Here is a 57,671-nt window from a genome sequence, read left to right on the forward strand (position 1 = left end):
TGCGGGGGCCGGCGCAGGGGCGGGCGCCGGCGCAGGGGCGGGCGCTATCGCGTGCTGCTTTTGCGGCGGCGGCTCGATCGCCGGTGGGGCGGCCGGGGCCACCGGTGCCGGGGCGGCGTGCGACGGCGGCGATGCAACATCGGGAACCCGCACCGATCGCGGAGCCTCTGCTGCTCTATCTCTCGGAGGGGCCGGCGCATCTCTGGGAGGGGCCGGCGCATCTCTGGGAGGAATCACCGGTGTGGGTGGCGCCGGCTGACTTCCGGGATCGGCGAAGGCCGGTGTCATTCCTCCGGTAAGAGCAGACATCGAGATCACCGCTCCCGAAGCCAGCACAACGACTACTCCCCGACCAGGACAAGCCCACCGTGCTGCACTCATCGTTGTCGACTCCTCTCATCACCGGGGTGGCGGCTCGTCCGCCCAGGTGCACCCGGTTAGCCGCCGGTTGTGCGCGCGAGAGCACGGCGATGCCGATCGGCTACCGCCGCTGACTGAACACACAATCGGGCCACACCTGACGCGCCCCTTACTTGTTCTTACTCGACGACACCTGGTTTGTTACTTATGCCTGGAACGGTCTGAGGCCGAACGGAATCCGTCAGCGGTCGGCGAGCTCGCGCGGAATCACGAACACGTCGACGAGCGCGCCGTTGCGCCACACCGTCATCTCGATGCGGCGCGCGATCGCGTCCTCGACCATGAGCTTCTGGATCGCGGTGGCAGTGACCACGCTGTGGCCGTCGACGCTGACCACGATGTCGCCGCGACGCAGGCCCGCCTCCGCGGCGGGGCTGCCGGAAACCACGCTGGCGATCTGCAATCCGTGCGTCGTGCCGATCTTGGCGGCCACCGCGGGCGGCACCGGCATGTGGGCGCCGGCAATGCCCAGCCACGCGCGGCGCACGCGGCCGGTGTGCATCAACGCCGCGATGATCTTGTGCGTCGACTCGTTGATCGGCACCGCCAGCCCGAGGCCGACGCCGGCGACGGCGGTGCTGACCCCGACCATCCGGCCGCGGCCGTCGGCCAGCACTCCGCCGCTGTTGCCCGGGTTCAGCGCGGCGTCGGTCTGGATCACCTCGTCGACCACGCGGCCGTTTCGGGTCGGCAGCGAGCGGCCCAGGCCGGAAACGATGCCGGCGGTGACGCTGCCCGCCAGGCCGAGCGGGTTCCCGACCGCGACGACCAGCTGGCCGACGTGCAGGTCCTCGGCGCGCCCCATCGTGACGGGCGCGGGCACGGCCCCACGCGCCTTGAGCACGGCCAGGTCCGACAGCACGTCACGGCCCGTGACGTCGGCGGTCACCGTGGTTCCGTCGGTGAACGTCGCTTCCGCAGCATTGGCGCCTGCGACGACGTGCGCGCTGGTCAGCAGGTAGCCGTCGGGCGTGATCACGCTGGCGCTGCCGCCGCCGTCGCCGCGGCGGGTGCGCACCGCGAGGCTGGCCACGCTGGGCAGCACCATCCGGGCGACCGCGGTCACCACCCGCGAGTACGCATCCATCGCCTCATCGTCACGGTGGTCTGAGGGCATAACCCAGTTAGCACCTCGGCGCTTGCCGGTATGCCGCCGTTCGCCGTCGGCGGAAACGCGCTCAGAACTGCAGCGCGGAGAACCGCCAGTCCAGTACCGGACGGTCGACATCGGAACCGACCGCGCCGACCAGCGAGCGCAGCCGCAAGATGCCGCCGCCGTCGGGCAGCGGCTCGGCGGCCTCGACACGAAGCTCGGATTGCAGCGTGTCGCCCTCGTGCACCGGCCCGGTGTGGTCGCACGATTCCCACCGCAGGACGGTGGCCAGGTTCGGTAGCAGGCGGCAGGCTTGCGCCAACGCCACGCCGATGGTGTGGCCACCGTATACCAGCCGCTGACTACCAGCCGCATGATGTATGGCGGCGATATTCAGCGTCAGCCGGGCGAGTTCGGGCGCGCTGGACACCACATCGGCGCCGCTGTGCAGCACCGCACCGGCCAGTCCCGCGTCGAAATGCGGACCGGGCACCCGCTCGCGGAACGCGGTGCCGTTCCAATCACCGGTGACCGACGGCGTCGGCGGCGCACCGGCGCCGACAGTCGACAGGTCGTCGGAGGGGCCCGGGCGACCGGGGTCGGCGCCGGGGCTCAACGGCAACATCGCGCAGCGGTAGAAGTCCAGAACGAGGCGACCGAGTTGGTCGATCGTCGTCATCCGCAGCGCCGCCATTCCGGTCGGCGGACGGTCGGGTTTGGGCCGGTTCTGCCGCAGTCCGACTACTTCGGTACGGGTGAACAGCGTGTCGCCGATCACCGGGTACCGGTAGAACACCAGGCCGCGATAGAACAAGTTGGCCTTGACGCGCTGGGTCACCAGCGTGGACTGCCCGATTGCGACATCACAGACCAGGCCGGGGTGGGCCAGCGGCGCGGTCGCGCCGGTGACCGCATACGACAGATGCGCGTCCAGTGGCAGGCGCAGCCGATCGCCGAGGATGGCCTGGTGGGCGGCGGCCACCCCGGGCGTCAACGTCATCGCCGGGGCGGTGTCGAAGACCTGGCCGACCTTCAGGTCGTCGAAATGCGGGCCGCCGTTCATCGCATCGAGTATTTCTGCACCAGTTCCTGCTTGTAGAGCTTTCCAGTATCGGTGCGGGGCAGCTGCGCCTCGAACGAGATCGACCGCGGACACTTATACCGCGCCAGGCGTTCTCGCAACCAGAGCAGCAATTCGTCGGCGAACTCCTCGGTGGCGTCGGCGGGGTCGACGGTCTGCACCACGCCCTTGGCCGACTGGCCCATCTCGTCGTCTGGAATGCCGAACACCGCGGCGTCGAGGACCTTCGGATGAGTCACCAGCATGTTCTCGGCCTCCTGCGGATAGATGTTCACTCCGCCCGAGATGATCATGTGATGGCGCCGGTCGGTCAGGTACAGATAGCCGTGTTCGTCGAGATGGCCGATGTCGCCGACCGTCACCCAGCCGTGCTTTTCCCTTGAGGCCGCGGTCTTTTCCGCGTCGTTGAGGTACTCCCAGCTGACGTCGCCCATGTCGAAATAGATCTGGCCCGGTTGGCCCGGCGGCACGTTGCGGCCGGTTTCGTCGAGGATGTGCGGAACTCCCAGCAGCGGCTTGCCCACCGAGCCGGGGTGCTGCAGCCAGTCCTCGGCGGTGATGTAGGTGATGCCGGCACCCTCCGAGGACGAGTAGTACTCGTCGACCACGGGTCCCCACCAGTCGATCATCTGCTTTTTTATCTGCACCGGGCATGGCGCCGCCGCGTGCACGACCCGCTTCAGGCTGGAAACGTCAAATGAAGTGCGCACGGACTCAGGAAGTTTCAGCATGCGCACGAACATCGCCGGGACGAACTGGCCGTGCGTGACGCGGTGGTGCTGGATGGCCTCCAGGGCCCGCTCGGCGTCGAACTTCTCCATCACGACCACCGTCGCACCCATCGCTAGCGCGGACATCGTCCACAGGCATGGCGCGGTGTGATACAGCGGAGCCGGGCTGAGATAGACGGCGTCGGGTGTCATTCCGAGCGCCATCAGCAGCGGGGCAAGCCCGTTCGGCGTTTCCGATGGCGGCAGGTGGGTAAGTGCGCGGCGAATGCCCTTGGGCCGACCGGTGGTTCCCGACGAATACTGGAGGAGATCGCCCTCGAATTCGTCGGCGATGGGAGTGTCCGGCAGATCCGACACACAATCGGGGTAACGCTGCCAGCCGTCGGCCAAATCGGCACCGTCATCGTCGGCGATCATCCGCAGCTGCGGCAACCCGTTCGGCAGATGCTCGGCCAGGTCCTCGCAGACTTTGCGCGTCGCGCGGGAGCCGATGATCGCTTTGGCGCCGCTGTCGTCGACGATGTAACCCACCTCGGCCGGGGTGAGGTGGGTGTTGGTCACTGCGTAGTACAGGCCGGCACGCCGCGCCGCCCACATCACGGCGTGCAGATGCTCGTTGTTTTCCATCAGGACCGCGACCGTGTCGCCCTCGCGCAGCCCCGCCCGGCGGAACTGATGGGCGAGGCGGTTGGCCCGCGCCTCGAGCTCCGAGTAGCTCAGCTGCGTCCCGGACGGATGCAGGATTATGGCGGGCCGGGTGGAGTCGACGTGCTCGCGGATCTGCATGCCGCTGACTGTACGTCAGCGGAACTTGACGGGTGTCAAGTGGGTTATTCGGCGTCGAGGCGGTGCTTGAGCGCGTCGAACTCGTCCTTGATGCCGGTGGGCAGCTTCTCGCCGACGAACTCGAACCACTCCTCGATCTGGGGCAGCTCCGCACGCCACTCGTCGGGGTTCACCCGCAGTGCTTCGTTCACGTCGCCCGGGTCGACATCCAGGCCCGTGAGGTCGAGATCCTCGGCGGTCGGCACGACACCGATCGGGGTGGAGTCGCCGTTGGCCTTGCCCTCCACCCGCTCGATGACCCACTTCAGCACCCGGCTGTTCTCGCCGAACCCCGGCCACAGGAAGCGGCCGTCGTCGCCGCGGCGGAACCAGTTGACGAAAAAGATCTTCGGCAGCTTGGACTCGTCGGAGTTCTTGCCCAGGTCGATCCAGTGCTGGAAGTAGTCACCGACGTTGTAGCCGAGGAAGGGCAGCATCGCCATCGGGTCGCGGCGCACGGTGCCGACCTTGCCCTCGGCGGCCGCGGTCTGCTCGCTGCCCATCGTGGCACCGATGAACACGCCGTGCTGCCAATCGGTGGCCTGCGTCACCAGCGGCACCGTCGTCCTGCGGCGGGCACCGAACAGGATCGCCGAGATCGGCACGCCCTGCGGGTCGTCCCACTCCGGGGCCAGCGTCGGGCACTGCGCCATCGGGGTGCAGTAGCGCGAATTCGGGTGCGCCGCCGTCTCCTCCGAATCCGGCGTCCAGTCGCGGCCCTTCCAGTCGATCAGGTGCTGGGGGTCACCCTCCAGGCCCTCCCACCACACATCGCCGTCGTCGGTCAGCGCGACGTTGGTGAAGACCGTGTTGCCGGCCTGGATGGTCTTCATCGCGTTCGGGTTGGACTTCCAGTTGGTGCCAGGGGCGACGCCGAAGAAGCCGGCTTCCGGGTTGACCGCATACAGCCGCCCGTCCTTGCCGAACCGCATCCAGGCGATGTCGTCGCCGAGCGTCTCCGCGCGCCAGCCGGGAACGGTCGGTTGGATCATTGCCAGGTTGGTCTTGCCGCAGGCCGACGGGAACGCGGCGGCGATGTAGTAGTTCTTGTTCTCCGGCGAGATCAGCTTGAGGATCAGCATGTGCTCGGCCAGCCAGCCCTCGTCGTGGGCCATCGCCGACGCGATCCGCAGCGAGTAGCACTTCTTGCCCAGCAGAGCATTGCCGCCGTAGCCCGAGCCGTAGCTCCAGATTTCGCGGGTCTCCGGGAAGTGGGTGATGTACTTGGTGTCGTTGCACGGCCAGGGCACGTCCTGCTGACCCGGCTCGAGCGGCGCGCCGACCGAATGCAGGCACTTGACGAAGAATCCGTCGTCGCCCATCTTGTCCAGCGCCGCCGTGCCCATCCGGGTCATCGTCCGCATCGACACCACGACGTACTCCGAATCGGTGATCTCGACGCCGAGCTTCGGGTCTTCGTCCCCCAGCGGACCCATGCAGAACGGCACCACATACATCGTCCGGCCCCGCATGCAGCCCCGGTACAGGTCGGTCATGATGCCCCGCATCTCGGCCGGGTCCACCCAGTTGTTCGTCGGTCCGGCGTCGATCTCCCGCTCGGTGCAGATGAACGTCCTGGACTCGACGCGTGCGACGTCCGACGGGTCGGAGTTGGCGACGTAGGAGTCGTGCTTCTTTTCCTCGTTCAGCTTGATGAAGGTACCGGCCTGCATCAGCTGCTCGGTCAGCCGCACGCACTCTTCCTCGGAGCCGTCAGTGAACACCACCCGATCCGGTTGGGTGAGCTCGGCGACGTCGGCAACCCACTTCAGCAGGCCCTCGTGTTTCGTCGGTGCGCTGTCCAACCCGGGAATGGTGGCTGCGGTCATCTCAAATACTCCCCTTGCGTGGTGCCCTGCGTCGTCGCTGCTCACCTAGAGGTTATCGCGCGTTACATATGGCCGGTGATCGAGCGGACGCCGAATTACTCACAAGACCGATTCAGTTACCCAGAATCGTTGATTTCCCCGCTCGCAGGCTGGACAAACGCCCCTTCAGCAGGGTCCGGCAAATCGGGCTCGCCGTCGAGCTCATCGCGCACCGCTTCCAGCGCCGACTGCAGGCCCGGCAGGTCTCGGTCGCGCCGGGCCGCGGCGCCGGCGGCGGCCAGGCCGTGCTCACGCAATTCGGCATCGATCGCGACCAGGCGCTCGGCGAGCCTGGCCGCCGCGGCCTCGTCGGCCTCCGCCTGCTCGGTGGTCAGGGTCGGCTCGACGGCCGACACCCGCGCGGCGACCAGCTGCTCGAGGCGCGCACGCTGCTCGACGGTCACGTCGGCTACCCAGCGGTGCAGCGCCGCGCGGTCGCGCCGCAGGCCGCGGATACCGACCACCCACATCGCGACGGCCAAACCGATCACGCCGCCGGCCACCAGCCCGGCAATCGTGAAGCCCGGCGCGAGGTTCGCGAACAGCCGGCTCAAGGCCAGCGCCAAGCCGACCCCCACGCCCGCGCCGAGCGCCATCAGCCGGGGTTGCAGCTTCGGGGACGTCAGCGGCCGCGACGGTATCTGCGGCGACGGCGGCGGCGGGGCGTCGGCGGGCGCGGTCAGGCCGAGCTCGGTCGCCATGTCGCTGAGATGGGTGGTGATTCCGGTGTTGACCTCGTCGACGACGTCCCCGAGACGCTTGTGCACGTATTCCTCGAACGCCGGCAGCCGCCTGCGTGTCATGCCTGCGGCGTCTTCCTGGAGCTCGTCGCGCACCGAGGTGCAGCGATTACGCGCGAACTGCGCCAGCTGAACGCGGGCCTGCTGGATCTGGCTGCGCAACGCGATGGTGCGCTCCGACTCGGCCAGCCGACGCCGCTGCACTGCGCCGCTGCGTTCCCCGCGCAGTTCGGCGACCCGGGCTTCGCGACCCACGCCCGCGGCCTCCTCCTCACACCGGCGCACCACGGTCGCTAATCGATTTTCCCACGCGCGCAGGCGATTTCGGCGTGCCAGCCCGGCGTCGGCCAGGCATTTCTCCAGCAGCTCGACCAGCTCGTCGACGTCGGGCTCACCGACGTCCGGCGCCGCGGCGACCCCGACCCACGGCACGTCGCGGTAACGGTGCGCGTGCGCGCGCAGCGCCTCGCGGTCGGCGGCGAGCACGTCGCGCCAGCCGTGGTGCGCGTCGATCTTCGACACCACGCCGATGACGAGGTCGGTATTGGGCGTGGCGAGATCGAGTAATGCACAGTCCGATTCGGTCACCGCCCCCAGCGCCGGCGCGACGAATACCACCGCCTTCGGGGCTTCGGTGACGGCGAGATCGCCGGTCTCGACGAAGGTGACGTCGGGCAGCCGTTCGCGCAGTGCGGTGATCAGGCTGGTGGTGCCCGCCAGCCAGGGCCCGATGACCAGCACAACGTCGCGGGTCTCTACGCCCGGCGTGGAGCCCACTGCGGGCGCGATGCCCTTGACCAGCCGGTCTGCCTCGGTGACCGAATCGGCTGTGGTGTCCGTCACGGCGCCGCCCGCGCGACCCCGGGGATGTCGGCCCGTTCCGCAACGAAAGTGCGGTACCCACATCCGATTACGGGTCCATTCACGTTTGTCCTCCGCGTCGCCCGTTCCCGCAAATATCGCACCTCCGGTGTCGGTGCGCGACCGATCCGCCGCACACCCCTTACCAGTAATAGACAACTGTTGCGTATCAATCTGCACCACCTTGCTGGTGGCTGGGTGTTCATGGGCCACCATGGACGAATGCACATGCAGCGGGAGGGTTGTGCCGGGGGCAACTCTTCCCATCTGCATCCCCGGGTGACGAGCTTTCGGACCCGTCGCTCCACCCTCACCGCCGCCCAGCAACGCAGCTGGGAACGGCTGTGGCCGCGGCTGGGCACCGAGGCCCGCACACCGCACGGACCGGCCCGCCGGCTGGACACGCAGCGCTGGTTCGGCCGGGCGGCCCCGGTCGTGCTGGAGATCGGCAGCGGTGCCGGCACGTCCACCGCGGCGATGGCCCAGCGGGAACCGCACCTCGACGTGGTCGCGGTGGAGGTGTACCGCCGCGGCCTCGCCCAACTGCTCAGCGCCATCGACCGCGAGAACATCCCCAACGTCCGGCTGATCCGCGGCGACGGGCTCGACGTGCTCGAGCACATGTTCGGGCCGGACTCGCTGGTCGGGGTGCGGGTGTTCTTCCCCGACCCTTGGCCGAAGTCGCGCCACCACAAGCGCCGGCTGCTACAGCCCGGCACCGTCGCACTGATCGCCGACCGATTGCAGCCCGGCGGCATCCTGCATGCGGCCACCGACCACGCCGGGTACGCCGAGCGGATCGCCGAGGCGGGCGACGCCGAACCGCGGCTGCGCCGAATCGATACTGCGCGCCCGGACCTGCCGATTTCGGTGCGACGTCCGACCACGAAGTACGAGACCAAGGCCAGGGACGCCGGCAGCACCGTGGCCGAACTGCTCTGGGAGAAGCGGCAGGGATGAGCATTACATGAGCGTTACCGAACAAATTCCCGACATCACCGCACCACCGGTCGAGATCGAGGCGGGCACCCATCGGGTGTTGCTGGTGTGGGACGCGCCCAACCTCGACATGGGTCTGGGGTCGATCCTCGGCGGCCGGCCGACGGCGGCCCACCGGCCACGATTCGACGCGCTGGGCCGGTGGCTGCTGGCGCGTACCACCGAGTTGGGCGCGGGCCGGCCCGAGGTGTCGCTCGAGCCGGAGGCCACCGTCTTCACCAACATCGCCCCGGGTACCGCCGAGGTGGTTAGACCCTGGGTGGAGGCATTGCGTAATGTTGGCTTCGCGGTCTTCGCAAAACCGAAGGTCGACGAGGACAGTGACGTCGACAGCGACATGCTGGCCCACATCGCGCTCCGGCGCAGCGAGGGCCTGGCGGCCGTGCTCGTCGCATCGGCGGACGGACAGGCGTTCCGGCAGCCGCTAGAGGACATCGCGCGCTCCGGGGTCGCGGTTCAAGTGCTTGGATTTCGCGAACATGCGAGCTGGGCGTTAGCGTCGGATACGTTGGAGTTTGTCGACCTAGAGGATATTCCTGGCGTTTTTCGGGAACCGCTACCGCGAGTGGGCCTAGATTCGCTACCAGAGCAAGGGGCCTGGCTGCAACCATTCAGGCCGCTGTCCTCGCTGCTGACCTCTCGCCTTAGACAACAGAATTACTGACGCGCGAGTCCGCGCAGAGATTCAGTGAGGAGCTTGAGTGTTCGCCTGGTGGGGTCGAACTGTGTACCGCTACCGGTTCATCGTGATCGGGGTGATGGTGGCGTTGTGCCTGGGCGGCGGCGTTTTCGGGCTGAGCCTGGGCAAGCATGTCACCCAAAGCGGGTTCTACGACGACGGTAGCCAATCGGCGAAGGCGTCGGTGCTGGCCGACCAGGTGCTCGGCCGCGACCGCACCGGCCACATCATCGCGATCTTCACCGCGCCGAACGGCAAGACCGTCGACGACCCGCAATGGTCGAAGAAAGTCATCGACGAGCTCAACAAGTTCCAAAGCGACCACCCCGAGCAGGTCCTCGGCTGGGCGGGATGGCTGCGCGCGATGAACACCACCGATCCCACGGTGTCGAAAATGCACACCGAGGACATGAAGCGCACGTTCATCAGCATGGCGCTGAAGGGCAACAACGACGACGAAATTCTGAACAACTACAAGACAATTGAACCCGATCTGAGAAAGCTCAACGGCGGCAACGTCGAGCTGGCGGGCCTGCAGCCGGTGGCCAGTGAACTGACCGGAACGATCGCCGACGACCAGCGCCGCATGGAGGTGCTCGCACTGCCGTTGGTGGCGGTGGTGTTGTTCCTGGTGTTCGGTGGCGTGATCGCGGCCGGCTTGCCGGTAATGGTCGGCGGTCTTGCGATTGCCGGGGCGCTGGGCATCATGCGCCTGATGGCGATCTTCGGGCCGGTGCACTATTTCGCCCAGCCCGTCGTCACGATGATCGGCCTCGGCATTGCCATCGACTACGGGCTGTTCATGGTCAGCAGATTCCGCGAAGAGATCGCCGACGGCTACGACACCGAGACCGCGGTGCGCCGCACCGTGATGACGTCGGGGCGCACGGTGGTGTTCTCCGCGGTGATCATCGTCGCGGCGTCGGCAGGCCTGTTGCTGTTCCCGCAGGGCTTCCTGAGGTCGCTGACCTATGCGGTCATCGCGTCGGTGCTGCTGTCGGCGGTCCTTTCGGTCACCGTGCTGCCGGCATGCCTGGCGGTGCTGGGCCGACACGTCGACGCACTCGGTGTGCGCGACCTGCTCAAGGTGCCGATTCTGCGCAACATCCCGTTGACCCGGGCCATCATCAACTGGTTCGCCGATCGTCTGCAGAAGACCAAGACTCGCGAAGAGATCGAACACGGCTTCTGGGGCAAGCTCGTCAACGTCGTGATGAAGCGGCCGGTGGCCTTCGCCGCGCCGATCATCATCATCTTGATCCTGCTGATCATTCCGCTGGGGAAGCTCGCGCTCGGCGGCATCAGCGAGAAGTACCTGCCGCCGGACAACCCGGTGCGCATGGCCCAGGAGGATTTCGACAAGACGTTCCCGGGCTTCCGCACCCAGCAGCTGACGCTGGTGGTCCAGAACGCCAGCCCCCAGCAGGTCGAGGAGATCGCCAGCAAGGCGTCCCAGATCAGCGGGTTCACGAACGCGACCTGGCAGACGCGGTCGGCCACCGATGAGGGCACCAAGGACCCCAAGGTCACCGTGCTGCAGAACGGGCTGGTGAATTACAACGACGCGGCGGTGAAGATCGCCGACCTGCGATCGATCCAACCGCCCAAGGGCGCGACGCTGTGGGTCGGCGGCACACCGGCGCTGGAACAGGACTCGATCCACAGCATCTTCGCCAAGATGCCGCAGATGCTGGTGATCCTGATGACCACGACGACGATCCTGATGTTCCTGGCGTTCGGGTCGGTGGTGCTGCCGATCAAGGCGGCACTGATGAGCGCGCTCACGATGGGCTCGACGCTGGGCATCCTGACGTGGATATTCGTCGACGGCCATCTCTCGCATTTGCTGAATTTCACGCCGACGCCGCTGACCGCTCCGGTGATCGGCTTGATCATCGCGTTGATCTACGGGTTGTCCACCGACTACGAGGTGTTCCTGGTGTCCCGCATGGTGGAGGCGCGTGAGCGCGGCATGTCCACCGCCGAGGCCATCCGGATCGGTACCGCGCAGACGGGTCGCATCATCACCGCAGCGGCCGCGATCCTGATCGTCGTCGGTGCGGCGTTCGTGTTCTCCGACCTGGTGATGATGAAGTACCTGGCATTCGGGCTGGTCGCGGCGCTGTTGCTGGACGCGACCGTGGTGCGGATGTTCCTGGTGCCGTCGGTGATGAAGTTGCTCGGCGACGACTGCTGGTGGGCGCCGCGGTGGATGCGGCGGCTGCAGAACCGCATCGGGCTCGGCGAGATCGAGCTGCCCGACGAGCGCAAGCGGCCCGCCGTCCGAGACTCCGAGGAAGCGCTGGTCCGGGCCGGCGGACCGACTCCGCCGCCGCGCCGACCCCACGACCCGACGCATCCGGGCGTCGAGGGCGCGACCCGGCGAGTCGCGACGCGGCCGGGTCCGAGCCAGCGGTCCCGGCCGCCGCAAGACGCCCCGTCGGTGGCGGGCACGACGAAACTGCCGACCGCGCAACCGCCTCGAGCCGCCGAACCCCCGACCACGCGGTTGTCGACGGCGGCCAGGAACGCGGCCCGCAACGTCGTGAACAACGTGCAGCGCACCGCCCGGCCCGCGCCGCCGGCGCAGCGAGAGGAGCGCGAGATCGAATCGTGGCTTGGCGAGCTGCGCGGTGGCCAGCCGGGTGCGGCTGCGGGTGGGGCTGCACAGCAGCCCCCACCCCCACCGGTGCGACCGTCGGCCGAGAAGACCACGGCGATTCCGGTGCATCGCGGCGGCCAGCAGCGAGGCGCACAGCAGCGAGGCGCCCAGGAGCGAGGCGGCCCTGATCGTGGCCGCGCGAACAACGCCGGCGGCAAACCGAAGTCGCCCGCCGACGACACGACGACGGCGATGCGGGCACCGCGGCCGAACGAGCCGGAGACCGAGAAGATGAAGGCTGCGCCCGAGGACAAGGAGCAGCAGCGCCGCGGTGGAGGCGTCAGCGCGCAAGATCTGCTGCGCCGCGAGGGCCGGTTCTGACGGGGATAGAGCCGGCGGGGGCGGCTATCCGGGTTCGAGCCTGTCGGCCTCGGCGGTGATCGCGACCGGCTCGCCCTCATCGGGTGCTTCGCCGGGTTCGCCGACCTCCTCGCCGCGCTCGAGCAGGACCCGCACCGCGCGGTCCGCGAACGCGATGGTCGGCACGGCCAACAGCGCGCCGACTATCCCCGCCAGCACGCCACCGGTCGAGATGCCGAGGATCACCGCGAGCGGGTGGATCGACACCGCGCGTCCCATGACCAACGGCTGCAGCACGTGGGCCTCCAGCTGTTGCACACCAATCACCACACCCAAGGTGATCAGCGCGTAGATCCAGCCCTTGGCGATCAGCGCGACGATCACCGCCAAAAAGCCCGATACCACCGCGCCGACCAACGGGATGAACGCACCGAGGAACACCAGCGAGGCGAGCGGAAGCGCCAGCGGCACGTTCATGATTGCCAGACCGGTGCCGATGCCGGTCGCGTCGACCAGAGCCACCAGGAACGTCGCCCGCACGTAGCCGATCAGCGCGCCGAAACCGGCCCGGCCCGCTTCGCGCACCTTCTCGCGCACCGAGATCGGGAAGATCTGCGTCACAAAGCGATAGATGTTGCGGCCGCCGTAGAGGAAGAAGATCAAGGTGAACAGCACGACGAATGCGCCGGTGAGGATCTCGGTGATCGCCTTGGTGGTCGACAGCGCGCCGCTGGTGATGCGGTTCTGGTTGTTGCGCAGCGCGTCTACCGCCGACTTGGACGCCTGGTCAATCTGGTCCTTGGTCAGATGAGCCGGTCCGTGAGTCAACCAGTCGCGCGTCGTATTGATGCTGCTGCTGACTTGGTCAACCAGCGCCGGGAGCCCGTCGATGAACTGGCTGACCACAAAGGTGAGGATTCCGCCGATCACCGCGAAGCCGACAAACAGCAGCAGCAACACCGCCCAGCCGCGAGGCACACGGTGTAAGTCCAACCAGTCGACCCCGGGCAACAGCAACGCGGCCAGAATCAACGCCAGAGCCACCGGCACGAAGATCACCTCGAGGCGCTTGATCACCGACAACACGGTGACCACCGCGGCGAACAGAATCAGCAACCGCCACGTCCATGCGGTGGCCTCGCGAATAACGCGCGGAACTGCGTTGTCCTCGGGGGCTGGCATGCGCGTAAGCGTAACCGCCGCGCCAGTTGCCGAAACGCGTTGGAAAGTTCGACAGCGCAAAACCCTTCGACCCGCCCGTGCGCCGGGCAATAAGGCCGGCACCTGCGCGGCTACCCTGAACCACGTGACCCAAGACGCCCCGGCCAGCGACGCCACGCGCGGCGAGGGGCAGTCCCGAGGCAAGTATTGGTGGCTGCGGTGGGTGCTTCTCGGCGTCGCTGCCGTGGTGCTGGCCATCGAACTGGCGCTGGTATGGGACCAACTTGCCCGGGCATTGCACAGCGTGATTTCCGCAAAATGGTGGTGGGTGCTCGCCGCGGTCGGCGCCGCGCTGGTGTCGATGCACAGCTTCGCCCAGATTCAGCGCACGCTGCTGCGTTCGGCCGGGGTCAAGGTCAAGCAATGGCGTTCGGAGACAGCGTTTTACGCCGGCAACGCGTTGAGCACCACGCTGCCCGGCGGCCCGGTGTTGTCGGCGACGTTCGTCTACCGGCAGCAGCGCATCTGGGGTGCGTCACCGGTCGTCGCGTCGTGGCAGCTGGTGATGGCCGGGGCGTTGCAAGTGGTGGGTCTGGCGTTGCTCGGATTGGGCGGCGCTTTCCTGCTGGGCGCCAAGAACAACCCGTTCTCGTTGATCTTCACCCTGGGCGGGTTCGTCGCATTGATCCTGCTGGGCCAGGCCGTCGCATCCCGGCCCGAGCTGATCGACGGCATCGGGGCACGCGTCTTGTCGTGGTTCAACTCGCTTCGCGGCAAGCCCCCCGACACGGCGTTGGACAAGTGGCGCCAGACGCTCGAGCAGCTGGAGTCGGTGAGCCTGAGTCGTCGGGAACTCGCGATCGCATTCAGCTGGTCGCTGTTCAACTGGATCGCCGACGTGGCATGCCTGCTGTTCGCGGCCTGGGCCGCGGGTGGCCATCCGTCGCTGGCCGGCCTGACCGTGGCCTACGCCGCCGCGCGCGCGGTCGGCTCGATCCCGCTGATGCCCGGCGGCCTGCTGGTAGTGGAGGCGGTGCTGGTGCCCGGCCTGGTCACAAGCGGCATGACGTTGCCCGAAGCGATCTCGGCGATGTTGATCTACCGGCTGATCAGCTGGCTGTTCATCGCCGCGATCGGCTGGGTGTTGTTCTTCTTCCTGTTCCGCACCGAGAGCCAGATCGACCCGGACGCCGCCGAACGCGGCGGCATCGACGCCGAGCCCAAACCCGAGTGCGAAGATTCGTGACGGGCACGCGGGCCGGGCTGGCGCTGGTGGTCGACGCCGGGTGTGTGCTGGTGTTCTGTGCGGTCGGGCGGCGCAGCCACGACGAGGGATTGACGGCCGCCGGCATCGCCGAGACGGCGTGGCCGTTTCTGGCCGGTGCGGCGGTCGGCTGGCTGGTGTCCCGCGGATGGCGACGACCGATGTCACTGGCGCCGACCGGGCTCGCGGTGTGGATGTGCACGGTCGTGGTCGGCATGTTGCTGCGCAAGGCCAGCTCACAGGGCGTGGTTGCGAGCTTCGTGATCGTCGCGTCGGTGGTCACCGCGGTTCTGCTGGTGGGCTGGCGGGTCGTCGCGTTGGTCCTGGGCCGTTCGCTCCGCCGGCTCTGACGGCCGCTACGGCATGCGCGTCGAAACCGTCAGCGTCGCGCGCAGGCCGCCGAGCGGGCCGTCGGACAGCCGGATGCTGCCCTCGTGCAGCGCCGCCTGCTGGGCCACCAGCGCCAGCCCCAGACCGGACCCGCCGGCCGCGGCGGTGCTGCCACGGGCGAAGCGCCCCAATACATTTTGGTGTTCCTCGGCGGGCAGCCCGCGGCCGTTGTCGTCGACGACGATCTCCATCCGGTCCTCGACGCGATACGCGGCGAGCACCACCCGCGTCGCCCCACCGTGGGTGATCGCGTTACGCACGAGGTTGTCGACGGCCAGCCGCAACCCGCCCGGCCAGCCCCAGATCGTGCCGGCGTCGTCGGCCTTGACGTCGATCCGCACCCCGGTCGACTGGCGCATGTGCTCCCGCGCGACCCGCTCCAGAAGGTCGGCGACGTCGACAGCCTCGCGGTCCTCGGCCTGCGCCAGCTGCCCCGACGCCAGCTGGCCGAGCGCGGTGATGATGGTCTCGACGCGTCGCTGTGCGCGCGACAGGTCGGCCACCACCTCCTCGCGTTCCTCGGCGGGCAGGTTGTGGATCCGCAGCGTGTCCAGGTCCGCGCGCATCGCGGTGAGCGGCGTGCGCAACTCGTGCGCGGCATTGGCGGCGAAGTCCTGCGCGGCCTGCAGCGAGTTCGTCGTCGTCGCCTGCGCGGCGGCCAGCCGCTGCAGCATGCCCGCCATCGCGTCGTGCAGGTCCTCGGCCTCACGCACCCCGCGCACCGCCGGCAGCTCGTCGTTGCCCTGGCCGAGCTTGCGGGTCTGTTCGGTCAGCCGCCGCAGCGGACGCACCGCGGGACCGGCGAACAGCCACCCGAGCCCGGCGGCGACCAGCACCGCGCCGCCGCCGATCAACAGGTACAGCGGAATCCGCGCGCGGTCCAGCAGGATGCTGTCGATCCGGATCCCGATCGACACCAGCACGTCGCCTTCCCTTTGCATCTTTTGCACCTCGACGGTGCGCACCCGGTAGGTCACCCCGTTGACGACGGCCGTCGACGTGCCCACCGGCAGCGGCGGCAGCTGCAGACCGCGCTGATACACGACCTGGCCGGTGCTGCGCGAGCGGATTGTGGTCAGGATGGCGCGCGACGGGCCGGGTGTCTGGTCGGTGTTGATGCTGGTGTCGATGATCGAGTCGAGCCGTCGATCAAGCTGGGCGGCGTCGTTATTGACCAGCAGCACCGAGGTGACGAGCGCGAACAGCGCGACGACGGCGGCGGCGGCCAGCGCGGCCGCGATCGCCACCCGGGTGCGCAGCGACGCGGATCGGCGCAGCCAGCGTTTCACGGCTCGGCTCGGTGTCGATGCGGTCCTCGCCTCACGGCTCGGCCCGGAGCACGTACCCGATCCCGCGAACGGTGTGGATGACCCGCGGCACTCCTTCGCGTTCGAGCTTTCGCCGCAGGTAGCTGATGAACACGTCGGCAACGTTGGTGTCGACGTCGAAGTCGTAGCCCCACACCAGCTCGAGCAGACGCTGCCGGGACAACACCACGCCGGCGTTCTCGGCCAGCACCGCCAACAGGTCGAACTCGCGCTTGGTGAGCTCGACCCGCTCGCCGGCGACGAACACCAGCCGGCGCGCGGTGTCGATGGTCAGCGGGCCGACCGTCATCGCGTCGGAATGCTCGTCCGAATGCGATGAGCGGCGCAGCAGCGCGTGCAGCCGCGCGACGAGCTCGCCGAGATCGAACGGCTTGGTCAGATAGTCGTCGGCCCCGGCCTCGAGACCGGCGATCCGGTCGTTGACCGTGTCGCGCGCCGACAACACGCAGATCGGGATTTCGTTGCCCAGCGCGCGAAGCGCCGTTACCACGGCGACGCCGTCGAGTTCGGGCATCTGCACGTCCAGCACCAGCGCGTCATGGGTTTCGCTGGACAGCAGCCGCAGCGCTTCCTTACCGGTCGCCGCGACCCGAACGTCAAAACCCCAGTGCCGCAGGCCCCTTGCGACCGAGGTCCGGACATCGGGATCGTCGTCGACCATCAGCACCATCGGGCCTGAGCCTTCCTGCACAGGCAAACCCTGCCCGTCCCGCACTAACTCATTATTGGGGGGCGGCTGGCGCGGCTTGAGGGCCGCCGCAACGATTCTTCAGGTCGACCAGCGGCTGCCGAATTCCTTGAAGGTCCGCCTTAACCTGAGGGTTCTGGTCCAGGTAAGTCTGGACGTCGTTGCGGATCGCGGTCTTCGGCTGCCCCTTGAGCCCGGTGAAGAACGCGTTGACGTCGGGGTGCGACAACAGGTAGGCCGACGTCTCCGCCGAGACACCGGAGGAAACCCCCGCCAGGTCGGCCGCCGTGCAGTTGGGTGGATCGGCCGCGGCCGTGGCGGCACCGAACAGCGTCGCACCGGCGATTGCGCCGGCACCGATCGCACCTGCTACCGCGCGACGCGCGATACGGCCGGATAACAACATCGATTTCGCTCCTTCCCGTGAGGAAAAGCCTAACGGGTGCCGCCGGTCGCGGCTGTGACGGTGTTCGACGTGGTCGCCGGGCCCGGCGGCGGTCCGGTCGGGGCAGTGCCCGCGCCCGGAGTGGTGGCGCCCAGCTGCGACGGCGTGGTGCCGCCCGCCGTGGTGCCACCGGGCGTCGTGCCACCCGGCAGCGTCAAGCCGCCGGGCAGCTGGCCGCCTTGGATCAACTGCAGCGCTTGCGGAATCGAGATCGGAAGCTTGCACTGGCCGGCCAGGTTCTGCAGCGGCTGCTGCAGCGACCCCAAATCCTTGCCGGCCTGGGGGTTGGCATCGAAGTAGCTCTTCAACGTCGCCAGCGCCTGCGCCGGCTGCTGCTGCGACGCGCCGGTGAGCGCGGCGTTGGTAGCCGGATGGGCATCCAAATAACCGCCCGTACTCGTCGACACCGATCCGATAGTGCGCGCGATCTCGCTCGCCGCGCAGGGATCCGATGCGGCGGTCGCCGACGGCAGGGTCAACACCACCGCGGCCACCCCGCCGAGCATGCCGGTTCCGAGAACCCAGTACAGGCTTCGGCGCAACGCGGCACGCGACATCGAGCGGGGCATCGTCATCCGGTACTCCTAACGGTTCGCGGTCGGCCACCGAACTGTGTCCGGTCGCTTCGCTGCCGCCACGCACGCAAACGGTGTGATGAGCGGCAGATCGGTCCCATTGGGAAAATGGCCGCTGCCTATGGTGCCACTAGTTGCCGTGGGGTGGCGAATCCAACGAACTGATCACACAATGCAATCACTTCGGCCACACATCAACGGCGCTGGTCAACGCGTGCAACCGTGCCGCATGCTGGTATAAGCTCACGACCACGCATCGCCGGGGAGAAAGTGGGGAGTTGCTATTCAGCAGTTCATGATGCGGCTGAGCAGCACCCTGCGGAGATACCGCTGGGCAGTTTTCACGGCATGGCTGCTCGTTCTGATACCCGCCGCCCTGCTCACACTAAACGGGTCGAACCACCTCACCGGCGGTGGTTTCGAGGTCGCCGGATCCCAGTCGCTCAATGTGCAGTACCAGATCCAGGACCACTACACCGATCAGGGCGCATCGCCGCTGGCGCTGGTCGCCGCCCCACGAGCCGACGCCACGTACGAGGACATGAGCACGGCCGTCGCGCTGCTGGAAAACAAGGCCAAGGAAGTGCCCAGCGTCAGCGTCGTGCCGAACCCCCAGCAGCCGCCGCCGCAGCCCGATCGACCCTATGTGGTCGCACTCAAGCTTGACTTCAACAACACCGGCGCGGTGGACGTCGCCAAGCACCTGCGCCAAAACATCGGCATCAACGGCGACCAGCCCGGCCAGACCGCCGACGGCAAGGTCCGGCTGTACGTCATCGGCCAGGGCGCGCTCGGTGCGGCCGCACAGACCGCCACCAAGCACGACATCGCCGAGGCCGAGAAGTGGAACCTACCGATCATCCTGATCGTCTTGCTCGCGGTGTTCGGCTCGCTGGCCGCGGCGTCGATGCCGTTGATCTTCGGCATCTGCACCGTCGTCGTGACGATGGCACTGGTCTATCTGCTCGCGATGTTCTCGACAATGTCGGTGTTCGTCACATCGACGGTCTCGATGTTCGGCATCGCGCTGGCGGTCGATTACTCACTATTCATATTGATGCGGTTCCGGGAGGAACTGCGGGCGGGTCGCGACGACAAGCAGGCCGCCGATGCCGCGATGGCCACCTCGGGTTTGGCGGTGGTGTTGTCGGGACTGACGGTGATCGCGTCGGTGACCGGCATCTACCTGATCAACACGCCGGTGCTGACGTCGATGGCCACCGGGGCGATCCTGGCCGTCGCGGTCGCGGTGCTGACGTCGACCACGTTGACTCCGGCGGTGCTGGCGACGTTCGGTCGCGCGGCCGCCCGGCGGTCAGTATTGCTGCACTGGTCCCGCAGTCCGGAAGCCACCCAGTCGCGGTTCTGGTCGAGATGGGTGACGCAGGTGATGCACCGGCCATGGATCGCGGCGCTGGGCGCGTCGGTGCTGCTGCTGGCGCTGGCCGCGCCGGCGTTTGCGATGTCGCTGTCCAACAGCATGCAGCGGCAGTTCCCGCCGACCCATGAGATCCGCGGCGGCGTGAACGCGGCGGCCGAGGCGCTCGGTCCCGGCGCGCTGGGGCCGGTCCGGGTGCTGGTGACGTTCCCGGACGGGATTGCGTCCAGCCCGGTGCATGCGCAGGCGCTGGCGGCGATCCAGCAGGAGATGCAGCGCGCGCCCAACATCGTGGCAGTGCAGCCGCCGGTGTTTGCCGACAACAACGACAGCGCATTGGTTTCGGCGATTCTTTCGGTGGATCCGGAGGACATGGCGGCGCGCCACACCATCGACTGGATGCGCGATCATCTGCCCCGCGCCCCGGGCGCGGATCCGGCGCTGATCGACGTCGGCGGCCCGACCGCGTTGATCAAGGACTTCGACGACCGGGTGGCCGCCACGCAGATCACGGTGCTGGTGTTCGTCTCGGTCATCGCGTTCGTGATGCTGCTGATCTCTATCCGCTCGGTGTTTCTCGCCTTCAAGGGCGTGTTGATGACCATGCTGTCGGTGGCGGCGGCGTACGGCAGCGTGGTCGCGGTCTTCCAGTGGGGTTGGCTGAAAGACCTTGGCTTCCAACCAATCTCGTCACTCGACAGCAGCATCCCGCCGATGGTGCTGGCCGTCACATTCGGCCTGTCGATGGACTACGAGATCTTCCTGCTGACCCGTATCCGGGAACGGTTCCTGCAAACCAACAACACCCGCGACGCGGTGGCCTGGGGCGTGTCCACCAGCGCGCGCACAATCACCAGCGCCGCGCTGATCATGATCGCGGTCTACATCGGTTTCGCATTCGCGGGAATGCCGCTGGTGGCCGAGCTCGGCGTCGCGTGCGCGGTCGCGATCGCGGTGGACGCCACGGTGGTGCGGCTGGTGCTGGTGCCCGCGTTGATGGCGATGTTCGACCAATGGAACTGGTGGCTGCCGCGGTGGCTGGATTGGCTGCTGCCATCGGTGGACTTCGAGAAGCCGCTGCCCAAGGCCGATATCGGTGATCTGGTCATCATTCCCGACGACATCTCCAGCCTGGTGGCCCCCGGCTCGGATGTGCGGATGGTGGTGAAGTCCGCCGCCAAGTTCAAAAACCTTGCGCCGGATGCGATTACCGTCGCCGACCCGCTCGCGTTCAGCGGTTGCGGCCCGATTGCAGAGCCCGACGCTGCACCGGTCAACGGCGCGCGGCCGCGCGCCGCCGCCAACGGCAACGGCTACGGGTACGGCAACGGGTACGGCAACGGCCACGGGCGCACGCTGCGCAACGGCAGCGGTCGCAAGCAGCTGCCGTGGGCGGGCCGCCCCGTGCACCCGATCACGCTGTGGCGGGGCCGATTGTCGGTGGCGCTCGACGCACTGCAAACGGACGCGCGCAACGTGGCGGGTGTCGTCGAGCGGCACAGCCCGGTGGAGACCACCAACGTTCAGTTGCCGACCGGCGACCGGTTGCAGATTCCGACCGGTGCGGAAACGCTGCGGATGAAGGGCTACCTGCTGATGTGCCGCAACAGCAGCCGCGACTACGCCGAATTTGCCGAAATGGTTGATGCGATGGACACCCAGACGGCCGCGGTGGTGCTGGCCGGCATGGACAAGTATTACTGTGGTCAACAGCCCAGGAAGCAATGGGTGGCCACGCAACTCGTCCGCCGCTTGGCCGACCCGCGGCCGCAGGACGATGACGACGATCCGTCCACGGCGCTCGACCCGGATATCGACTGGTCAGAGGTCAAGCGGCGGTGCCTGTCGGTGGCCGTGGCGATGCTGGAGGGGGCGAGGTGACGTTGGCTGCGGACCGGCGCGGCGACACCCGCATGACGGGCGTGCCCCCGCGGACCCCGCCTGCGCGCCGTCAGGGCTGGTTGGCCTATGACAACAAGCCGGTGGAGTTTTGGCCGACGGCTGCGATTCGCGCCGCGGTGGAAAGCGGCGATCTGGCGGTCTGGCAACGCATCGTCGTCGCGCTCAAACGCGACCCGTACGGACGAACCGCGCGTCAGGTCGAGGAAGTCATGGAGAGCGCGTCGTCGGACGGGATCACGAAGGCGCTGACCGAGGTGCTGGCCCGCAGCCGATCCCACCTGGAGGCCAACGAACGGGCCGAGGTGGCACACCACGTGCGGGCGCTGCTTGACCGGTCCGGGCTCGGGGATCACGAATTCGCCTCACGCATCGGCGTGTCAAGCCAAGATTTGGCGGGATATCTCCATGGCGAGGTCAGCCCGTCGGCGTCGCTAATGGTGCGGATGCGCCGGCTGTCCGATCGGTTCGCGAAGATCAGGGCGCAGCGCGCGACGCGGCCCGAGTGACCGGCGGGCAGGCGCGAAGCGACGGGGGATCCGAACAGGTGTCGGAGGCAAGCTACGTCCTGATACCCGGCGCCGGGGGCAACGCGGACTACTGGCAATGGGTCGTGCCGCATCTGCGTGCGGCCGGCTGCGACGTGATCCCGGTGGACCTGCCGGCCGACGACGATTCCGCTGGTCTGGCGGCCTACCGCGACCGCGTCTGCGAGGCGGCCGCCGACGTGACCGGACCGCTGATCCTGGTCGCACAGTCGATGGGCGGGTTCACCGCGCCCCTGGTTGCCGATCGACGGCGCACCGACTTGATCGTGCTGCTTAACGCGATGGTGCCGGCTCCCGGCGAATCCGGAGGGCAGTGGTGGCACAACACCGGCCAACAACGGGCGTCGGCCGAGTATATGACGCGAATCGGCTTGAACCGCACCAAGTTCGACTTCATCGAGGACTTCTTCCATGACGTGCCCGCCGACGTCAAAAGCGTTGTGTTCAGCGCGCCAGAGCCCCGCCAGTCGGACACCCCGTTCGATGAACCGTGGCCCTTGTCGGGTTGGCCGTCGGTGCCAACGCGGTTCCTGCAGGCCACCGACGACCGCATGTTCCCGGTGGAGTTTCAGCGCCGCGTGGTGCGGGAGCGGTTGGGATTGGACATCGACACGATGCCGGGCGGACATTTGGTCGCGCTGAGCCGGCCGCGTGAGGTCGCCGAGCGGCTGGAGGACTACCGGCGCGAAGCCGGCCTGTAGATCTCGCGGTTCGGCGGCACCGTGTTCGGGTCGGTCGCCGCGGGCGTCGGCAGCATCCGCACCTTTTCGGGCTGGACGCGGCGCCCGGTTTTGGCGTTGACCATCCGCAATTCCACGGGGTCGCCGCTCGGGTCGGTCGGCACCAGCGGCGGACCATCTGCGGTCGCGCCCCACTTGTCGCCCCACGCCACCATCGCCATCAGCACCGGCTGCAGGTCGCGCCCTTTTTCGGTGAGCCGATATTCGAACCGGCTGCCCGATTCGCCGTAGGGCACACGGGCCAGCACACCGTGTTGGCACAACCAGTCGAGCCGGTCGGTGAGGGTGTTTCGGGCGATGCCCAGCCGGCGCTGGATGTCGTCGAACCGGGTCACCCCGAAAAACACGTCGCGCACGATCAGCAACGACCACCAGTCGCCCACTACCTCGAGGGTCTGGGCCACCGAGCAGTTCAGCTGACGAAACGATGCGCGCCGCACCACTCCAGGGTAGAAGACCTTGGCCAACTTCATCTAGTAATGCAACTTAGGATGGAGGTATGCCCGACCAACCGTGGACCGAGCCCGACGACGCCGAGCTGCGCGACATCCTGCACGGCACCCGCACCGTGGCGATCGTCGGGGTGTCGCCGGACCCGATGCGACCCAGCAACGAGGTATACCGCTACCTGGTGTCGCGCAGCGGCTACGAGCTTTATCTGGTCAACCCGACGATCGCCGAACTGGACGGCCGGCCCGTCTACCCGAGGCTGGCCGACCTGCCGGTGGTGCCCGACATGGTAGACGTGTTCCGTCGCCACGATCAGCTGCCGTCGGTCGGGGCCGAGGCGATCGCGGTCGGGGCGAAAACGCTTTGGCTGCAACTGGGTTTGTGGCACGAGCAGGTCGCGCGCGACGCCCACGCGGCGGGGCTACATGTCGTGATGGACCGCTGCCTGAAGGTAGAGCACGCGGGCTTGCTCGACGGCTAGCTCGGCGGCACCGGCTGCGGTGACGGGTTGATCGGCGACACGTCGAACACCTTCCAGTCCCCCTCGTCGTTCTTCGACAGCGTCACCCGCAACGACAACACCGCCCGCTCCGGTGGCGCCCCGCTCCGGCTCTGCGTGCCGCGCATGATCACCGCCACGCTGGCCGCCTGCGGGCTGAGCGCCTCGACGCCGGCGGAAACGGTTTGGGCCTGGGACGAGATGTTCTTGGCGGCCAACTCGGCAGCGGTCTTGGCGAAGGCGTTCTTGTACGCCGCGGCCTGGTCGGGTCCCATCAGCGCGGCCGCCCGATCGATGCTCGAGGTCGGGTCTTGCGGCGAGAAGGTCGCGGTGGCCTCCGCCACGCTGCTGGCCAGCCGAACCACCTCGTCCATGTCCTCGCCGCGTTTCCGATCGGGCACCGTCCAGCGGGTGTAGCCCACCAGCACCGCGGCGACCAACGCCGCCGTCGTCAGCCCCACCACCGCCAGCCGCAGACCCGGACCATCGTCGTCGGTGCCGACCGTCACCGAATCACGGCGAGCCAGGAAAAAATTCACGATCATGCCCTGCACGATCAGCAGGCAAAGCACCGCGCACACCGCGACCCACCACAGCGGCCAGTCGAGGATGAGACCGATCATCAACAGGGCGCCGATCGCGGCCAGCGGCGCGATGATGTCGAAGGCCACCACCCGGAGGATGTTTCTCACCGGATCGGCTCCAGCCGGGAGATCAACAGCTTGCCGTCGACGTCGGAGACACCGAGGCGCAGGTTCCAGCGCACGGTTTGTGGTTTGCCTTGGCTGCCCGCGTTCTCGCTGACCGACGTGGCCACGATCAGCACGGTGTCGGTGCGGGATGCGAACTCGGGCGGCGCCTGCTCCGGCTTGGGCGGTGGGGCGCCGGGCTGGGCGTCGAGGTTGTGGTGCAACGACTCGATCGACACCGAATTGATCTGGCCGCTGCTGCGCGCCTGCAGCGCCAGCACCACCTCGCGGTACGGCTTTATCACCGCGTCGAAGTCGTTGTTCAGCTCGCCGACCGTGCCGTCGTGCAGCCTGTTCAGGCTGCTGTCCACGTTGTCCTTGTTCATGTTGATCAGCACACCGGTCCAGTCGACGGCGGCCTGCGCGGTCCGCAACTCGTAATTGGCGTTCTCGACTCGTTGGTGATGGGCTGACCAAATCAGATAGGACAGCACGACCGCCCCGACGCAGACCAGGCCAAGCACCGCCGATGCGACACCGTAGGCGGAGATCATCGGGCCGGCGGCGTGGTCGGGGGGTGCGGCTTCGCTGTCGGGCGGTGCGGCTTCGCTGTCGGGCGGTGCGGCTTCGCGGTCGGCCGGTGCGGCGGCGCGCTCCTGGTCATCGCCGCTGTCAGCCTCAATGGGCTCGTCTGGCACGGCTGTGAGGCTACCCTTCCTGGCTGAGTCCGTGTCGGGCTTGGACACCGTGGCAGGATGGCCTGGTGACGGCTTCAATACCTCGTTCCGGCATCGACCTGTCCTACGTCGACGACCAAACCCGGCCGCAAGACGACCTGTTCGGCACCGTCAACGGCCGCTGGCTTGCGGAACATCAGATCCCCGCCGACCGCGCGTACGACGGCGCGTTCCGGGCGTTGTACGACCGCGCCGAGGAGCAGGTCCGCGATCTGATCACCGAGGCGGCCGACGCCGGCGCGCCGAGCGACACCGACCAGCAGCGCATCGGCGACTTGTACGCCAGCTTCATGGACGAAGACACGGTGGCCCGGATCGGGCTGCACCCGCTGCTCGACGAACTCGCCACCGTCGACGCGGCCGCCGACCCCACCGCCCTGGCCGCCGTGATGGGCAGGCTGCAGCGCAGCGGCGTCGGCGGCGGCACGCGCGCCTTCGTCGACACCGATGCGAAGGACTCGACGCGCTACCTGGTGCACCTGAACCAGTCCGGCCTTGGGCTGCCCGACGAGTCGTATTACCGCGACGAGCAGCACGCGGAGATCCTCGCCGCGTATCCGCGGCACATCGCCGCGATGTTTGCGCTGGTATACGGCGGCACCCCCGACGACCACATCGAGACGGGCGAGCGGGTGGTGGCGCTGGAGACCAAGCTCGCGGCCGCGCACTGGGATGTGGTCAAGCGCCGCGACGCCGACCTGACCTACAACCTGCGCCGGTTCGCCGACCTGCCGGCCGAGGCGCCGGGGTTCGACTGGTCTGGATGGGTGAGCGCGTTGGGCACTTCGCCGGAGGCGGCCGCCGAAGTGGTCGTGCGCCAGCCTGATTACCTGACGGCGTTCGCGGGGGCGTGGTCGAGCGAAGACCTGGAGGACTGGAAGCGGTGGCTGCGCTGGCGGTTGATCCATGCCCGCGCCTTCATGCTCACCGACGACTTGGTGGCCGAGGACTTCGCGTTTTACGGCCGCAGGCTGTCGGGCACCCAGCAGATCCGCGACCGGTGGAAGCGTGGCGTCGGGTTGGTGGAAGGCCTGATCGGCGACGCGCTGGGCAAGCTGTATGTCGAGCGCTACTTCCCCCCCGAGGCCAAGGCGCGGATGGACGAGCTGGTGGCAAACCTGCGGGAGGCGTACCGCGCCAGCATCAGCGAGCTGGACTGGATGACGCCCGAGACGCGGCGGCGGGCGCTGGCCAAGCTGGACAAGTTCACGCCCAAGATCGGCTACCCGAAGAAGTGGCGCGATTATTCGAGGCTGCGCATCGAACGCGACGACCTGTACGGCAACTTCCGCCGCGGCTACGCGGTCAACCATGACCGTGAGCTGGCCAAGCTGGGCGGCCCGGTGGACCGAGACGAATGGTTCATGACACCGCAGACGGTGAACGCGTACTACAACCCCGGCATGAACGAGATCGTGTTCCCCGCCGCGATTCTGCAGCCGCCGTTCTTCGACCCGGAAGCCGACGACGCCGCGAACTATGGCGGCATCGGCGCGGTGATCGGACACGAGATCGGGCATGGCTTCGACGACCAGGGCGCCAAGTTCGACGGCGACGGCAATCTGGTGGACTGGTGGACCGATCAGGACCGTGCCGAATTCGGCGCCCGGACAAAGGCATTGATCGAGCAGTACGACGATTACGTGCCGAGGGATTTAAAGGGACACCACGACTCGCACGTCAATGGCGCATTCACCGTCGGCGAGAACATCGGCGACCTCGGCGGGCTGTCGATCGCGCTGCTGGCCTACAAGCTGTCGCGCAATGGTAAGCCGGCGCCGGTGATCGACGGGCTGACCGGCGAGCAGCGGGTGTTCTACGGCTGGGCGCAGATATGGCGGACCAAGTCACGGCGGGCCGAGGCGATCCGCCGGCTCGCGGTGGATCCGCACTCGCCGCCGGAATTCCGCTGCAACGGCGTCGTGCGCAACATGGACGCGTTCTATGACGCGTTCGACGTCGCCGAATCCGACGCGTTGTATCTGAACCCGGCGCAGCGGGTCAGGATCTGGAACTAAACCTGCCAGTCCGAGGCGCCGTCGGGCTTGTTGTAGGTGCCGACCGAATTGACCACGACGATGGGGTCGCCGCTACCGAAGTTGTCGTAGAACCACTTCGCGTTGTCGGGACTGATGTTGATGCAGCCGTGGCTGACGTTTCGCTTACCCTGATCGGCCACCGACCACGGCGCGCTGTGCACGAAGTTGCCGCTGTTGTCGAACCGGACGGCCAGCTGGACATGCACCTTGTAGCCCTGCGGCGAGGTGTTCGGCACCCCGTAGGTCGCGGAGTCCATCAGGATGTCGGGGAACTTCTCGAGCACGTAGTACTTGCCATTGGGGGTGTCGTGACCCGCCATGCCCATCGACATCGGGATGGTCTTCTCCACCTTGCCGTTTCGAGCGACCGTCAGCTGGTGGGTGGCGTTGTCGGCGGTGGCGATCAGCTGGTCGCCGGTCCGGAAGCTCGACTTGGTGCCGGCCGCGTCGATGTTCACCGTGGTTTTGGCCGGCCAGAAGTCCAACGGGCGCCACCGCAGTTGGGTGTCGCTCGTCCAGTAGAACTTGCCGGGCACCGCGGGGCTCGACGAGATGTGTACCGCCTGCTCGGCCATCGGTTTGTCGGAGATCGGCACCGCGAAGTTGATCATGATCGGCTTGCCCACCCCGACCACTGAGCCGTTGACCGGATTGAAGGTCGGCGGCCGGAACGGCGGCGTGCCGGTGAACGGGGTCGGGTTCTGGCCCGCGGGGGTGCCCTCCGGAATCGGCATCGGCTGCGCGGCCGCCGGGTCAGCAGGCGATGCGAGCGGGTCAACCGGCGGCGGGGCCGCCAGCTGGTCAACCGGCGCCGGCGGCGGCACCACCGGCTCAACCGGCGGAGCGCCGGGATCGGGCTGTGCCAGTGCCGTGGGCGACGCCACAACCAAGGCCACGAGCACCCCGAACCAGGCGGTCAATGCGCGCCTCGGCCACTGCGACGGGGCCCAGTGCAATGCGCCTCCGGTTCGCCTAAACATCCCCACCTCCAGACCTCCAATGACCCTAGTTTTGCATAGGCGGCTGGGTGCCCATGACCACACGCCCCTTCACCACCCGACCGGCAACTATTCATTGCATCCGTCTGAGCAGCGGTTTTGTTACAAACCCAGCGGTCGAAATGCGAGCGAATCCGGAGATTGACGGATTATGGCGTCGGTGGCGGCGGCTGCGCGGGGCCCTGCGCCTGGGGACCGGCGGACAGTCCCGGCGGCGGCGCCGAGTTCGGGTCCAGCGGGCGCTGGGTGAGCAGCAGCAGGGCATCCTTGCCGCTGATGTTCTGGGTCTGCACCGCCTGCCACAGCTCCCGCAGGTAGGTCAGGCCGCGGCTCTGCGGGGGGCGATCCTCGGTAGTGCCGGGAGGCAGATTCTGCGGACTCGATAGATGGGGCACGCCGTTCGGCGGTGTCGCGGAGTCGGCCGCGAGCGCCTCCGGGGCCGCGTCCTGCGCCGCCGGCGGCGGTGGGGGCCCTACGGGTTGAACCGGGTCAGCCAGTGCCGACGGCGCCGTGATCACCAGGCCCGCGGCCGCGCCGAGCGCGCTCACCGTCGCTGCGCGAGCCGCGTTGCGGATATCGATGCCCACGTCAGACCTCCCTTGTGGTTCCAGTGTGACGCATGAGTCGAAATGGGGAGACGCCTTTGGCTAGCTCTCATTGACAATTAATCATCGAATCACGCCTGGCGCACGACGGCGGCAGGCAGGCGGAACAGTCCGCGGCTGACCAGCACCCCGACCAATGCCGCCGCGACCAGGACGGTTGAGCCCGCGATCATCACCGAAACGCCGCCCTGCTCGTAGATCACACCACCCGACAAGGCGCCCGCCATGATGCCGACTTGGAACGCGGCGACATAAAGACCGGATGCGCCGTCGGGGTCGTTCGGCGCGCTACGCATCGCCATGGATTGCAGCATCGGCGGCATCGCGGTCGACGCCGCGCCCCAGACCACGATTGCGGAAATCCCGACGATGATCGTCACGTGGCCCGGCTCGTCGGCGAGTGCCAACGACGTCAGCGCCAAGAATGCGAGCGCGAGCGTGGTCAGACAGCCCACGATCGCGGCCTTGGGGTGCCGGTCCAGGGGCCGGGCCATCACCGCCATCGACATCAGGCCGGCGACGCCGTAAGCGGCCAGCAGCCACGCAAGCTTCGGCCCGTGGATGCCGACCACGTCGCGGATGATGACCACGATGAACGTGTACGAGACGAAGTGGCCGGTGACGCCGATCAGGGTGAGCGCTGACAGCGTCACCAGTCGGGCGTTGCGGTGATGCCGCTCGCGGGTGCGGACATTTTCGATGTGCTCTTTGGACAGCGCCATCTGCGGCAGCGCGACCCATGCGGCCAGGGTGATGACAGCCGCGGCGACCGTGACGACGACGACCGCCAACCGCCAACCCCACAGCTGGCTCATCGCCGCGGTCAGCGGATTGCCGACGACCAGTGCGAGACTGGTGCCGACGTACACGGCGGTGGTCGCGCGGCCGGCGTGGGTGGGCGGCACCAGCCGCGCACCGATCGGCGCGATGACCGACCACATCAACCCGTGGGTGACAGCGCACAGCACCCGGCCGCCGGCGAGCACCACGAAGTTGGGAGCCAATGCCGAGATCAACTGCGACGCCGTCAGGCACATCAGCGTCACCAGCAACGTGCCCCGCCGCGGCCAGTGCGACGTCCAGCGCACCAGGGGCACCGTCGTCACCGCGGCAACCAATGCATAACTCGCGAGCAGCGTGCCGACCAACGCCTCGCTGACGTGCAGGTCGGCCGCGATCGCCGGGAGCGCACCGACCGGGACCATCTCCGCGGTGACGTAGATGAACGCGGCCGCGGCCAACACGGTCAGCTGCATCGCGATGCGCGCGGTCCAGGTGCGTGCGCGGGATACGTCGTCGGCGGGGCGGTCGCCGACGGGTCGACCGTTTACAAGGGTCCGTGGTCCGCCGGCAATGCCTTGCCGGGTGCCGTCATCGAAGGCGGTGTGGTCCATAGGCTCCAGAAGTGCAGTGTGCCGGACGAAACGCCGAAATCAATGCACCGGCGCGGCGGTAGACCGCAGTTTTTCATGCGCTGCCGTGCAGGCCCAAACCTAACCGCTCAGCGGCCGGATCGCACGCCCGGTTTCAAGGCCGGGTTTAAGCGGCCGTACCGCCCGGCAATAGTTGGCGGGGAACCAGGGTGGTAACCCTAAGAGATCCACGAGATCCAGAGGAGCAAAAATGGTTGCGGTTCCCGACGGCTACTCTGATTTGCTGGAACGACCACTGTATGCCCATCTGGCCACGACCCGGCCGGACGGCACGGTTCAGGTGAACCCGATGTGGTTCGACTGGGATGGCGAGCGGCTGCGGTTTACGCACACCACCAAGCGGCAGAAGTACCGCAACGTCAAGCAGCACCCTCGGGTAGCGGTGTCGATCGCCGACCCGGAGAACCCGTATCGATATCTGGAAGTCCGCGGCGAGGTCGAGGACATCGAGCCGGACCCGACCGGCGCCTTTTACCAACACCTGGCCAAGCGCTACGACGCGCCATGGGGTGATCAACCGCCGCCGGATGCGGCCGACCGGGTGATCTTCGTGATGCGGCCGACGGGCTTCAGCAAGCAGTAGTCAAAGCCCGCATTGGTCAAAGCCCGCACCGACTCAGGAGCGGACCAGGCGGGCGATGGCCGCCGAGGCCTCGGCGATCTTGGCGGACGCGTCCTCGCCGCCGGCGGCGACGGCGTTGCTGACGCAATGGCCGAGGTGTTCGTCGAGCAGCCCTAGCGCCACCGACTGCAACGCGTTGTTGACGGCGCTGACCTGGGTCAGGATGTCTATGCAGTACTTATCTTCGTCGATCATCCTGGCGATGCCGCGAACTTGGCCTTCGATTCGGCGCAACCGTTTGGCGTAGTCGTCTTTTCGCGACGAGTACCCGCGTGCGTCGGTCATTGCCTGGCCTGTCCTAACAGATGCTTCATGTAATCGATTTCCCTCTGCTGGGTGGTGATGATCAGCCTGGCCATGCTGATCGTGTCCCGGTTCTGACCGTGGGTGATCTCCTGCTGGGCCATCGCAAGCGCGCCCTGGTGATGGCCGATCATCGACTGCATCCACAACTTGTCGAAGTCGGCGCCATGAAGTGACTGCAGCCGGTTCATCGTGTTCGGATCGACCATGCCCGAAATGCCCATGTCTGCGTGTCCCATGTGATCGGCTTGGGTGGGCTGGTCCCACTGCGTGAGGTAGCCCTGAAACGCGGTGATTTCGCCCAGCTGATCGCGCTGGATCTCGCTGGCCAGTGTCAGCAGATCGGGGTTATTCGTGTGACTCGGCACCATCGTCCCCATGTCAACAGCCTGCTGGTGATGCGGAATCATGTTCTGCAAGAACATGACATCGTCGGCGTTGTGCTTGGCTACCTCGGAGTCCTGCGCCGTGGTGGTGGTGTGGCCGGCGTGTGCATCGGTTGACGACCCGCCACAGGCGGCCAATGTCGTGCCGATCACCAGCGCGCCGACAGCGGCGGCGGCACGCACGGTGATGGACGCCATGCCTCTCACTGTACCGATACCCTACTGGGGTATACAAATCCTTTTTGCCTGGGGCGACGGCAAAGGCATACTGAAGCGATGGCCAATCCTCTTCGCCCAAGCGGCTCATCGGGGGTCGATGCTCTTCGCCCGAGCGGCTCATCGGGGGTCGATGCTCTTCGCCCGAGCGGCTCATCGGAGGTCGACATCAAACCGCGCAGCCGTGACGTCACCGATGGCCTGGAAAAAGCCGCCGCGCGGGGCATGCTGCGAGCAGTAGGTATGGAGGACGAGGACTTCGACAAGCCGCAGATCGGCGTCGGCTCGTCGTGGAACGAGATCACGCCGTGCAATCTATCGCTGGACCGGCTCGCCAAGGCCGTCAAGGACGGCGTGTTCGCCGCCGGCGGCTACCCCCTTGAGTTCGGGACGATCTCGGTGTCCGACGGCATTTCCATGGGTCACGAGGGCATGCACTTCTCGCTGGTGTCGCGCGAGGTGATCGCCGACAGCGTTGAGACGGTGATGCAGGCCGAGCGGCTCGACGGTTCGGTGCTGTTGGCCGGCTGCGACAAGTCGCTGCCCGGCATGATGATGGCCGCCGCGCGACTCGATCTGGCGAGCGTGTTCCTGTATGCCGGTTCGATTCTGCCGGGCAAGGCGAAGCTGTCCGACGGCACCGAGCGCGACGTCACGATCATCGACGCGTTCGAGGCGGTCGGCGCGTGCGCGCGGGGGTTGATGCCGCGCGCGGACGTCGACGCGATCGAGCGGGCAATCTGTCCGGGTGAGGGCGCCTGCGGCGGGATGTACACCGCCAACACGATGGCCAGCGCCGCCGAGGCCCTGGGTATGTCGCTGCCCGGCAGTGCGGCACCACCGGCCACGGATCGCCGCCGCGACGGATTCGCGCGCCGCAGCGGCCAGGCCGTGGTCGAGTTACTGCGCCGGGGCATCACCGCACGCGACATCCTGACCAAGGAGGCGTTCGAGAACGCGATCGCGGTGGTGATGGCGTTCGGCGGCTCGACGAACGCGGTGCTGCACCTGTTGGCGATCGCGCATGAGGCGAACGTCAAGCTGTCGCTGGAGGACTTTACGCGCCTCGGCGCAAAGGTGCCGCATTTGGCGGACGTGAAGCCGTTCGGCCGGCACGTGATGTTCGACGTCGACCGCATCGGCGGCGTACCGGTGATGATGAAGGCATTGCTGGATGCCGGTCTGCTGCATGGCGATTGCCTGACGGTCACGGGCCAGACAATGGCCGAAAACCTCGCGCACATCGCCCCGCCGGATCCCGACGGCAAGGTGTTGCGGGCGCTGGACAATCCGATCCATCCGACCGGCGGCATCACGATTCTCGGCGGCTCGTTGGCGCCCGAGGGTGCGGTGGTGAAGTCGGCCGGCTTTGATTCCGACGTCTTCGAAGGCACCGCAAGGGTTTTCGACGGAGAGCGGGCAGCGCTCGACGCGCTCGAGGACGGCACGATCACGGCCGGTGACGCTGTGGTGATCCGCTACGAGGGGCCAAAGGGCGGCCCCGGAATGCGTGAAATGCTCGCGATCACCGGCGCAATCAAGGGCGCGGGCCTGGGCAAGGACGTACTGCTGCTCACCGATGGGCGGTTCTCGGGCGGGACAACCGGCCTGTGCGTTGGCCACATCGCGCCCGAGGCGGTCGACGGCGGCCCGATCGCATTCCTGCGCGACGGCGACCGGATTCGCCTCGACGTCGCCAACGCCACGCTGGACGTGGTCGTCGATCCTGCCGAGTTCGCGTCGCGGCGCGACGGCTTCAGCCCTCCCCCGCCGCGCTACACCACCGGCGTGCTGGCCAAGTACCGGAAACTGGTCGGCTCGGCCGCGATCGGAGCGGTCTGCGGCTGACCGACGCCTGCCTACTTCACAAGTGCCATCGCGAAGCCGTCCCAGCCCTTGCTCCCGACAGTTTGAATCACGGCGGTGTCCAGCCGCGGATTCTCACTCATCAGCTGCAGCGCGTCCCGCACCCCACGGGCCCGGTCGTCGCCCGGCCGCAGCACCGCACCGGCGCGGACTACGTTATCGGCCACGATCACCGAACCGGGCCTGGCCAGTTCGACGGCCCACTGCACGTACGCCGGGTAGTTCTCCTTGTCGGCGTCGATGAACACCAGATCGAAGTGCCCGCGGCCGGCCAAACCGGGCAGCGTGTCCAGCGCCGCGCCGACGACCACCTCCACCCGCTCGCCGACGCCCGCCCGAGCCAGATTCGCCATCGCCACCTCGGCGTGCCTGGGTTCGTACTCCAGCGTGACCACCTTCCCCGACGGCCCGACAGCTCGGGCCAGCCAAATCGTGCTGTACCCACCCAGCGTGCCGAGCTCGAGGACCCGCGTCGCGCGCATCGCGGAAGCAAGCAGAAACAGGAACTTGCCCTGCTGCGGTGATACGGCGATCGACGGCAGCCCGGCGTCGTCCGAAGCTCGCAGCGCCGCCGTCAACGCCGGATCGTCACCAATCATTGTCCGGTTCAGGAAGTCATCCACGTCCTGCGCGCTTGGCTCGGCCACCCGGTCAACGCTAGCCAAATGTTCACCCGGGCAACTCTTTAGGCGACCTCACAGTTAGCTCTATCCGAATGCGCAGGATGCGGGGGAAGACTGAGAGCAAGCCGAACAGCAATGAATCTTAATCTCTCTACGAACAAAATAACGACGCGGGAGCCCATGCCCCGCTGCGGGCGGAGTGTTTGCTGACGCGATGGTTTCCGCGGCCCTCGGCGGCGTGGCTGCGCTTGCAAGTGGGCACGCCGGCACGCGGGTTGGCGGGGAAGGTGGCAGACGATCTGCCATCCCGATTAGGAGAGGAGTCGGGCCCGATGAGTCGCGCACTTTGGCTTTGCCGTTGTCGCGGGGGAATGGTTGTGCTGGCTTCCGGGGCGGTAATCTCGTTGTCCGCGCTTACCGGGGGCATCGCGCCGGCGCTCGCCGCGCCCGCGCCCACACCGATAATCCCGCCGCCTCCGCCGGCTCCGCGGATGGCAGCCCCGGCTCCGCCGCCTCCCCGGATGGCAGCCCCGGCTCCGCCGCCTCCCCGGGTCGCGCCGCCGCCGGCTCCCCGGGTCGTACCGCAGGCTCCCGTGCACAATGCAGCGCCGGCTCCGGTACAGACCGCACCGCGGCCTCCGGTTCACGATGCAGCGCCGGTCGCGCCGAATCCGCAGGCCGCTCCGCCGGTCACCAGAAACGAGCCCACGACGCCACATGACGCCGTTGCTCCGCCGAATCAGCAGGGGCCCGGCGCGCCGAACGCCCCGGCAACCGGCACCCAGTCCGCGCCGGTGAACACGGGCCCGCCCACCCAGCATGGGTTAGCCCCGCCGGGTGGTGTCGGGCCATTCTCTGGTCAAACGCCCGGGCCGCGACCGGGGCCGGCACCGCAGAATGGGGCGGGCGTCAACGGGGGCCCGCGGGGGGCGCCGCCGGGCGGCCAGGTGGTGACGGTTCATCAGGCGGTCACCATGCAGGCGCCGCAGAAGGACGTCGCCACCGCCGAGGCGTCGGTGCCGGTCGAACACAAGCCGGATGCCGCAGCGGCGGCAGACGTCGACAAGCTGCGTGACAAGGTCCGGTTGCCGCCCACCGACGCCAACGGGTGGACTCGGGGCGGTCAGGATCGGCGTGCCCCCGGCGCCGACCGCCCCGGATTCGAGCCACACCAGTGGGATCACCAGGTGCGGCAGTGGGACCGCAACTGGGTGCGCTACGACGACGATTACCGGCCCATCATCTGCAACCCGTACCAGGACCAGCTGCAGATCCTGTACGACTACGACGGAGCGCCGCAGATCGTGGTGATACCGCCACTGGGCAGTGTGGTGTTGGACGCCGCCGAATACGGCGCCTACAACTTCACGGCGCTGGTGCTGGACACTGCGGGGGAGGCCGTTGACGCCGCGGTGGGAAGCTTCTTCGGTGGCGGTTATGACCCGGGAGGCGGTCTGCTGCCGCCACCGCCGCCGCCGCTGGTGACCTACGACGACGTCCCGATCGCCGTCGACTATCCAGATGCGAGCTATGACCCGTTTTTGGTGAACCAGGTCGTCGACGCCGGCGCGGATCCCCAATACGGTGAGGACAAGGTCCTGCTCGACGGTGTCACACCGGTGTGGGGTGATTGGACCCAAACACCCGACGGGCAACGCGAATTCGACGTGCACAAGACTCAGCAGTTTCCCGGCCTGGATGCTCCGGCGCCGGGACAGCTTCCGGGCAACTACCATCTGCACCTGGCTAGCAAGGCGTCGCCGGGCACGCCCGCCCGGGACCTCTATGTTGTCGCGACCTCGGCCGTGGCGGCGACGCTGGCGTTTTGCGGGGCGGTGGCGTTGGCCATTTCACGGCGACGGCGTCGGCGGGGCTGGTACCACCCGTTGCCGCAGCCATTGCCGCGCTGACTTGGTCGAGCGCGGGAGTCCGGCAGTGGTCAGCGCGCACCCTCTTTCGCATAGACGACCCGCAACACGTGCTCCACCTCGGCGCCCATCACCACACCGGCCAGCTCGCACATCGTCGCGACAAACTCGGGGCCGTGGGGCGGGTCGGTGTCGCAAAGATAATGGGCGATTTCATGCAACACGACGAGTTCGCGCAACGCCCAGGTGCTCTTGCGGTCGGGCACCGCGATGACGGCGATGTCGTCGCGGCGCTCGAAGTGCGCGGCCGTCACGCCACGCCGCGCCCGCACGGTCAACGGGCCAGAACGCCAGCGTTCGCCGACCGCCGGATGGGCCAGCACCGAGTCGACATAGCGCTGCACGGACTCCACCGAACCGAAGCGGCCCTCCGGCGGAAGCGTCAGCTGCGCGCCGAAAAACTCGATCGCGCGGGAACCGTGCTGAGCGGCCCGGTCGAAGAGTGTGCGGACGAACTGCTCGGCCGCGTAGACCTTCGAGCGCTGAGCGTCTCGGCTCACCTTTCCAAGGGGGTTCTGGCGCCTGGCAATTCGGGACTGTTCCCGAGGCGAGCTCGTCGACCGGCCCGGTCGCCCGCCCGTCGCGCGCTCGACGAATAGCCGGCCGACGCGCGTTGGGCATACCAGGTGCCGCGTGCGCCGGATGTCTCGCGATAGAAATCCCGCAGCTCGATGTCCTTGTTGCGCAGGGCCAGAGCGGTGCCCGGCTTGCCCGAGCGGTCGGAGTGCGCCGCACGCCGGGCCTCTTCGCGGGCCTGGGCCAGCCGCTGCCCGATGCGGGCGCCGAACGCCAGCTGGAAGTTCAGCCGGGCGGTGATCGTCGGCGTCGGCCGGTGTGCTCCCGATGCGATGTACCTGTTCGACGCGTGCACCATCTGCATCACGAGGCTGGCGTACAGCGCATGGCTGGCGTCGATGTCCTCGGCGAAGCCGTACGCGTAGACGAACGTCGAGTTGGACGCGACGTCACAGGTGACGTCGTTGGCGTGGGCAATCACGGTGAACAGCTGGACATACGTGCGCAGCCCCTTGGTGCCCGCGTTTCCGATCGTGATCGTCCGCTGCACCGGGGTCTGCGCCTTGGTGCGGGTCGACGAATGTGCCCGCGCGACGGCGAGGTCGATCGATGTCGCAGTGGCCAGCCGTTGCGCGGCAGCCATGAATGCCTCGGCCTCGTGCGGATTGTCGGTGCCCTCGGCCTGGCGCAGCAGCGCGGCGATCCGGGCCAGCATCTTGTCGTCGCTCATGCGCGATCCGCTCCGCTTCTCGCTTGTCGGGTCATGCGCGCCAGGTTAAGGGACGAGTACGACTTTCCCGTGAGCGTGGCCGCCCCGCAGGTAGCGGTGTGCCTCGGCCGCTTCCTCGAGCGCGAAGACCTTGTCGACGACGACCTCGAGTTTCCCTTCGGCGACCAGCTTCAGCAGCTCGGGCCGGGACGCGTCGCGGATCTCGCGCGCTTCCTTGTTGAACCCCGCCAGCGCCGCGATGCCGAGTTCGGCGGCTCGCCCGAACCCGGCGATCGTGGCAATCCTGCCCCGGTCGGCGACCAGTTCGACGGACGTGTCCAGCGCCTCGTCGCCGCCGACGAGGTCCCACGCGACATTGACGGGTCCGATGGCGCGTACCCGATCCGCCAGCCCGGGTCCGTACTCGACCGGTTCCGCGCCGTAACGGCGCAACATGTCGTGCTGTCCGCGGCCGGCGGTGCCGATCACCGTCGCACCGCGTGCCACCGCGAGCTGCACCGCCAACAACCCGACACCGCCGGCGGCCCCGTGGATCAACACCGTGTCGCCCGCCGTCAGCTGGGTGGCGACGAGCAGGTGCCACGCCGTTCCACCGGCCAAAAGCAAGCCGGCGGCCTGCTCGAACGAAATGTTCGGCGGCTTGTGCCCGGCCTGCGCCGCGTCGACGATGACTTGCTCGGAATAGCCACCACGAAGATTGGTCGCGAGCACCTCGTCGCCGACGGCTAGCGGGCCGGTGAATCCGGCCGTGTCCGGCGCCGCCGCGGTGATCACGCCGGACACTTCCCGGCCGATCGGCATGGGCAGCGCATCGGGGTCGTCGCCCATGTCGCCGCTGTAGAGCTTGTAGTCGACCGGGTTGGTGCCGGCCGCCCTGACGTCGATCAGCACCTGGTCTGGACCGGGGTGCGGCAGCACAACGTCTTGCAGCTCAAGGACTTCCGGGCCGCCGTAGCCGACGGCGACGACCGTTTTCGGCACGCTTGGAGTCTATCCCCGGGATGTCTACTTGGAGGCGAACCGGTCCAGCGCCGGGACAAGCTGGGGCGACAACGGCTGATCCTTGGCGTAGTTGAGGATGCTGTCGGTGGGGTCGTCTTTGAGGACGTGGCTGACACCGGTGAGCTTCACGAAATCGAGTTGGGTCTGCTTCAGCGCGTCGGCCAACGGTTGCACCAGCCGGCAGTCGGCCTGCGCGTCGGAGTCGCTGCAGGTCAACAGCACCGGCGTGGCGGCAGGGATCAGCATCGCGAGCGCGATCGGGTTGATTGCGTCTGCCTGCACGACGGCGTTGACGTTTTTCGCGTTGAGGACCGCGCCTAGCCCGTCCGGCAATTCAGCCGGCGCCGTGCCGTCGTGGCGCGCCTGGACGACCGCGGCCGTCCACGCCGCGACCACTTGATCGGCCTCCTCTTGGGTCTTCCGTCCCGCCTTGACCTCGGACGCGGCGTCGTTGCGCACCCGTTCGGTGATCTGGTCGAGGTAGCGCCCGGCGAGCGGCTGCAGCAGGCCGAGCGAGTGGATCTTCGGCGCGTTGGCGCTCTTGTCGACGGCCAGATTCATCGCGTGAACCGTGCCCTCGCCGAGCGCATACACGGAGATCCGGTCTTTGTCGGTGCCGGCCTGGTGGGCCAGGAATCGCACCGCGGCCTTGGCCCCCGAGGTGTAAACCGCGCTGCCCACGTCGGCGGGGTGCTTCGCATACGTCCCGAGCCCGGTGCGCCCGGTGCCGACCTTGTCGTAGCGCAGGGTGGCGACGCCGCGTTCGGCAAGCAGGTCGGCGAGCTTGCGCATATTGGCGACCGGGCCCGCGACCGCGTTGTCACCGTTGCGGTCGGTCTGCCCGCTCTCGGAGATCAGCAACGCCGCGGGCCCGGGCTGGTCGCCTTGCCGATGGTGATACGTGCCGTACAGTGTCACCCCGTCGGCTTCGAATGTCACGTCGTCGTCCACCCACGGCGGGGGGGCCGGTTTCGACGAGCAGCCCGCCAGCACGATGAGCGTCGCTGCGAGCCAAATGCCGCGACGGGCAAGCCTTTTCACAAATGCACCTCTATCCATGACACCACGTCGTCGAGCACTCGGTCCTGCTCGGGCTCGTTGAAGACCTCGTGGTAGAGCCCGGGGTAGACCTGCAATGCGACGTCGGCCGCGCCAGCATTCTCGGACAGGATCCGGCTGCCCTCAACATTTATGAGCTTGTCCCGGTCACCGTGCACGATCAGCAGCGGCGCGGTCAGCTGCGCCGCCAACCGAGGCTCGCTCTCGCCAATCTCGAGCAGCGCACGGGAGATCCCCGCCGGCAGCCAACCGTGGTACACCAGCGGGTCGGAGTTGTACTTCGCCACCACGTCCGGGTCGCGTGAAATCGCATCGGTGGGCAGCTTTTTCGCCGGCGCGCCGGGCGCTATCTTCCCCAGCGCCTTGCCGACGACCCTGAGCGCCAGCGGTGCCTCGAGCTGTGCGGCGACCGCCGGTCCGGACAGCACCATCGCGACATAGTCGCCCGGATGTTCGGCGCCGTAGGCGAACACGACGCCGCCGCCCATGCTGTGGCCCACGACGACGCGTTTGAGGTCGGGGTGGTCGGCGGCGGCAATGCCGACAAGCGTGGCGAAGTCGTCGGTGTAATCGGACAGCCGCTTGAGCCAGACCCGTTTGCCGCCCGAGCGGCCGTGGCCGCGCAGATCGAGGGCGAAGGTGATCAGCCCCGCCGCACCGAACCGCTGGGCGACGTGGTCGTAGCGGCGGGCGTGCTCGGCATACCCGTGACACAGCACCACCACGCCGCGGGGAGCGGTATCGGGCGTCCACACGTCGTAGACGATGCGAACGCCGCCGGCACCGTCGAAGGAGTGTTCAGTGCGGGTGGTGGCCACCGGGCGAGGATATCGGGCAGCTTGTCACCGGGCGTGCGTAAGCTCGCACGGGTGAGCGTCCTCGCACACCAAGCCGACAACGAATTCCTGGTGCAGGCGGAGCCGCACCGTCGCGAGCTGCTGGCGCACTGCTACCGAATGACCGGGTCATTGCACGACGCCGAGGACCTGGTGCAGGAGACGTACCTGCGGGCGTGGAAGGCCTACGGCGGATTCAAGGGCCAGTCGTCGCTGCGGACCTGGCTGTACCGGATCGCAACGAACACGTGCTTGACCGCGCTGGAGGGCAAGCAGCGCCGCCCGCTGCCGAGCGGGCTGGGAGCACCAAGTTCCGACCCGGCCGGTGAACTAGTGGAACGGCATGAGGTTCCGTGGCTGGAGCCGCTTCCGGATTTGTACGACGACCCGGCCGATCCCTCGGTGATCGTCGGCTCGCGGGAAGCGGTGCGGCTGGCGTTCGTCGCGGCGCTGCAACACCTGTCGCCGCGGCAACGGGCGGTGCTGGTGATGCGCGACGTCTTGCAGTGGAAGGCCGCCGAGGTCGCCGACGCGATCGGCACGTCGACCGCCGCGGTCAACAGCCTGCTGCAGCGCGCCCGGGCGCAGCTCGAGGCGGTCGGCCCGAGCGCCGAGAATCCGCCGCAGGCACCCGACTCGCCGGAGATCCGGGATCGGCTCGCGCGCTACATCGCCGCGTTCGAGGCGTATGACATCGACAAGCTGGTAGACATGTTCACCGCCGAGGCAATCTGGGAGATGCCGCCGTTCGACGGTTGGTATCAGGGCCCGCAGGCGATTGCCACGCTGACACGGCACCAATGCCCGGCTGAGGGGCCCGGCGACATGCGGTTCATCCCGACCGCCGCCAACGGCCAACCCGCCGCGGCGTTGTACATGCGCGAGGGCGGCAAGCACGTGGCGTTCCAATTGCATGTCATCGAGATGGGCCGTGGTGGAATTGAGCACGTCGTCGCGTTTCTCGACACGTCGCTGTTCGCGAAGTTCGGCCTGCCGCCCGAGCTTTGACCGCCATTGGCGGTTATTTCGGCGAGGAGGCGAAGCCGAATAACCGGGAGTCCGGCACCGGGCCGACCACCGGCCGCACCAGGCCCGCGCCGGTGATCACCGGCAGATCCATTGCCGACAGCAGACCGGGCGGGGCGGCGTGCACCGCCGGAATGGCGTTGACCATCCGCGTGGCACCGGCCATCCGGGCGCCGAGATCATGGTCATGGTCTTCCGCCAGCTCGAGCTCGCAGCGGATGCTCGGCGATCCGTTGATCTCAACGCGGTACACCCCGCGGCCCGACGCTCCGCCGTAGCCCAAGTCCCGCGGCGGGATCGAGATTTGCGGTTGCGGCCAATCGGGCGCGATGTCGTCGTGCATGCGGGTGACGTGGTCGACGACGAAAGTTGGCTTGCCCTCGACGAACCCGGTCAACGTCGAGCGCATCGCCGCAACCGTGCCCGCCGCGATATGCCCCGTCGGCGTGTCGAAGGCGAACTGCGTTGCCACGCGGGAGACGTCCTCGTCGATAGAGTCGATCTGCACTCCGAGCGCGGCGGCCAGCTGGTGCAGCACCGGGCCCCAACCGAACGTGAACACGCCCGGCGTCGCGGCGAACGCCTCAGCCTGCGGCGGCTTGCCGAAGCCGAGAATCTCGTACACTGCAGATGCGTCGGGATACGTTGCGTAATTGAACATTTCGGTGACCTGGATGGCTTCAATGTTGCGCGACACGCCCGAGAGAGTCAGCGGCAAAACGTCGTTGGCGAACCCTGAATCGATGCCCGTCGTGAAGAACGACGCCCCACCGGCAAGCGCCGCGTCCCGCAGCGGATCGGTCACCGCAGCGTCGAGCGCCGGCGGGTACACCAGTGGCACCACCGAACAGGACACCACATCCTTGCCCGCCCTCAGCAGCCCGGCCATGTCCGCCACCGCTTCCAACGGTCGCAGATTCGCGGCCGCAGCGTAGACCACTACATCTGCGTCCCCAGCCAGCATCGCGGAGGCGTCCTGGGTTGCGACGACCCCGACGGGGTCGATCCCGCACAGCTCGCCCGCGTCGCGGCCGGCCTTGGCGTCGCGATGCACCAGCACATCGACGAGCTGCAACGCGGGATGGTCGATCACCGCCCGCAGTGCGATCAGCCCCATCGAGCCGGGCCCCCAGACACCGACCTTTATCGCCATCGAGTCTCCAAATATTCGGACGCGCTTGGGTAGTATTTGGAAGAATGGTAGGGAGGTTATCGTGAGGCCGTCAACGGCGAAGTCCCCGCCGACCCGCCGCGTGGTGGAGGTGCTCGACGCGCTGGCGGATTCGAATGCGGCGCTCACCTCGGCGGAGATCGCCCGCCGCTGCGGCATCAGCACGTCGACCTGCGCACTGGTGCTCGCCGAGCTCGAGGACGCCGACTGGGTGTGCCGCCACGACGGCCGCCGTTACCGGCTGAGCAGCGGCCTCTTCGGCATCGTGCACGGTTTGCGAGCACAGTTCCCGCTTCTCGACAGCGGCCGCGAGGTTCTCACCGACCTGCACCGTACGCTCGACGCCGCCTGCTCGATGTCGCGGATCGGCGAGCGGCAGCTCACGATCGTCGACTCCGTTGGCCACAGCGCTGACTCGGAATACGCCGTCGGGCAGGGCTTTCCCATCGACCCGCCGTTTGGGCTCGTCGCGATGGCATGGCGCGACGACGACGATGTCGACGCGTGGCTGCGCCGGGTCACCCCCCGGCTCACCGAGGCCGACGTGAACGACCACCGTAGAGTGCTAGCCGACATCCGCGCCCGCGGCTATGGCGCCTGGCGCTTCGACGACGCGCACGCATCGCTTCACGATCGCCTCACCGGCGTCCTGGCATCGCTGGGACCCGCGGCCGCGGTGGCACGCCAACTCACCACCCTGATGACGATGGTGACGCTGACTTCCGTCACCAAGACGCTGGAGAAGGACGTGAAGACGACGGAATTCTTGGTGCTGCCGATCTTTGGGCCTACCGGGCAACCGGAGTACCAGATCCAGATTCGGCTGAATCGGCCAGGCGCGCTGACGTTCGCCGAGGTCGACGACGCGCTCACAAACGCCCAGCGCCGGGTCACCAGTACGAGCCCATCTAACCAGCCATATAAGCAGCTCAGAGGCTAAACGACCACCCCTTTTGGAACGTGTTCTCGAAATGTGGCTATGATCACGCCCATGAAGACCAAGGGCGCTCTGTTGTGGGAGCTGAACTCGCCATTCACGGTCGACGAAATCGACGTCGGCGATCCGGTCGCAGACGAGGTGCAGATCCAGTTACACGCGGCCGGCATGTGTCATTCCGACTATCACCTGGTCAACGGCAATACGCCGATCGGCTTGCCCGCGCTCGGCGGCCATGAGGGCGCCGGCATGATCACCAAGGTCGGTAAGAATGTCACCGGACTGCGAGAGGGCGACCACGTCATCTTGGCGTTCATCCCCGCGTGCGGGCAGTGCCAACCCTGCCTCAAGGGCTTCCGCTCGCTGTGCGATCGCGGCGCCGTGCTGCTCGGCGGCAAGGCCATCGCCGACGGCACCAGCCGCGTGCATGCCGGCAGCACCGAGGTGTCGCCGATGAACCTGCTCGGCACGTTCGCCCCGTACCTGACCGTGCACAAGGACTCGGTCGTCAAGATCGACCCGTCGGTGCCGTTCGAGTCGGCGGCGATCATGGGCTGCGCGCTGCCGACCGGCTTCGGATCGGCGACCAACGTCGCCGACGTCCAGCCCGGCGAGACCGTGGCGATCATCGGCGTCGGCGGCATCGGCATCGCCGCGCTGCAGGGCGCGGTGCTCTCGGGTGCCAAACACGTCATCGCCATCGACCCGGTGGAGTTCAAGCGTGAACAGGCGATCAAGTTCGGCGCGACGCACGCGTACCAGTCGATGGCCGCCGCGATCGAGCCGATGATCAACCTGACCGAGGGCTTGATGGCCGACAAGACGATCATCGCGGTCGGCGAGATGAAAGGCGAGTACGTCGAGGAGGCCCTGACCCTGACCGCCAAGACCGGGACCTGCGTGGTGACCGGGATGGGCGCGATGACCGACGTCGACGTCAAGCTCAACTTGTTCCTGTTCACGATGTTGCAGAAGACCTTGAAGGGCAACATCTTTGGCGGGGGCAGCTCGCATGTGGAGACGCCGAAGCTGGTCGGGCTGTACAAATCCGGGCAGCTGAAGGTCGACGAGATGGTCACCAGCACGTACCGGCTGGAGGACATCAACGACGGTTACCAGGACATGCTCGACGGTAAGAACATCCGCGGCGTCATCAAGTTCACCGACGCGGACTGGTAGCCAACGCCCGCGGCTGCGCGGCAGATGCCGCGCAACTGCGCACGGCCATGTTGTCGAGTCCAGCACGGGCCGCCTAGGCTGGCACCGATAGCAAAGGACTGATCAGCATGACACCAGTCGTCGACATCCGCCGTGCGGCCGACCGCGCGAAGACGAGGATCGATTGGCTGGACTCCAAGCATTCGTTCTCGTTCGGGCAGCACTACGACCCGGCCAACACCCATCACGGTCTGCTGCTGGTCAACAACGACGACATCGTGGCGCCGGGAACCGGATTCGAAACGCATCCGCACCGGGACATGGAAATCGTCACGTGGGTGCTGCGCGGTTCGCTGGTGCATCAAGACTCCACCGGGCATTCTGGCGTCATCTATCCCGGCCTGGCGCAGCGCATGTCGGCCGGCACCGGAATCCTGCATTCGGAGAAGAATGACTCCTGGCGACTCACCGGAGGCCGGTCACACACGGAGCCAGTGCATTTCGTGCAGATGTGGGTGGCGCCCGATGAGCCCGGGATCACGCCGGGGTACCAACAGCTCGAGATCGACGACGAACTCCTCAGTGGCGGGCTGGTGACAATCGCCTCGGGCATGCCGGAACACCGTGACACGTCCGCTATTTCGATCCATAACCGCTACGCCGCTCTGCACGGCGCTCGGATGCAGCCCGGCGACAGCGTCGAATTGCCACAGGCACCGTATCTGCACCTGTTCGTCGCACGCGGCGGCGTGACGCTGGAGGGCGCGGGCCAACTCCATGAGGGCGACGCGGTCCGATTCACTGCATCGGGCGATCAACGGGTCACCGCGGCCCAGCCGTCGGAGATCCTGGTGTGGGAAATGCATGCCGGGCTGTCCGCGTAGCACGGCCACCGTCGTCTTCGCGGCGATCGTCGTGGCCGCATGCTCAACAATGCCGGCACGTCACCAGCAACCGGCCGCGCCACCGGCGGCCGCGCCGGCCGGGTTGACCGCAACGCGGGTGCAAGTGCCGGCGGAGTTGGCGCAGCAGCCGTTCGACGTGCCCCGGCAGGCGCTGGTGCCGGCGGGTTGGACGATGTCGGTGTGGTCGCGCATGCCCATGGCGCGGCTTGCGGTGTGGACCCCGGACGGCGCACTGCTGGTCTCCGCACCTGCCACTGGGCAAGTGATGCGGCTCGCCCCGCGGCCGGGTGGCGCCGATCCACAGATCCTGCTCGACAACCTCATCGCCCCACACGGCCTGGCCTTCGCCGGCTCGACGTTGTATGTCGCCGAAAGCAACCACATCGACGCGTACACGTACGCAAACGGGCAAGCGACCGCCCGCCGCCCCATCGCCACCGGCCTGCCCGACGATCGAAGCCCCGAACTGCACGGCGCCTATGCGCACGCGCTCAAGAGCGTGGCGATCGGGCCCGACGGGGCGATCTACTTCTCCATCGGCTCGACGGGGAACGTCTCGGCGCGGGACCGCGAGGCGACGCCGCAGCGGGCGACTATCATGCGGATCCCGCCCGGCGGCGGCCCGTACCAGGTGTTCGCGCGCGGTGTGCGCAACGGCACGGGTCTGGCGGTCGCGCCCGACGGCTCGGTCTGGACGGCGGTCAACGAACGCGACAATATTGCCGACCCGCGGCCGGGCCCGAACTACGGCGAGGTCATCGAGGACTACGTCAACGACCATCCGCCCGAGGCCCTCGCCCGCCTGACACCGGGCCGCGAGTTGGGTTGGCCCTATTGCAATCCCGACGGCGGCCCGGCCAACGCGGGGTTCGTCCGCGACGTCGAGACCAACGCCGACGGAAGCAAGCTGGACTGTGCGACGGTCCCGCCGGTCGAGCAGACCCTGGGCGCACACGCCGCGCCGCTTGGCATGAACTTCGCCACGTTGCCCGCACCATTCGGCGCCGGCGCGCTCGTCGGAGTGCACGGCTCGTGGAACCGCGAGCCGCCGTGTGCGCCCGAGGTGTCGTTCTTCGGTTGGCGAAACGGCACGCTCGGCAATCAGCAGACGCTCGTCGGCGGGTTCCAGGCGGCGGACGGATCGCGTTGGGGCCGACCGGTGGCGGCCACGACCGGTCCGGACGGTGCCGTCTACATCACCGACGACTACGCCGGCGCGGTGTACCGCCTGGCTCCGCCGTGATCATGGACGACGCGCCGTGGTTCCCCTGCCGGTGACGGCGACGTAGATGGCGATCAGGATGATCGCGACCACGATGCCGACGATGAACGGAATCCATGCGATTCCCTTCTCATTGTGGTAGCCGAAGGCGCTGGTGATCGCCGAGCCGGCCAAGCCGCCCACGATGCCAAGGAGGACGGTCATGATGACGCCGATGTTCTGCTTGCCCGGCATGATCAGTCGCGCCAGAACGCCGATGATGGCCCCGACGACAATCGCACCGATGATGGATCCGATCATTGCTGCTCCTCTGTTGGTGGCCCCGCAGTCCGGGCGCCGACGCAGACCGGGTTCCCCTAATTGACGACGCCATAACGTCGTCGTGGATTTCGGCTCCGCCGTATAGCAGCCGATCCGTCAGCAAAGGCCAAGGGGCGGAAATCAATTCGACCCGGTATCCAATCGTGACCCAGCTGTTACGTAAGTTGACAGTGTTGTTGATGAGGCTATTGTGTTGCTTCGGGTGTCCTTCATGGAAGGGGCGACCGTGCCGACACGAGCCAAAACCAGCAAATGTCTGGCGGCCGGTGTGGCCACCTTGACGCTGTGCGTGGCGTTGGCGACGACCGGCACCGAGCCGCGCGCACGGGCCGACGGCGACGCCCGCGGGCTGCTTCTGGCGGCGATCGCCAACACCAAGGGCTCGTACCTCGTGTACAACTTCGGCGGTCAGTTCGCCGCGCCGTTCCGCAATGCGGGCGGCGGGGACTACACGCTGGACAACGGCGGCCACCTGATGACGATCAAAAGTGCGTCGTCTCGATTGAATCCGCACCTGCTGGTGGACACGCACACCGGCGCGCAGGCCCGCTGCGAACGCAACGACGGTGCACGCACGGGCGAGGGACTGTGGCAGGCGTCCGAGGTCTATCCGCCGCTGCAGGCGTGGCAGGCGTTGGGGCAGCCGACGATCGCGATCAACGCGAACTTCTTCGACATACGCGGGCAGAAGGGCGGCTCGTGGCGGGAAACCGGATGCAGCTCACCGCTGGGCGCATACGTCGATAACACGCGCGGCCAGGGCAGGGCCAATCAGGCGGTCACGGGGACGGTGGCGTATGCCGGCAAGCAGGCGCTCTCGGGAGGCGGTGAGAACTGGTCGGCGTTGTCGACGATGATCCTTCCGATGGGCGGCGCGCCGTACATCATCGCGCCGAAAAATCCCGGCGAGTACGACTACGCGACGCCGGAGATTCAGAAGCTGCTCGACCAGAATGCGCGCTTCGTCGCGGTGAGTGGTATCCGATTGCTCACGCCGGGCGCTACGGGTCAGCTGAACGACGGTGGGCCCAGCGCGGCTCGGACCGCGATCGCATACAACCGGGACCGCGACGAGATGTACGTGTTCCAGGGCGGCAGCTACACGCCGGACAACATGCAGGACCTGTTCCGCGGCTTGGGATCCGACACCGCAGTGTTGTTGGACGGTGGCGGCTCGTCGGCGATCGTGCTGCGCCGCGATACCGGTGGGATGTGGTCGGGCGCCGGCTCGCCGAAGGGCAACTGCGACACCCGTCAGGTGTTGTGCGACTCCCACGAACGCGCGCTGCCGAGCTGGCTCGCATTCAACTAGGCCGAGTGGCCGTAAGAGCCGCGGTCACGGAGCTATCGGGCTGCTATCGGGCTGCTAACGCGCTCCGTGCCGCCAACTTTGTCTGCTGCGCGTAGGCTGCCCCGAACAGCGCAACGTGAGCCAGCAAAGGAAAAAGTTGGTGCAGTCCGAGGCGTTCGCGCCAACCCGGCCGCAGCGACCGTACTCCGGAGTAGCCGGCGAGCACCTCTGCGTAATATGGGCAACCGAACAGTGCCAGCATTGCCAGGTCGGTTTCGCGGTGTCCGCCGTGCGCGGCAGGGTCGATCAGCACCGCCCCGTCCGGTGTCCACATCACGTTGCCGCTCCACAGGTCGCCGTGCAGCCGCGCCGGCCGATCGCCGTCGTCGAAAGCACCCGACCGACACCGCTGGACGACCGACCCCAACGCCTCATGCGTCTGTGCGTCTAGCCTGGGCGCGGCCAGCTCGGCCATCGGCACCAGCCGTTCGTCGGCGTAGAACTCACCCCACGATCCATGCGCGGTCAGCGACATCGGCAGCGGCCGCGAGAGCGGCCCGAAGAAGCCCGAACCGTCCCAGCCGTCGGGGCCCGCGCCGAACGCCGGCGCGCCCGCGTCGTGCGTGACCGCCAGCCGCGAGCCGAAGTCATGCGCGGCCTCCCGCGTCGGCGCCGCCGGCGCCAACCGCCCCAGCGTCAGGCTTGTCGCGTCGTGGTCGAGCACCCGCGCACACGGCACACCATTCTGCACCGCCGAGAGCCATTGCAGCCCTGCGGCTTCCCAGGCGAAATATCCGGGAGGAGCGCCGGGGTTGCGCTTGACGAACGCGTTCACGCGAGCGTCGCTACGCGCGCCCCGGTTGGCCCGAGACCCGTCGCAGCAGCGAATCACGCAGCACTGTAGGCAAAATCGGCACCAGCGCCGCCTGCACTCTTGGTGCGAGACCAACGACGTAGCGGGCGCGAGGCCGCCGCGCCGTCAACGCTTCCTCAACGACCTTGGCAACCTTCTCCGGTGACACCGCCAGCCGTTGCGACATCGGAATCGTCTTCTTGTAACCGGTCAGGTGCCGTGCATAGAGGCCACGGTGCTCCGACGACATGGCCGCCGCAGTCGCATCCGCCTGGGCCTCGGCGGTCCGCCACATATCCGTATCGGTCTGTGCCGGTTCGACAACCACGACCGCGATGTTCCATGGTTTGAGCTCCACGCGCAGCGCGTCGGCCATTGCCTCGATCGCGAACTTCGACGCCGCATACGCGCCGGTCAGCGGGGTTGAAATCTTGCCGCTCACACTTGAGATGAACACGACCCGGCCGCGCGATCTCCGCAGCCGCGGCAACACCGCCTGCACGACCGCGATCTGCCCGAACACATTGACCTCGAACTGCCGCCGCAGTTCGTCGGGCGGCACCGCCTCGATCGGGCCGCCGACGGCGACCCCGGCATTGTTGACCACCGCGTCGAGGCGCTCCGGCAGCGAATTGTCAAGCGCGGCAATCCGCTCAGGGTCGGTGACGTCGAGCAGCACGGACGAGATCCGCTGCGGATGCGCCGCCGTGATGGCGGCGGCGTCCTGCTCATTCCGGACGCCCGCGATGACGTCCCAGCCGCCGGCGGCCAAGTGGGTGGCGATCGACCGGCCGATGCCGCGTGCGGCGCCCGTGACGAGTACAGATGGCATAGGCGCGACTTTAGTCGCCGTGATGAACCGGCGGCCCGAAGCGGAACGTCGCCGCGGCCGCGCCGACGACGGCGGCCGCCAACGCAATCACCGGGGCCACGGTGACCCGCGACAGTGCCGCGCCGATCGCGGCGCCGGCGCACATCGTCAACACCGCCGCAACGCGCATCCTGGTGTACTCACCGCTGCCGCCCGCGAACTTGCTGTCCACACCGATGCCGACGATCGCCGACGTCAGCACGGTGGTGCTGACGTCCTGGATGCCGAACTGGCGCGCGGTGGCGTTTTGCATCCCGAACGTGATGGCCAGTCCCACCACCAGCACCAGCTTCGTTTTTCCGTGGTAGTCCAGCACTCCGGCGCCGGCGAGAACGGCCAGCGTCAACAGAATCAAGATTTCGAGCCCCAGCGCCGCGGTGATCCATCGCCGCACCCGGTAGTCGAAGTGGCGGGCGAACCGGCCACCAAGCACCGCACCGAGCACGAACGCGGCGAACGACATCAGCCCGGCTGTCATGTCGACCCCGGAATGCGGTACGGCCCAGAACCCCAGGAAGATCACGTTCCCGGTCATGTTCGCGACGAACACGTGCCCGAAGACGAGGATGCTGATCGAGTCGACGATCCCCGTGGCAAGCGTCAGCAACAGTAGCCCGAGGACGGTGAGCCGGTGAGAGACCGGTGAACGCACCCGGATCACGGTTGCTCCCAGGTTTTCTGGCCGGCACCGCTCTGGTCGAGTTCCGAGGCGCCCAGCCACTTGGCGCGCAGTTCGCCGAGCCGGCCGGTGCGTTCCAGGCCCGCCTGCGCGGCGTTGATCCACGCGAGCAGATCGTCGTCGGACCTGCGGACCGCGGTGGCGATGCGCTCGGTGGACAGTCCCCGTTGCACGACTTCGACACCCGCCACCGGCTTGACGAGTTGGGTCAGCACCGGCGCGAGTTTGATGAATGCGTCGCAGCCGCCGGTGGTCAGATCGGTGATCGCGGCGCGGATGTCGCCGTAGTCGTAGACGTGAACCGCCTTCGCCCTGCCTTGCGCGACCAGCTGTTCCGCGATCGGCTGACTGGTGTTGCCCCGCTGCACCCCAATGGTCAGGCCTTCGAGGTCGTCGATGCTTCTGACATGTGGCAGCCGACCGACGTCGACGGCCAGTGCCGTCACGCAGTCGTAAGCGCCTGCGTTGAGCTCGTCGAAGATGCCATTGAAATCCGGGCGGCGGTACGGGATGAGTTCGACCCGGAGGCTCAGCGCTTCCGCTACCGCTTCCATCAGCGAGATGTCAAGGCCGCCGTGGTTTTCCGCCCCGTTGAACGGCGGGTCGGGAAACGCCGCGCCAACCCGAAGCGGGTCGCTCATCGCCGACCGCCGGCTAGCCCAATTGGGGGGTGAGGTTCACCGACGTAATCGTCGTCATCTTGGTGATCACCCACCGCGAGTCGTTGCGCTGCATGGTCAGCCGGTAGGACAGGTACTTCAGCGAGGGAATGTTGTTGGACTGCGGGGTGGAGTTGGTCGTGTTGGTGTACACGACCGCGGTGGCGTCCTTGCCCTGCAGCGACTCGACCGCGGCGCCGACGACCTGGGTGTTGTTGGTCACCTTGGCCTGCTTGTTCACCGGGGCGATCGCGTCGATGTACTTGCGGTACTGGTCTGCGAAGTCGCCGGACAGGTACTTCGCCGATCGATCCGCCAACGTGTCCATGTTTTCCGGGGTGTACGTCCACAGCGTGGTGATCGCGCTGGCCGCCGTGCGGGCGATGTCCAGCTTGGCGTTCACCGTCGCCTTGTCGACCAGGTAGGGCTGCAGCATCGCACCGGCGAACGCTCCCGCCGCGACGAACAACACGACGGCGGCGGCCACCGCGGCGACGAGTAGTCGTGTGACGGGTTTGGGTGTCGGCGGGGCCGGCTTTTCGTCGGCCGCCGGTTCCGCGGCGTCCGGCTGATCGGATGCCTCGGCGTCGGGCTGATCGGATGCCTCGGCGTCGGGCTGGTCGGATGCCTCGGCGTCCGGCTGGTCGGATGCCTCGGTCGTCGTCTCGGCGGCAGGCGTCACCGTCGGACGGGGCCGGAACCACCGGTGCCGTCCGACGCGGCGGGGTGCAGGCGCGGGTGCCGCGCTGTCCTTCGTCAGATCACCTGCATCAGCTGGCTGATCTTCCACTGCTGCCCTTCCTTGATCGCCGTTGCGAGCCAACGGCTTCCGCTCTCGGTGACCTTCTTGTCGGCGCTCGACGTGGTCGCGCTCTGTATCGCGACGAGCACGTTGGCGCTGCCGTCGCCGTTCCACTTCTGCACGCCGGCCTCGGTGACGGTGCCCTTCGTCGGCTCGGACCTGGCGACCGAAATGAGGATCTCGTTCTCCCGCTCCTTGAAGCTCTTTGCGAAGTCGCCGGTGCCCTGCGCCAGGATCTTGTCGGCATAGTCGTTGGCGTGGAACGGATCCAGCGAGGTGTACTCGGTCATGAATTCCCGCACGTAGCCGAGGACCGCGACATCCTTGATCTCGGCGCGGCGATGCGATTCATGCGATACCAACAGCAGGCTGCCCGCCGCAATCGCGCCGGCAATCAGCAGGGCGGCCAACGACATGACGACCGGTAGCCGCCAGCGCAGCGGCGGTTTGGGCGCAACCTCTTTGAGGAGTTCGTCGGCCCCCGGCTCGAACTTGCGCAGCGGGCTCACTTGGGCGCCTCGTTCCCGCGCGGATACGGCTTGGTCAACACGTCCATGGCGGCGACGCGCCACTGGCCGGCACGCGACATCTCGAAGGTGACCCGGACCGTCGCGCTGATGAACTGCTGCTGCTGCTGGCTGGCGAGCCGCTGACCCTGCAACATGACCAGCATCGACGCGCGATCCGGCGACGCCGACAGCACCGCGCTGTTCGCGGCCCAATACTCGTTGGTGGTCGGGGCCCGCTTCTTCACCGCGTCCTGCTGGGCGACCAACTGCGGCCGATAGCCATCGGTGGTCAGCGACTGCGCATGCGCGAAATCCGCATTCAGGGTGCCGGCGTTGTACGTCAGCATTTCGGCAACCATCTTCGGGCCCTGGCCGCTGATTTGGGCGCGGGCCCGATCGACCGCGTGGTCGTGGCGGTATACCGCCAGATACCCGAGGCCGGCCAGCACCAGCGCTACCACGGCCGCCGTCGTCAGCACGGCGCCGGTCAGTCGCCGAATCTTGGCGGGTCGGGGCTCGACGCGACGCACCTCGGTGCGGAGCAGCAGATCCGCCAGCGTCCTATTGCGCGAATCCCACAGCGGCCACAGCCATCCGACGCACAGCGAAAGCGTGTCGAGCAGATGGGCCAAATCCCGGGCCAGCAACCGCCACGGCCCCACGGCCGAGCCGTCGCGACGCAGCACCCGGATACCGACCAACGCGCGGCCCAGGCTCCACCCGATGGTGGTCGGCAGAATCAGCCGGTTGATCCCCATCAGCAGGATCATCACGCCGCCGGCCGCTAGCGACAGCCAGCACAACCAGCCGGCGGGCGTCGCCGACAACGCCACCAGCGCCGCCGTCGCCACCACACCGAGCGGGGCCAGCACGTCGACGGCCGACGCGCCGGCACGCGACAGCCACGACGCCAGCGGCTCGGTCACAACTTCCCGGGTGACCGGCGCGTCGCCGGCCACGTCGGCCTCGTCCAGCACTGCCGTCAAGACGACACCTGTTCGAGCTTGCTGATCTTGTAGGTGCCGTCGGCCCGCGCCAACTGCGCGCGCAACCGGTAACCCTGCTCCTGGTTGGCGGTCTCGGAGTTGGTCACCTTCACCCGCATCGCGACAAGCACCTGAATCGAACCGTCGTCGTTGTGCCGCTCCACGGCCGCGCGCATGTCGGACACCTGCACCTGCACCTTGGCGGCCTGATAGGCGTCCACCAGGATGCCGCTGTACATGGTTGCCTGCACCCCGAAGTCGCCGGTGGAGCATTCGATGATCTTGCGCTGAGCCTGCGCCATCGCGGCACTGTCCGGGGCCTGCATGGCCCCGACGCACTCCTCGGCCGCCTTCACCGCCTGCGCCTCCGCCCGCGCATCGGCTGCGCTGTTGGAGTAGGCACGCAGCGCCAAGTACCCGCCGGCCGCCACCGCCGCGCTCAGCAATAGCAGCGCCGCGCAGATGCCGATCAGCCAACTACGACCCAGCCGGGACGCTCCGCGGGCGGATGCCGTTTCGGGCACCGGATCGGCCGGCGACTCGGCGACCACGTCTGCAGACTCCTCGGACGAGCCAGCTTCGCTGACTACTTCCTCTTCGGGCTCGTCAGGCGAAGCATCGGCATCGGTGGGGTTCAGCCGGCCGGCGGCGCCAGCATCTCCTTCCATCCGTCGTCTCCTGTATTCGTCGAATTGCTGACCGTGAACTTGGTCCCGTCGGGCGCCACCACTTGTCCGCTCTGCGGGCTGTAGACCGCGCTAGGGCTTGGTGCCGGAGTGTAGATGCACGGGTTGGGTTGTTGTCCACTGCACTGCACCGAACCCGACCGCGGCGGCGACAGCGGGTCGCTGATTGGCTGCGGCGGCTGGGGCAGTTGGTCGGCCGGCAACGGGTTCATTCCGTTGTTGATCGACGGGGCCGGGATCACCTTCCCGGGGTCGACGGGCTGGTCACAGCGGGCGGCCGGGGCGGGGCAGTTCCGGATCTGGTTCGGGTCGCCGTACCACGGGTTGGTGCCCAACGGAATGTACGGCTCGTTGCTGTGGCACTCGTTCGGGCTCGCGGCGCGCTTTCCGGGCACGTCGGCGCACGGGTAGTTGCGGGCACCGCGCACCACATTGGCCTGGAAGTCCTTCGGAATCTTGCAGTAGGTGCCCGTCGGCAGCGGCCTGGTGCTGGTGTCGGACGGCGCCCGCCATTCGGACGCGGGCAGGAAGCCGGTCAGGCATGGCGGGGGCTGGTTGATGGACAGGCCCAGGTGCAACAGGCCCTCGCCGGGATAGACCGACGTCGCGGTTTCGGCGATCGACGCGCCCTGCGGGAAGATCACCAACGCCTGCTCGACGCCCTTGTGGTAGCGCTTGAGCATGTCGATCACGATTTCGAGGTTGGCCAGCGTCTGCGGCAGCGATTCGCGCACATCACTGAACACACCGCTGACCGCGTCGAGGGTGGGAGCCGCCTGCTGCAGCCCGCTGCGCAGCGCCTGATCCTGCTCGGCGGCCTGCGCCGCGATGGTGTTCAGGTTGGCCGCCCACCGCTGGATGGCGTCGCCGGATTCCACCTGGCTGGACAGGATCGGTCCGCTGTTCGCCACGATGTCGTTGACTGGGTTGAGGTTGTCCTTGAAGTCGTGGGCGATCGCCTGAGTCGAATCGACCAGCCGCTGCAACCCCGGCCCCAAGCCTGCGACGGCTTGCGACGTTTCGTCGAGCAGCTGCGGAATCTTCTGTGCGGGCAGTACCGCCAGCCCGTGGTTGGCGGCGTCGAGTGCGGGCCCGACTTCACTGGGCACCGTCCCCTTGGTGATGGTCTGCCCGTTCGCGAAGTACTGGTTCGGGGCACCCGTCGACACCAGATCGAGGTACTGCTCGCCGACCGCCGACACGGAGTGCACGTTCGCGGTCGCATCGACCGGGATCTTGTAGCGCGAGTTGATGCTCATCGTCGCCCGCGCGCCCTGCTCGGTCGGTTGCACATCGGTGACCTTGCCGATCTGGATGCCTCGATACGTCACGTTCGCGGTCTTGTACAGGCCGCCCGACGCCGGCAGGTCGGCATGGAGCGTGTACTGCCCGATGCCGGCCACTCTCGGCAGCGACAGGTAATACCAGCCCAGGACCACCAGAGCGATCACCGTGAGGATCGTGAACAGCACCAGCTGGATCCTGATGAAGCGAGTCAGCACGGCTCACTCACCCCTTTCGACCAGCGGTCCACCCGGCGCGTCGTGCGGGTTCGGGGTGAATCGCACGTCCGGGATCATGGTGTCGGGGTTGCGGCCCCAGGACTGCTCGAGTGCACGCAGTCCGCCCGAGACCCCGGTGCCGCTGAAGACGCCATTGTCGATGGCGCTGAGCGTCAGGTCGATCAGCAGCGACACGTTGATGTAGTCGCCCCGAATCACCCTCGGCACGTTGTCGATCGCGAACGGGGCCGTGAGGATCAGCTTCAGCGCACCGATCAGATACGGCGACCCCCGGCCGAGCTGCTTGAGCGGGCGTTGCAGCAACTGCAGGTTGGTGTGCAGGTTGTCACTCGTCGGCGCCAACGCCGCGTCAGCGGCCCGGCTGATCCGGCCCAGCGCCACCACCGCGTCGGCGAAAAGGTCCCGGGTGTCGGCGAAATGCTTTATCAGCGGCGGGAATTCGGTCAACACGCGGTCGATGGTGTCGTTGCGCTGCGCAACGATGTTCAACAACCGGTTGGTGGAATCGATTGCGCGGGTGAGGTCGTCGCGCTGCCTGTTGATCTCGGCAGTGAAAGTGTCGAGCCGATTGAGGAACTCGCGGATCTGATCGGCGCGGCCCGTCACGAGGTTGTTGAGTTCGTTCTGGATCACTTCGAGGTTCGGGATGCCGCCGCCACGCAGGATGGTCGCGAGGCTGGCCAGCACGCGTTCGGTCGTCGGGAACGCCGTTGCGTTCTTCAGCGGAATGGTGTCGCCGCTCTTCAGCGGTTCGGGTGACGGGTTCGGCGGCGAAGCCAATTCCACATGCTGCGAGCCGAGCAGGCTGGTCTGGCCGATCGCCGCGGTCGCGTTCTTCGGCAATTTGACGTCCGGCTGCAGATCCAGCACCAGCGTCGCGATCCAGTTCCGTAGCTGGATCGCGCGGACGCTGCCGACGAAGACGTCGGCCACCCGGACCCGGCTGTTGGCGTTGAGCGCCAGCGTGTCCGGCATCTGCACGTAGATGGTCATCTTGTTGGGTCCAGTGCCCGGGCCACCGGGCACCGGCACGTTGGCGATGCCCCGCCAGCCACAGGATGTCAACACGACGGCAGCCACCAGCAGCGCCGCGCCCCGGAATGCCCAGCGGCCCAACGGAGTCCGTTTCAATATCGGCATCATCGGCCGGCCTCCGCCGGGTAGCCGCCGGGCGGAGGCGGCGCGGCCGGCGCCGCCGGACCCGGAACCGGAGCCGGTCCGGACAGCACTGCCGAGCCACCCGGGTCACCGGGTATCACGCCGGGTGCCGGAGCCGGCGGCGGTCCCGGCTGCGGATACCACGGCGGCGGCAACGGATTGTTCTGGTCATACGCGTTGGGCGAGCCGGGCAGGTTCCCGCCGGGCGGCACCCCGAACGCGGGCGGCGCCGGCGGCGCAACGATATTCGGGCCGCCCATCAGTTCGGCCAGCGACTCGGGGGTCAGCATGCGCTCGGTGAACGGGTTCACCTGGATGCCCTGCATGCCGGGCGCGACGATCCATCCCGGCTCGTGGTTGCCGTGCGAGAACAACGTGTCGCGCGACCAGATGCCGGGCACCGTGGTGTCCTTGTAGCCCCCGGGCGGTCGCAGCCGCTCCTCCGAATAGGTCACCAGCTTCGGCAGCGTGCTGGCCGTCATCAACTCGTTCACGCCGAACGGCGGGTAGTTGAACTTGATCGCGTCCAGGATCGGTCCCAGGTACTGCGCGCACAGTTCGGCGGATTCCTGGTACCCCAGCCGGCTGCCGGCCTGAATCGCGCTGCAGACGAACTGCATTGGGTTGGCGAAGTTGACCACCGCCGGCAGTGCCTCAATGCCGCCCGGCACCGGGGGCGAGATGTTGACGAGGTTGGCTCCC

The 57,671-nt window shown here is 67.7% G+C and carries 56 protein-coding genes (1 of these 56 running past the window's edge); 19 read left to right on the forward strand and 37 right to left on the reverse strand.

The features are described from left to right. Positions 1-601: 601 nt before the first annotated feature. The 5 genes from VE759_RS14800 to VE759_RS14820 all read right to left on the reverse strand — a co-directional run bounded on the left by VE759_RS14800 (position 602) and on the right by VE759_RS14820 (position 7,601). Positions 602-1,537: a S1C family serine protease gene (locus VE759_RS14800; RefSeq protein WP_324933714.1), complete on the reverse strand. Its 936-nt coding sequence runs from the start codon at positions 1,535-1,537 to the stop codon at positions 602-604. Between the two features lie 61 nt (positions 1,538-1,598). Beyond that, positions 1,599-2,576 carry a MaoC family dehydratase gene (locus tag VE759_RS14805; protein ID WP_324933716.1) on the reverse strand — a complete coding sequence of 326 codons (978 nt, stop codon included), beginning with the start codon at positions 2,574-2,576 and terminating at the stop codon, positions 1,599-1,601. Then, on the reverse strand, positions 2,573-4,111 hold the full coding sequence (gene fadD4, locus VE759_RS14810; protein WP_324933718.1) for a fatty-acid--CoA ligase FadD4: 1,539 nt from the start codon (positions 4,109-4,111) through the stop codon (positions 2,573-2,575). The genes VE759_RS14805 and fadD4 overlap by 4 nt, the downstream gene beginning before the upstream one ends. 44 nt (positions 4,112-4,155) lie before the next feature. After that, positions 4,156-5,979, reverse strand: a complete 1,824-nt coding sequence (locus tag VE759_RS14815) for a phosphoenolpyruvate carboxykinase (GTP) (RefSeq protein ID WP_324933720.1) — start codon at positions 5,977-5,979, stop codon at positions 4,156-4,158. Between the two features lie 116 nt (positions 5,980-6,095). Next, on the reverse strand, positions 6,096-7,601 hold the full coding sequence (locus tag VE759_RS14820; RefSeq protein WP_324933722.1) for a hypothetical protein: 1,506 nt from the start codon (positions 7,599-7,601) through the stop codon (positions 6,096-6,098). 222 nt (positions 7,602-7,823) lie between these two features. Between VE759_RS14820 and trmB the strand changes: the two genes are divergently transcribed. Genes trmB through VE759_RS14835 form a run of 3 tightly spaced genes read left to right on the forward strand, consistent with a single transcriptional unit; the run spans position 7,824 to position 12,280 of the window. Next, positions 7,824-8,579 carry a tRNA (guanosine(46)-N7)-methyltransferase TrmB gene (gene trmB, locus VE759_RS14825; RefSeq protein WP_414687924.1) on the forward strand — a complete coding sequence of 252 codons (756 nt, stop codon included), beginning with the start codon at positions 7,824-7,826 and terminating at the stop codon, positions 8,577-8,579. 7 nt (positions 8,580-8,586) lie between these two features. Further along, entirely contained in the window at positions 8,587-9,282 is a 696-nt protein-coding gene (locus VE759_RS14830; RefSeq protein WP_324933726.1) for an NYN domain-containing protein, read from the forward strand. Positions 9,283-9,319: 37 nt separating this feature from the next. Continuing rightward, positions 9,320-12,280, forward strand: coding sequence for an MMPL family transporter (locus tag VE759_RS14835; protein ID WP_324933728.1), 2,961 nt, complete (start codon positions 9,320-9,322; stop codon positions 12,278-12,280). A 24-nt stretch (positions 12,281-12,304) separates the two neighbouring features. On the opposite strand, the gene VE759_RS14840 is transcribed toward VE759_RS14835, so the two are convergent. Continuing rightward, positions 12,305-13,441 (reverse strand): AI-2E family transporter, encoded by a 1,137-nt coding sequence (locus VE759_RS14840; RefSeq protein ID WP_324933730.1) that lies wholly within the window; start codon positions 13,439-13,441, stop codon positions 12,305-12,307. A 124-nt stretch (positions 13,442-13,565) separates the two neighbouring features. Between VE759_RS14840 and VE759_RS14845 the strand changes: the two genes are divergently transcribed. Continuing rightward, entirely contained in the window at positions 13,566-14,666 is a 1,101-nt protein-coding gene (locus tag VE759_RS14845) for a YbhN family protein (protein ID WP_324933732.1), read from the forward strand. Further along, positions 14,663-15,034, forward strand: coding sequence for a DUF3054 domain-containing protein (locus VE759_RS14850; protein WP_324933734.1), 372 nt, complete (start codon positions 14,663-14,665; stop codon positions 15,032-15,034). The genes VE759_RS14845 and VE759_RS14850 overlap by 4 nt, the downstream gene beginning before the upstream one ends. A gap of 6 nt (positions 15,035-15,040) precedes the next feature. Here the strand turns inward: VE759_RS14850 and VE759_RS14855 are convergent, their stop codons facing one another. From VE759_RS14855 to VE759_RS14870, 4 genes are read right to left on the reverse strand one after another with little or no spacing between them, the layout of a single operon-like run. Then, positions 15,041-16,363 carry a HAMP domain-containing sensor histidine kinase gene (locus tag VE759_RS14855; RefSeq protein ID WP_324933736.1) on the reverse strand — a complete coding sequence of 441 codons (1,323 nt, stop codon included), beginning with the start codon at positions 16,361-16,363 and terminating at the stop codon, positions 15,041-15,043. Between the two features lie 31 nt (positions 16,364-16,394). Continuing rightward, positions 16,395-17,072 (reverse strand): response regulator transcription factor, encoded by a 678-nt coding sequence (locus VE759_RS14860; RefSeq protein ID WP_324933810.1) that lies wholly within the window; start codon positions 17,070-17,072, stop codon positions 16,395-16,397. Between the two features lie 52 nt (positions 17,073-17,124). Continuing rightward, on the reverse strand, positions 17,125-17,496 hold the full coding sequence (locus VE759_RS14865) for a heme-binding protein (protein ID WP_324933738.1): 372 nt from the start codon (positions 17,494-17,496) through the stop codon (positions 17,125-17,127). A 29-nt stretch (positions 17,497-17,525) separates the two neighbouring features. Next, positions 17,526-18,110, reverse strand: coding sequence for a hemophore (locus VE759_RS14870; RefSeq protein WP_324933740.1), 585 nt, complete (start codon positions 18,108-18,110; stop codon positions 17,526-17,528). Positions 18,111-18,405: 295 nt separating this feature from the next. On the opposite strand from VE759_RS14870, the gene VE759_RS14875 reads away from it, so the two are divergent. From VE759_RS14875 to VE759_RS14885, 3 genes are read left to right on the forward strand one after another with little or no spacing between them, the layout of a single operon-like run. Continuing rightward, entirely contained in the window at positions 18,406-21,369 is a 2,964-nt protein-coding gene (locus VE759_RS14875) for an MMPL family transporter (protein ID WP_324933742.1), read from the forward strand. After that, positions 21,366-21,896: an XRE family transcriptional regulator gene (locus VE759_RS14880; RefSeq protein WP_414687917.1), complete on the forward strand. Its 531-nt coding sequence runs from the start codon at positions 21,366-21,368 to the stop codon at positions 21,894-21,896. The genes VE759_RS14875 and VE759_RS14880 overlap by 4 nt, the downstream gene beginning before the upstream one ends. After that, positions 21,893-22,636 carry an alpha/beta hydrolase gene (locus tag VE759_RS14885; RefSeq protein WP_324933744.1) on the forward strand — a complete coding sequence of 248 codons (744 nt, stop codon included), beginning with the start codon at positions 21,893-21,895 and terminating at the stop codon, positions 22,634-22,636. The genes VE759_RS14880 and VE759_RS14885 overlap by 4 nt, the downstream gene beginning before the upstream one ends. Here VE759_RS14885 and VE759_RS14890 read toward each other — a convergent pair. After that, positions 22,612-23,148: a winged helix-turn-helix transcriptional regulator gene (locus VE759_RS14890; protein WP_414687918.1), complete on the reverse strand. Its 537-nt coding sequence runs from the start codon at positions 23,146-23,148 to the stop codon at positions 22,612-22,614. The two genes, VE759_RS14885 and VE759_RS14890, sit on opposite strands and share 25 nt — an antisense overlap. Before the next feature lie 26 nt (positions 23,149-23,174). On the opposite strand from VE759_RS14890, the gene VE759_RS14895 reads away from it, so the two are divergent. Beyond that, positions 23,175-23,606, forward strand: a complete 432-nt coding sequence (locus VE759_RS14895) for a CoA-binding protein (RefSeq protein ID WP_324933746.1) — start codon at positions 23,175-23,177, stop codon at positions 23,604-23,606. On the opposite strand, the gene VE759_RS14900 is transcribed toward VE759_RS14895, so the two are convergent. Further along, positions 23,603-24,316, reverse strand: coding sequence for a hypothetical protein (locus tag VE759_RS14900; protein ID WP_324933748.1), 714 nt, complete (start codon positions 24,314-24,316; stop codon positions 23,603-23,605). The two genes, VE759_RS14895 and VE759_RS14900, sit on opposite strands and share 4 nt — an antisense overlap. Further along, complete coding sequence (locus VE759_RS14905; protein ID WP_414687919.1) at positions 24,313-25,011, reverse strand: hypothetical protein; 699 nt, start codon at positions 25,009-25,011, stop codon at positions 24,313-24,315. The genes VE759_RS14900 and VE759_RS14905 overlap by 4 nt, the downstream gene beginning before the upstream one ends. A 65-nt stretch (positions 25,012-25,076) precedes the next feature. On the opposite strand from VE759_RS14905, the gene VE759_RS14910 reads away from it, so the two are divergent. Further along, positions 25,077-27,068 (forward strand): M13 family metallopeptidase, encoded by a 1,992-nt coding sequence (locus tag VE759_RS14910; protein ID WP_324933749.1) that lies wholly within the window; start codon positions 25,077-25,079, stop codon positions 27,066-27,068. On the opposite strand, the gene VE759_RS14915 is transcribed toward VE759_RS14910, so the two are convergent. The 3 genes from VE759_RS14915 to VE759_RS14925 form a co-directional block, all read right to left on the reverse strand. Next, positions 27,065-28,069 (reverse strand): L,D-transpeptidase, encoded by a 1,005-nt coding sequence (locus VE759_RS14915; RefSeq protein WP_414687920.1) that lies wholly within the window; start codon positions 28,067-28,069, stop codon positions 27,065-27,067. The genes VE759_RS14910 and VE759_RS14915 overlap by 4 nt on opposite strands. A gap of 167 nt (positions 28,070-28,236) precedes the next feature. After that, entirely contained in the window at positions 28,237-28,674 is a 438-nt protein-coding gene (locus tag VE759_RS14920; RefSeq protein ID WP_324933753.1) for a dopamine receptor D4, read from the reverse strand. 89 nt (positions 28,675-28,763) lie between these two features. After that, positions 28,764-29,948, reverse strand: coding sequence for an MFS transporter (locus tag VE759_RS14925; protein WP_324933818.1), 1,185 nt, complete (start codon positions 29,946-29,948; stop codon positions 28,764-28,766). Between the two features lie 367 nt (positions 29,949-30,315). Here VE759_RS14925 and VE759_RS14930 point away from each other — a divergent pair, with 367 nt between their 5' ends. Next, entirely contained in the window at positions 30,316-30,708 is a 393-nt protein-coding gene (locus VE759_RS14930) for a PPOX class F420-dependent oxidoreductase (RefSeq protein WP_324933755.1), read from the forward strand. A gap of 33 nt (positions 30,709-30,741) precedes the next feature. Here VE759_RS14930 and VE759_RS14935 read toward each other — a convergent pair whose 3' ends face one another. Both VE759_RS14935 and VE759_RS14940 read right to left on the reverse strand, forming a co-directional pair. After that, positions 30,742-31,032, reverse strand: coding sequence for a metal-sensitive transcriptional regulator (locus VE759_RS14935; protein WP_324933757.1), 291 nt, complete (start codon positions 31,030-31,032; stop codon positions 30,742-30,744). Then, positions 31,029-31,634, reverse strand: a complete 606-nt coding sequence (locus tag VE759_RS14940) for a DUF305 domain-containing protein (RefSeq protein WP_324933759.1) — start codon at positions 31,632-31,634, stop codon at positions 31,029-31,031. Before VE759_RS14940 ends, VE759_RS14935 begins: the two co-directional genes overlap by 4 nt. A 78-nt stretch (positions 31,635-31,712) precedes the next feature. On the opposite strand from VE759_RS14940, the gene ilvD reads away from it, so the two are divergent. Beyond that, entirely contained in the window at positions 31,713-33,500 is a 1,788-nt protein-coding gene (ilvD, locus tag VE759_RS14945; RefSeq protein ID WP_324933761.1) for a dihydroxy-acid dehydratase, read from the forward strand. An 11-nt stretch (positions 33,501-33,511) separates the two neighbouring features. On the opposite strand, the gene VE759_RS14950 is transcribed toward ilvD, so the two are convergent. Next, positions 33,512-34,117: an O-methyltransferase gene (locus tag VE759_RS14950; protein WP_324933820.1), complete on the reverse strand. Its 606-nt coding sequence runs from the start codon at positions 34,115-34,117 to the stop codon at positions 33,512-33,514. A gap of 974 nt (positions 34,118-35,091) precedes the next feature. Here VE759_RS14950 and VE759_RS14955 point away from each other — a divergent pair. After that, positions 35,092-36,051, forward strand: coding sequence for a hypothetical protein (locus VE759_RS14955; protein WP_324933763.1), 960 nt, complete (start codon positions 35,092-35,094; stop codon positions 36,049-36,051). Positions 36,052-36,080: 29 nt separating this feature from the next. Here VE759_RS14955 and VE759_RS14960 read toward each other — a convergent pair whose 3' ends face one another. Genes VE759_RS14960 through VE759_RS14980 form a run of 5 tightly spaced genes read right to left on the reverse strand, consistent with a single transcriptional unit; the run spans position 36,081 to position 40,194 of the window. After that, positions 36,081-36,569 carry a TIGR04338 family metallohydrolase gene (locus VE759_RS14960; RefSeq protein WP_324933765.1) on the reverse strand — a complete coding sequence of 163 codons (489 nt, stop codon included), beginning with the start codon at positions 36,567-36,569 and terminating at the stop codon, positions 36,081-36,083. Next, positions 36,566-37,315: a DUF2786 domain-containing protein gene (locus VE759_RS14965; protein ID WP_324933767.1), complete on the reverse strand. Its 750-nt coding sequence runs from the start codon at positions 37,313-37,315 to the stop codon at positions 36,566-36,568. Before VE759_RS14965 ends, VE759_RS14960 begins: the two co-directional genes overlap by 4 nt. A gap of 45 nt (positions 37,316-37,360) precedes the next feature. Beyond that, the gene (locus VE759_RS14970) at positions 37,361-38,296 is read right to left on the reverse strand and encodes an NADP-dependent oxidoreductase (RefSeq protein ID WP_324933769.1); all 936 of its coding nucleotides are present in this window, start codon (positions 38,294-38,296) and stop codon (positions 37,361-37,363) included. A gap of 24 nt (positions 38,297-38,320) precedes the next feature. Next, the gene (locus tag VE759_RS14975) at positions 38,321-39,358 is read right to left on the reverse strand and encodes a hypothetical protein (protein WP_324933771.1); all 1,038 of its coding nucleotides are present in this window, start codon (positions 39,356-39,358) and stop codon (positions 38,321-38,323) included. Continuing rightward, positions 39,355-40,194 carry a lysophospholipase gene (locus tag VE759_RS14980; protein WP_324933773.1) on the reverse strand — a complete coding sequence of 280 codons (840 nt, stop codon included), beginning with the start codon at positions 40,192-40,194 and terminating at the stop codon, positions 39,355-39,357. The genes VE759_RS14975 and VE759_RS14980 overlap by 4 nt, the downstream gene beginning before the upstream one ends. 51 nt (positions 40,195-40,245) lie before the next feature. Here VE759_RS14980 and VE759_RS14985 point away from each other — a divergent pair, with 51 nt between their 5' ends. Then, on the forward strand, positions 40,246-41,220 hold the full coding sequence (locus VE759_RS14985; protein WP_324933775.1) for a sigma-70 family RNA polymerase sigma factor: 975 nt from the start codon (positions 40,246-40,248) through the stop codon (positions 41,218-41,220). Positions 41,221-41,233: 13 nt separating this feature from the next. Here VE759_RS14985 and VE759_RS14990 read toward each other — a convergent pair whose 3' ends face one another. Then, the gene (locus VE759_RS14990; RefSeq protein WP_324933777.1) at positions 41,234-42,391 is read right to left on the reverse strand and encodes a dihydrodipicolinate reductase; all 1,158 of its coding nucleotides are present in this window, start codon (positions 42,389-42,391) and stop codon (positions 41,234-41,236) included. A gap of 61 nt (positions 42,392-42,452) precedes the next feature. Between VE759_RS14990 and VE759_RS14995 the strand changes: the two genes are divergently transcribed. From VE759_RS14995 to VE759_RS15010, 4 genes are all read left to right on the forward strand, one after another. Further along, entirely contained in the window at positions 42,453-43,349 is an 897-nt protein-coding gene (locus VE759_RS14995; protein WP_324933779.1) for a MarR family transcriptional regulator, read from the forward strand. 51 nt (positions 43,350-43,400) lie between these two features. Continuing rightward, complete coding sequence (locus VE759_RS15000) at positions 43,401-44,525, forward strand: NDMA-dependent alcohol dehydrogenase (RefSeq protein ID WP_324933781.1); 1,125 nt, start codon at positions 43,401-43,403, stop codon at positions 44,523-44,525. 107 nt (positions 44,526-44,632) lie between these two features. After that, positions 44,633-45,388 (forward strand): pirin family protein, encoded by a 756-nt coding sequence (locus tag VE759_RS15005; RefSeq protein ID WP_324933783.1) that lies wholly within the window; start codon positions 44,633-44,635, stop codon positions 45,386-45,388. Then, positions 45,369-46,652, forward strand: a complete 1,284-nt coding sequence (locus tag VE759_RS15010; protein ID WP_414687921.1) for a PQQ-dependent sugar dehydrogenase — start codon at positions 45,369-45,371, stop codon at positions 46,650-46,652. The genes VE759_RS15005 and VE759_RS15010 overlap by 20 nt, the downstream gene beginning before the upstream one ends. Here VE759_RS15010 and VE759_RS15015 read toward each other — a convergent pair whose 3' ends face one another. Further along, the gene (locus VE759_RS15015) at positions 46,653-46,931 is read right to left on the reverse strand and encodes a GlsB/YeaQ/YmgE family stress response membrane protein (RefSeq protein WP_324933785.1); all 279 of its coding nucleotides are present in this window, start codon (positions 46,929-46,931) and stop codon (positions 46,653-46,655) included. It abuts the gene before it with no gap. A 232-nt stretch (positions 46,932-47,163) separates the two neighbouring features. Here VE759_RS15015 and VE759_RS15020 point away from each other — a divergent pair, with 232 nt between their 5' ends. Further along, positions 47,164-48,264 carry a phosphodiester glycosidase family protein gene (locus tag VE759_RS15020; RefSeq protein WP_324933787.1) on the forward strand — a complete coding sequence of 367 codons (1,101 nt, stop codon included), beginning with the start codon at positions 47,164-47,166 and terminating at the stop codon, positions 48,262-48,264. A 43-nt stretch (positions 48,265-48,307) separates the two neighbouring features. Here VE759_RS15020 and VE759_RS15025 read toward each other — a convergent pair whose 3' ends face one another. The 11 genes in view from VE759_RS15025 to VE759_RS15075 are tightly spaced (at most 23 nt apart) and all read right to left on the reverse strand, a layout consistent with a single transcriptional unit that may run on beyond the window. Next, a complete protein-coding gene (locus tag VE759_RS15025) occupies positions 48,308-49,078 on the reverse strand; it encodes a fructosamine kinase family protein (protein WP_324933789.1) in 771 nt (256 codons plus the stop codon). 10 nt (positions 49,079-49,088) lie between these two features. Next, positions 49,089-49,928 (reverse strand): SDR family oxidoreductase, encoded by an 840-nt coding sequence (locus VE759_RS15030; protein ID WP_324933791.1) that lies wholly within the window; start codon positions 49,926-49,928, stop codon positions 49,089-49,091. A 10-nt stretch (positions 49,929-49,938) separates the two neighbouring features. Further along, complete coding sequence (locus VE759_RS15035; RefSeq protein WP_324933825.1) at positions 49,939-50,625, reverse strand: YoaK family protein; 687 nt, start codon at positions 50,623-50,625, stop codon at positions 49,939-49,941. Next, on the reverse strand, positions 50,625-51,287 hold the full coding sequence (locus tag VE759_RS15040; RefSeq protein WP_324933793.1) for an ABC transporter substrate-binding protein: 663 nt from the start codon (positions 51,285-51,287) through the stop codon (positions 50,625-50,627). The genes VE759_RS15035 and VE759_RS15040 overlap by 1 nt, the downstream gene beginning before the upstream one ends. A 13-nt stretch (positions 51,288-51,300) precedes the next feature. Further along, positions 51,301-52,095, reverse strand: a complete 795-nt coding sequence (locus VE759_RS15045; RefSeq protein ID WP_324933795.1) for a hypothetical protein — start codon at positions 52,093-52,095, stop codon at positions 51,301-51,303. After that, a complete protein-coding gene (locus tag VE759_RS15050) occupies positions 52,062-52,616 on the reverse strand; it encodes a mammalian cell entry protein (protein WP_414687922.1) in 555 nt (184 codons plus the stop codon). Before VE759_RS15050 ends, VE759_RS15045 begins: the two co-directional genes overlap by 34 nt. Continuing rightward, positions 52,613-53,575, reverse strand: coding sequence for an RDD family protein (locus VE759_RS15055; protein WP_414687925.1), 963 nt, complete (start codon positions 53,573-53,575; stop codon positions 52,613-52,615). The genes VE759_RS15050 and VE759_RS15055 overlap by 4 nt, the downstream gene beginning before the upstream one ends. A 23-nt stretch (positions 53,576-53,598) precedes the next feature. Further along, positions 53,599-54,270 (reverse strand): hypothetical protein, encoded by a 672-nt coding sequence (locus VE759_RS15060; protein WP_324933797.1) that lies wholly within the window; start codon positions 54,268-54,270, stop codon positions 53,599-53,601. Continuing rightward, positions 54,237-55,790: an MCE family protein gene (locus VE759_RS15065; protein ID WP_324933799.1), complete on the reverse strand. Its 1,554-nt coding sequence runs from the start codon at positions 55,788-55,790 to the stop codon at positions 54,237-54,239. Before VE759_RS15065 ends, VE759_RS15060 begins: the two co-directional genes overlap by 34 nt. A gap of 3 nt (positions 55,791-55,793) precedes the next feature. Continuing rightward, positions 55,794-56,954: a virulence factor Mce family protein gene (locus VE759_RS15070; RefSeq protein WP_414687923.1), complete on the reverse strand. Its 1,161-nt coding sequence runs from the start codon at positions 56,952-56,954 to the stop codon at positions 55,794-55,796. Beyond that, positions 56,951-57,671 carry the 3' end of a virulence factor Mce family protein gene (locus tag VE759_RS15075; protein WP_324933802.1) on the reverse strand. The gene runs 926 nt beyond the window's last position, so the window shows 721 of its 1,647 coding nt (coding positions 927-1,647); the start codon falls outside the window, past its right edge; its stop codon occupies positions 56,951-56,953. The genes VE759_RS15070 and VE759_RS15075 overlap by 4 nt, the downstream gene beginning before the upstream one ends.

Source organism: Mycobacterium sp. (assembly GCF_035640695.1).
Taxonomy (GTDB): Bacteria; Actinomycetota; Actinomycetes; order Mycobacteriales; family Mycobacteriaceae; genus Mycobacterium.

Coding starts and splice junctions, on each gene's coding strand:
- VE759_RS14840 (WP_324933730.1), bottom strand. CDS start 13,441: ATGCCAGCCCCCGAGGACAACGCAGTTCCGCGCGTTATTCGCGAGGCC.
- VE759_RS14935 (WP_324933757.1), bottom strand. CDS start 31,032: ATGACCGACGCACGCGGGTACTCGTCGCGAAAAGACGACTACGCCAAA.
- VE759_RS15010 (WP_414687921.1), top strand. CDS start 45,369: ATGCCGGGCTGTCCGCGTAGCACGGCCACCGTCGTCTTCGCGGCGATC.
- VE759_RS15040 (WP_324933793.1), bottom strand. CDS start 51,287: ATGAGCGACCCGCTTCGGGTTGGCGCGGCGTTTCCCGACCCGCCGTTC.
- VE759_RS15005 (WP_324933783.1), top strand. CDS start 44,633: ATGACACCAGTCGTCGACATCCGCCGTGCGGCCGACCGCGCGAAGACG.
- VE759_RS14875 (WP_324933742.1), top strand. CDS start 18,406: ATGATGCGGCTGAGCAGCACCCTGCGGAGATACCGCTGGGCAGTTTTC.
- VE759_RS14860 (WP_324933810.1), bottom strand. CDS start 17,072: ATGGTGCTGATGGTCGACGACGATCCCGATGTCCGGACCTCGGTCGCA.
- VE759_RS14925 (WP_324933818.1), bottom strand. CDS start 29,948: ATGCAGCTGACCGTGTTGGCCGCGGCCGCGTTCATCTACGTCACCGCG.
- VE759_RS14800 (WP_324933714.1), bottom strand. CDS start 1,537: ATGCCCTCAGACCACCGTGACGATGAGGCGATGGATGCGTACTCGCGG.
- VE759_RS15070 (WP_414687923.1), bottom strand. CDS start 56,954: ATGATGCCGATATTGAAACGGACTCCGTTGGGCCGCTGGGCATTCCGG.
- VE759_RS14865 (WP_324933738.1), bottom strand. CDS start 17,496: ATGTTGTTATCCGGCCGTATCGCGCGTCGCGCGGTAGCAGGTGCGATC.
- VE759_RS14890 (WP_414687918.1), bottom strand. CDS start 23,148: ATGAAGTTGGCCAAGGTCTTCTACCCTGGAGTGGTGCGGCGCGCATCG.
- VE759_RS15030 (WP_324933791.1), bottom strand. CDS start 49,928: ATGCCATCTGTACTCGTCACGGGCGCCGCACGCGGCATCGGCCGGTCG.
- VE759_RS14815 (WP_324933720.1), bottom strand. CDS start 5,979: ATGACCGCAGCCACCATTCCCGGGTTGGACAGCGCACCGACGAAACAC.
- VE759_RS14930 (WP_324933755.1), top strand. CDS start 30,316: ATGGTTGCGGTTCCCGACGGCTACTCTGATTTGCTGGAACGACCACTG.
- VE759_RS14990 (WP_324933777.1), bottom strand. CDS start 42,391: ATGGCGATAAAGGTCGGTGTCTGGGGGCCCGGCTCGATGGGGCTGATC.
- ilvD (WP_324933761.1), top strand. CDS start 31,713: ATGGCCAATCCTCTTCGCCCAAGCGGCTCATCGGGGGTCGATGCTCTT.
- VE759_RS15060 (WP_324933797.1), bottom strand. CDS start 54,270: ATGGAAGGAGATGCTGGCGCCGCCGGCCGGCTGAACCCCACCGATGCC.
- trmB (WP_414687924.1), top strand. CDS start 7,824: ATGGGCCACCATGGACGAATGCACATGCAGCGGGAGGGTTGTGCCGGG.
- VE759_RS14965 (WP_324933767.1), bottom strand. CDS start 37,315: ATGAGCGACGACAAGATGCTGGCCCGGATCGCCGCGCTGCTGCGCCAG.
- fadD4 (WP_324933718.1), bottom strand. CDS start 4,111: ATGCAGATCCGCGAGCACGTCGACTCCACCCGGCCCGCCATAATCCTG.
- VE759_RS15015 (WP_324933785.1), bottom strand. CDS start 46,931: ATGATCGGATCCATCATCGGTGCGATTGTCGTCGGGGCCATCATCGGC.
- VE759_RS14895 (WP_324933746.1), top strand. CDS start 23,175: ATGCCCGACCAACCGTGGACCGAGCCCGACGACGCCGAGCTGCGCGAC.
- VE759_RS14830 (WP_324933726.1), top strand. CDS start 8,587: ATGAGCGTTACCGAACAAATTCCCGACATCACCGCACCACCGGTCGAG.
- VE759_RS15000 (WP_324933781.1), top strand. CDS start 43,401: ATGAAGACCAAGGGCGCTCTGTTGTGGGAGCTGAACTCGCCATTCACG.
- VE759_RS14915 (WP_414687920.1), bottom strand. CDS start 28,069: ATGTTTAGGCGAACCGGAGGCGCATTGCACTGGGCCCCGTCGCAGTGG.
- VE759_RS14805 (WP_324933716.1), bottom strand. CDS start 2,576: ATGAACGGCGGCCCGCATTTCGACGACCTGAAGGTCGGCCAGGTCTTC.
- VE759_RS15020 (WP_324933787.1), top strand. CDS start 47,164: ATGGAAGGGGCGACCGTGCCGACACGAGCCAAAACCAGCAAATGTCTG.
- VE759_RS14870 (WP_324933740.1), bottom strand. CDS start 18,110: ATGACGATGCCCCGCTCGATGTCGCGTGCCGCGTTGCGCCGAAGCCTG.
- VE759_RS14950 (WP_324933820.1), bottom strand. CDS start 34,117: ATGATTGGTGACGATCCGGCGTTGACGGCGGCGCTGCGAGCTTCGGAC.
- VE759_RS14940 (WP_324933759.1), bottom strand. CDS start 31,634: ATGGCGTCCATCACCGTGCGTGCCGCCGCCGCTGTCGGCGCGCTGGTG.